This is a genomic window from Citrobacter sp. GW821-FHT07H02, assembly GCF_059418505.1.
Window position 1 is genome coordinate 57,672 of record NZ_JBWKPZ010000003.1, and the last position, 57,671, is coordinate 115,342.

Here is a 57,671-nt window from a genome sequence, read left to right on the forward strand (position 1 = left end):
AAAATGAAAAGAAAGGTATTGGCTATCGTCATTCCAGCCCTGATGGCGGCTGGTGCAGCTCACGCTGCTGAAGTTTATAACAAAGACGGTAACAAGTTAGATCTCTATGGCAAAGTCGATGGTTTGCATTACTTCTCTGATGACACCAACTCTGATGGTGACCAGACTTATATGCGTTTAGGTTTCAAAGGTGAAACTCAGATCACTGACCAACTGATTGGTTTCGGTCAGTGGGAATATCAGGTAAACGCCAACACCACCGAAAGCGACCATGGCAACAGCTTCACCCGTCTGGCGTTTGCCGGTCTGAAATTCGGTGATTACGGTTCATTCGACTACGGTCGTAACTACGGCGTTCTGTACGACGTAGAAGGCTGGACCGATATGCTGCCAGAATTCGGCGGTGACTCCTATACCAAAGCTGACAACTTCATGACCGGTCGTGCCAACGGCGTAGCGACTTACCGTAATAACAACTTCTTCGGTATGGTTGATGGCCTGAGCTTCGCGCTGCAGTACCAGGGCGCTAACGAGAACCAGGTCACAGACGAAGTCTACTTCGACGGTACGACCCAGGAAGGTACAGGCAATGGCGGCGACCGTAATGTGAAAAATTCCAACGGCGACGGGTTCGGTATCTCCTCTACGTATGATCTGGGGATGGGCGTCAGCTTCGGTGCTGCATATACCTCTTCCGATCGTACTAATGAGCAAGTTAACCATTCAACCGCCGGTGGCGATAAAGCAGATGCGTGGACGACGGGCCTGAAATATGATGCTAACAACATCTATCTGGCAACCATGTATTCTGAAACCCGCAATATGACTCCGTATGGTGGCCGTTCTGATACTATCGCCAACAAAACGCAGAACTTTGAAGTAACTGCACAATATCAGTTCGACTTCGGTTTACGTCCGGCAGTTTCTTTCCTGATGTCTAAAGGTAAAGACCTGGTCGGTGCGGACAACGACAAAGATCTGGTGAAATATGCTGATATTGGCGCGACGTACTACTTCAACAAAAATATGTCCACCTACGTTGATTACAAAATCAACCTGCTGGACGAAGACGACAGCTTCTACTCACGTAACGACATCGCGACTGATGACGTCGTCGCTTTAGGCCTGGTTTACCAGTTCTAATATTTGCCCTGTATAAAGTAGCCCACTCTGCAATAGGTGGGCTTTTTTCTTATATTCTCCTGGCTACGGACAAATATCCGTTCCCCCTTTCTTTGGCTTAATATTCGCCACATACAAATAAATCACCACGACTCCACAATTTTTGTGTGCATTCAGGGTGCATACCTCCTTATAATCTCGCCCGGCTCTATGACTTGTTTAAGACATAGATTTACTTACTGAAACAAACTCTTTCCGGCATTTCAGGTGCTGAATGAGGCAAGAGGCTTAAAATATGTTCACCACGCTCGCATATGTTGCGCTTTTTTTGATCTGTTCATGGGGGTATTTAAAATAGATCAGAAGAGTCAATCTCTTTCCCGGTGTGTCTTCATTGCTATTTTTTTGGGTGCCGCCATTGGCATATCTCTCCACTTTATGGCAGCCGAGAACAGCAAAACCATTATGGAATGGTATAGCATCATCGGAAACGGCTATGTCAACCTGTTAAAACTCGTCGCCATTCCACTGATTTTCATATCCATTCTTTCTGCGATTAACAAACTCGAAAACAATGCAGGCATCGGTAAGATGTCTTTGACTATCGTCGCCTGCATGCTGTGTCTGGTGATGATCGCCGGATTCGTGGGGCTGCTTACAGCGCACACCATTGGACTGGATGCCAGCGCCTTTGGACAGATGCAATCAACGCTGACAGCGGAGGATGTCGACAAAACGGCGGCTGTATCATTACCACATTTGATAACATCGTTAATCCCCACCAATATATTTCTCGACCTTACCGGGGCCAGAAGCGTTTCCGTCATTGGTATCGTCATTTTTACCCTTCTGGCTGGCATTGCGCTGTTAAAAGTCAAAAAAGACGCCCCCGAAGAAGGTAAAAAATTAAGTGCGGGTATTAATGCCATACAAATTTGGGTAATGAAGATGGTGCGTATCGTCATTGCGCTGACGCCTTATGGGGTGATGGCATTAATGGCAAACGTATTTTCGACATATCAGCTTTCACAATTTACCAGCCTGCTGGGGTTTATTGCCGCTTGTTATCTGGCGGTGGCAATGATGTTTATCGTGCACGCCATTTTGCTGGTGCTGAGTGGTAAAAATCCCATTCACTACTTTAAAACCGTTTGGCCCGTGCTCACCTTTGCCTTTGTCTCACGCAGTAGCGCAGCGTCAATTCCTCTGGCGATATCTGCACAGGAAAAATATGGCGTACCGAATACGATTGCCAATATTGCGGCGTCTTTCGGCTCCAGCATGGGGCAGAACGGCTGCGCGGGTATTTATCCTGCCATTATGGTGGCGATGATTGCGCCAACAATGGGTGTCGATCCGTTATCGCTTCATTTCCTGGCAACCTTGCTTCCCGCTATTGCGCTGGGTTCAATTGGCGTCGCGGGTGTGGGTGGCGGTGGCACATTTGCATCACTGATCGTTCTTTCGACGCTGAACTTCCCGGTGGCGCTGGTCGGTATCTTTATTGCGATAGAACCTGTCGTTGATATGGCAAGGACTGCCCTCAATGTGAATGGCTCAATGATGTCTGGTGTTCTGGCAACCCGATTGCTGAGTGAAAAAGGTCAGGAACAACAAGACAGTGCAACGCTGAATTAACCTGTATTCAGGGTTTTCTCAAGCCTATCTGTCTCCTCAGCGTTTGCCCCTTTCCCCCGGGAGCACACGCTGAGGGTTCACACCTCAACCCCATTTATCTGATAATTCACCTACCCCATGATGCCCTCAGCGTACAGTCTGAGTGAAAAACACGCTGCAATATCAACAAAATATAAGCAACTTGTTTAAATACTCTGCGATCGAGTGAATTCAGAAAGAAAAATACCATTTCCCTCTTGCCTCATCCTGACTCTGCCGCTAATATTCGTCCCCGTTGTCACCTACAACGTTGCGTTCATAGCTCAGTTGGTTAGAGCACCACCTTGACATGGTGGGGGTCGTTGGTTCGAGTCCAATTGAACGCACCATTTTGCGTCCGTAGCTCAGTTGGTTAGAGCACCACCTTGACATGGTGGGGGTCGGTGGTTCGAGTCCACTCGGACGCACCATTTCACAGATTGTGACTTGGTGCCTCGCTATTCTCATTAAATTTTCCTCAATATTATCAATACTTAGTTTTATCTTACTCGCAGTCAATAAAGCATTTTTTTCTCTCAATTCCGTTGCCGTCCGTTGCCTTCCACCTGCAGCCACAACGCTTTGGTTCATCTTAGATTAGCCCCATCGATCACCAGACACTTCGCCGCGCTGAATCGTGAGGCAATCCTGGCAAAAAATCGATGTTCTATACTTAATGAAGTGTCCCAGCAGCTGTTAAATCCCCGATGCCTTACGCCCATCCTGAGAAAATGTTTCTGAACTGATTTCGCAACTGCTCCCGCGCGTTAACGTCGCATCAGAGCAACTTCGATGAAAATGAATATTAGGGCGTGGTTCAGCCATTTCCGTTTCTTACCGCCTGTAGCTGAGCGACAGACGCTCCAGAGCAACGAACTGCCAGGCGAAAATAGCCTCAGAGCCGAGCTGTTTTCGACACCGCAGATGGCGCGTTTCGGACAAAAACTGGCGCGTTCCCATAAATTGTCTCCTGACAGGTTGCCTTACTCTCTTCTCAAACGACTGAGCGATAATGAGGCCGTCATTACGCAAAACTGCTATGTGCTCAATGCCGGAAAAAAGGCGAGCATTATGCCCGCTGGCGAGTGGCTGCTGGATAATTACTACCTCATTGAGGAGCAGATCCGTATCGTTCGCCAGCACCTGCCGAAAAACTTCGGTAAGGGGCTACCGGCACTGGCGTCGCCACACCCGTGTCCACGCATTTACGATATCGCGACCGAGGCCATCGCACACGGAGACGGACGCTGGGACACCGCCAGTCTGACCAGTTATATCACCGCTTATCAGCAAGTGGCGCCGCTCACGTTAGGCGAAATATGGGCTTTACCCGGTATGCTGCGACTGGCCCTGATTGAAAATCTACGCCGCGTCAGCATAGAGGTGGTAGAAGCCCAGCAGGAACGCAATCTGGCCGACACCTGGGTTACGCGAATCGTCGAGTGCGCCGAGAATGCCCCCGCCGACCTGATCATGGTGATTGCCGATCTGGCGCGCTCCCGCCCTCCGCTGAGCAGTGCATTTGTGGCCGAACTGGTACGCCGCCTGCAGGGGCGCGGCAATGTGCTGGCGCTGCCGCTGACCTGGATTGAGCAACGTCTTGCTGAGCAGGGCGTCACCGCCGATGCCCTCATTCATCGTTTCAACCAGCAGCTTGCCGCCAGCCAGCTTTCAGTAAGCAACAGTATCACCGGTTTGCGTTTACTGAGTGAAACCAACTGGGCCGATTTCGCTGAAGCCATGAGCGCGGTGGAACAGACGTTACGTCAGGACCCTGCCGGTATCTATCCCCTGATGCACTTTGATACCCGCGACCATTACCGCCATGTGATTGAAATTCTGGCCCGGGGCAGCCGCTTCAGCGAACCCGACGTCGCCCGACGCGTGCTCACGCTCTCCAGAGAATCCCCCCCTGACACACCGGGACGCCATATTGGCTATTTTTTGATGGGTGAAGGCCGGAAGCGTCTGGAAATACAGCTGTCAGCCGACACCTCGCGGTTCATCCGCCTGCGGCACAGTTTCAACCAGATCCCCCTGCTCTCCTGGCTTGGCAGCCTGAGCCTGTTGACGATGGCGGCGACAGCCGAAATAGTGCACGAAACGGCGCTGTCGGGGATGGGCTGGTTGCTGATACCGCTGGCAATACCGCTGATTGTGGCGATCAGCCAACTGGCAAGCGATCTGCTGAGTGAGGCGACCACCCGTTTTCGCTCACCGCGACCGCTACCGCGAATGGATTTTTCTGCCGGTATCCCGCAGGGTTCCGCGACCATGGTGGTGATCCCCTGTCTGCTGAACGATCGCGAAAGTATCAGCAAACTCATTACCCGTCTTGAGGTTTGCTGGCTTGGTAATCAGAGCGAACATCTCTGTTTCGCCCTGTTGACCGACTTCATTGATTCAGCGAATGAAAACTCGCCGGAAAACAGCGAACTGCTCGATCAGGCTCTCTCACAGATGCAGGATCTTAACCGTCGCTATCCGGCCAGCCGCCCCCGTTTTTATCTGCTCCATCGCGCACCTGAATGGAACCCGCCCCAGGGCGTATGGATGGGTTATGAACGCAAACGGGGCAAACTGGCGTTGCTCAACAGCTGGTTACGTCATCCTGACACACAGTTTTCCAGCGTGGCGGGGCTGCCTGCTGATCTGTTACCGGAGGCGATCCGGTATGTGATTACGCTGGACAGTGATACGGTTCTGCCCCGTGATACCGCGCATAAGCTGGTCGCGACGATGGCGCATCCGCTGAACCAGCCGGAATATGACCCCGCACGCCAGCGGGTGGTCAAAGGATATGGAATTTTACAGCCAGGGCTGGCGGAAGAGATGCCGCGTAACGGACAGGGTCGCTATGCCGCCATGTGCAGCAGCGTACCGGGCAACAACCCGTACTCGATGATGTCTTCCGATATCTATCAGGATCTCTTCGGAGAGGGGTCGTTTGTCGGGAAAGGAATTTACGATGTCGATATCTTTGTTCAGGCCACGAAAAATACCTGCCCTGAAAATCTGGTCCTTAGCCATGACTTACTGGAAGGGTGTTATGCCCGTTCGGGTCTGCTGAGCGAGATCTTACTTTACGAACAATACCCGAATAACTACCTTACCGACGTTGCACGGAGAACCCGCTGGATCCGCGGGGACTGGCAGTTACTTAACTGGCTTAAACTCCGCGTCAGAAAGGCGGATGGAACTCACGATAAAAACCCGTTATCCGCGCTTTCTTACTGGAAATTATTCGATAATCTGCGGCGCAGCCTGGTGGCGCCTTCGTTGCTGGCGCTTCTGTTTTGCACGCTGGTGTGGGTACCCAATCCATTTTACTGGCTGGGCGTCCTGGCGCTGGTATGGCTGCTACCCACGGCGATGGCCGTCACCCACGATCTCATCAGGAAACCCGCCCGCCGTCCCGTGGGGCAACATCTGCTGCTGGTTGCGACCGGCGCACTGAAGCGGCTTTCCCGCATCGGGCTGAACATTGTCACCTTACCGCATGAAGCCGGGTACTCTTTATACGCCATTGCCGTGACGCTGTGGCGGCTGGGGTTCAGTCAACGCAACCTCAGTCAGTGGGCCAGCTTCAGCCCGGACAGCGATCGGACGAAGACATCCCCCGTGCGCTTTTACCGGGCGATGTGGATGAATGTGGTCAGCGGTGTGGCGTTAACGGTGCTGACTGCGCAGGTTGCGCCGGGGTTCTCAGCGATCGCGTTGCCGGTCAGTATCGTGTGGTGCCTGACGCCACTGCTGCTGAGCTGGATGAGTCGCCCGCCAGTACGTAACGCATTTTCGCCCAATAAAGAGCAGAAACAGCTGTTACGGCAGACGAGCCGTGAGATCTGGGCCTTTTTTGAAACATTCACTACGGCAAATGAGAACTGGCTTACGCCTGACAACTATCAGGAAATACCGCAGCCGGTGATTGCCCACCGAACCTCCCCCACTAACATTGGTCTGTCGCTGATGGCCAACCTGACCGCGTGGGATTTGGGCTATTTGCCCATCGGTGAGGTGTTGCAGCGCATCACGCTCACCCTCGACGCGATGGATAAAATGGAGCACTTCCGCGGTCATTTGTACAACTGGTATGACACCCGCACCCTTGCGCCCCTCAACCCCCGTTATGTTTCAAGTGTCGACAGCGGCAATATGGCAGGCCATTTACTGACGCTACGCGAAGGGTTGTCTGCCCTGCGCAATCAGCCGGTCTTAAACAGCGAACAGGTACTGGCCGGACTGGACGACACGCTGAGCATCCTGGAAAAACACTGGGGGCAGAACGCGCCAACCGGGCTGCGACTGCTGCGCAAACATTGTCACAGCGCCGCCTCGTTGCCTCCGGCGCTGTTGTTTATCGAACTCAAAAAAATGCGCACTCAAAGCAACCATCTGACGGCGTTGTGTCATCACGAAGACCATCTTGTGCTGCGCTGGACTGAACACTTACAGCATCAACTGGTGCTGATCTGCCACGAATGGACGCATTTGCTGGGCTGGTTAACGCCAGAGTATGACGCGCAGGCCCTGCCGTCACTGAACTGGCTTGCTCAGGCAACATTTACCGGCGAAGGAACACCTCCGGCATCGACGATCGCGCTGGCACGCATGCGACTGAATATCATCACCGAGCTGGAACAGCGGCTGAATGAGCATGCACGCATGGATTTCACCTTCCTGTACAGCAACGTGACCAGCCTGCTCAGCATTGGCTACAACTGCGACAGTAATACGCTGGATAAGAGTCACTATGACCTGTTGCCCTCCGAAATTCGCCTGACCAGCTTTCTCGCCATCGCAACCAACCAGTTGCCGCTCAAAAGCTGGTACGCCCTGGGGCGGCTGTTCACCACCATTGAGAAAGAGACTGCGCTGATGTCCTGGAGCGGCTCAATGTTTGAATATCTGATGCCCAATCTGGTGATGCCCACCTGTCCCGGCAGCCTGCTTGACGACATGAACCAGTCGGCGGTGATGCGCCAGATTCACTGGGGAAAAGAGCGCGGGGTGCCGTGGGGCGTTTCAGAGTCTGGCTACCACGCGTTTGATGTTCAGCACAATTATCAGTATCAGGCATTTGGCGTTCCTGGCCTGGGTCTTCGCCGGGGGCTGGCCGACGATATGGTGGTCGCCCCTTACGCCACGCTACTGGCACTGATGGTTTCACCACAGAAAGCCTGTGAGAACCTGGCAAGGCTGGAGAAAATCGGCGCTCGCGGCGAATACGGCTTTTATGAAGCGCTGGACTATACGCCGTCACGCCTGGCAACCGGACAGCTGTATGCCGTGGTGCAGTCATGGATGGCGCACCATCAGGGCATGGCCTTTCAGGCTCTGGCTCACGTGTTGCTTAACGCCCCAATGGCCGACAGATTCATGTCGAGTACGGCGTTTCAGTCGGCGAGCCTGCTGTTGCAGGAGCGAGTGCCGGATGCGGTCGATCTCTACAGCCCGCGCCGCCATTTTGAGTCTCATGAAGGGAGAGTCAAACCGGTTCGCTACGAACCCCGCATTTTCACCCGTGTAGACAGTCTGGTTCCTGAAGTGCAGCTGTTATCCAATGGCCATTACCATCTGATGATGACGCCTGGCGGCGGCGGTTACAGCCGCTGGAACGATATCGCCCTCACCCGCTGGCACAGCGATACCACCCGCGATAACTGGGGGGCATTCTGCTATATCAGCGATACGCAAACGGGTGAAGTCTGGAGCAATACCTGGCAACCCACGGCAGATAACAACTGTCACGATGAAGTGATATTTACCGATGCGGGCGCGGAATTCAGACGCACGCTCGGCGCGATCAGCGTCAAAACGCAGATTGTGGTCTCGCCGGAAGATGATATTGAACTGCGGCGGGTAACGCTGCTGCATCATGGCCGTCACCCACGTCTCCTGGAACTGACGACCTACGCGGAAGTGGTACTGGCGCCTGCGGCCAGCGATCTGGCGCATCCGGCATTCAGCAATTTATTTATCCAGACTGAGCTTATCCCCGCCCAGAATGCCATCCTCTGTCACCGACGTCCGCGCTCTCCGGATGAACCAAATCCCTGGCTGTTTCACATGATGGTGGTGCATGGCGATACGCGGAAGAACGTCTCGTTTGAAACCGACAGAGCGAAATTTCTCGGTCGCGGCAGAAGCCCGGCAGAAGCTCTGACGGTCAGACAACACGGGCCGCTCAGCAACACGGCGGGATCCGTGCTGGATCCGGTACTGGCGATACGCCACGCCGTCACCCTGCAACCCGGACAACCCGGACAACCGGTGATTATTGATATCCTTTATGGTCTCAGCGAAAGCCGTCAGCAAAGCCTGGCGCTGCTGGAAAAATATCGCGATCACCCCATCGCCGATCGCGTCTTCGAACTGGCCTGGTCGCACAGTCTGGTGGTATTACGGCAGATTAATGCCAATGAAGACGATGCCGCGTTGTTTAATCGCCTTGCCAGCGCGATCCTTTACCCCTGCCAGGAACTGCGTGCCGACAGCCAGACAATCAGCCGTAACCGGCGCGGACAGTCGGGTCTGTGGGGCTGGGCGATTTCTGGCGATCTGCCCATTGTGCTTCTCAGTATCACCAGCGAGGAGAGCATGCCCTCCGTTACCACGCTGATTCAGGCGCACCGCTACTGGCGGCTAAAAGGGCTGGCGGCGGATTTAGTGATTCTGAATGACAGTCCAGGAGGTTATCAGCAGGCGCTGCAAAACCAGATTATGGATCTGATTTATGCCGGTTCTGAGGCCAGTCAACTGGATAAATCCGGCGGGATTTTTGTCCGTAATGGCGAGCATCTTTCCGCCGAAGACAAGCTGCTTTTGCTGAGTGTGGCGCACCTGTATCTGGATGACCGCGCAGGCGGGCTGAATGAACAGCTTGATCAGCGTATTCATCTCCCTAAAACATCGGTGCGGCCTTTTATTCCGCACGTTGGGCCGGGGATAAACCAGCATCTCCCCTGGACACCGGATACCGCTCAGCTGTTCCATTTCAACGGGCTTGGCGGTTTTTCTCAGGATGGTCGTGAATATCAGATTGTGCTCAGGGAAAACGAACCGACGCCCGCCCCCTGGTCAAACGTGCTGGCAAATGCCGGTTTCGGCAGCGTATTGTCGGAAGCAGGACAAGCCTATAGCTGGTATATGAATGCCCATGAATACCGGTTAACGCCGTGGGAAAATGACCCGGTCAGCGACCGCAGCGGCGAAGCCTTCTATTTGCGTGATGAAGAGAGCGGCGTGTGCTGGTCGCCGACCACGCTGCCGGTACGCGGCGAGGGGGATTATCTTACCCGCCACGGTTTCGGCTACAGCGTGTTCTCTCACCGTGAGCGCGGCATCGACAGCGAACTGACGGTGCTGGTTGCTGAACAGGCTCCGGTTAAACTGGCGATCCTGACGCTCAGTAACAACTCCGGGCGCACGCGCAGACTATCAGTTACAGGCTACGTGGAATGGACACTGGGTGAATCCCGGACACGTTCCGCGCTGCATGTTGTCACCCATGCGGCAAGCGTCGCCGGTGGATGCGCCGTGATGGCCAATAACTTTTATGGCGCCAGCGGTGCCGGACGCACTGCATTTTTTGCTGTTACCGGCGTGCATTGCTCGCTGACGGGCGATCGCCGCGAGTTTCTCGGTCGTCAGGGTTCACTGCAAAAACCGGCGGCATTAAGCCTGCGCAGGCTGTCTGATAAAACAGGCGCCGGTCTTGACCCCTGCGGCGCAGTGCAGTCTGCGACCACACTTATCGATGGCGATCAACGGACGTTTATTTTTGTGCTCGGCGTTGGCGAAGATCAGGCTCAGGCCCAGGCAACACTCACCCGCTATCTCAACGAAGAGGCCGCGCGCGAAGAGCTGAACAAGGTTCATCGCTACTGGCACCACATGCTCGATAAAATGGTGATCAACACGCCGGACAGTACCGTTAATTTACTGGTGAACGGCTGGCTGCTGTACCAGACGATGGCCTGTCGCCTGATGGCGCGCAGCGGCTACTATCAGTCCGGCGGCGCGTTTGGTTTTCGCGATCAATTGCAGGATACGCTGGCGTTGAGTCACACCGCGCCGCAACGGCTGCGCGAGCAGATTGTCCTCTGTGCGTCACGGCAGTTCACTGAAGGCGATGTCCAGCACTGGTGGCACCCGCCTCAGGGCAGTGGCGTGCGCACACGTTGTTCGGACGACTATCTCTGGCTGCCGCTGGCCGTCTGTCACTACGTGGCAACAACCGGAGATGCAGAGGTACTGGAGCAGCCCATACCTTATCTGGAAGGTCGCCTGCTCCAGCCGGGCGAAGAGTCCGTTTACGACACGCCGGTAACCAGCGCCATCGAAGAGACGCTCTGGTTGCACTGCGTGAAAGCGATTCGGCATGGGCTACAGTTTGGGCAGCATGGCCTGCCGCTCATCGGGGCGGGCGACTGGAATGACGGGATGAACCGGGTCGGCATTGAAGGTAAAGGTGAAAGCGTCTGGCTGGGGTTCTTCCTGTATGACATTTTACAGCGCTTTGCCGATCTTGCCGAACAGCGTCAGGACGCCAGTATTGCTTTGCTGTGTCGCACGCAGGCCGTGCAATTACAGAAAAACCTCGATGCCTCTGGCTGGGACGGTGAATGGTACCGACGCGGATATTTTGATGGCGGCGAACCTCTGGGCTCCAGGCTTTCGCAGGATTGTCAGATTGATGCCATCGCGCAAAGCTGGTCCGTACTCTCCGGTGCCGGAAGTCCGGAACGCAGCGCCCGAGCCATGCAGTCGCTGGATGAACGTCTGGTAGACCGCGATGCTGGCCTGATCAAACTGCTGGCACCACCGTTCGATGGTCACGGACCGAATCCGGGTTACATTCAGGGATATCTGCCTGGCGTGCGGGAAAACGGTGGGCAGTATACGCATGGCGCAATCTGGGCAATCATGGCGTTTGCCCGGATGGGCAAAACCGCACGCGCCTGGCAGTTGTGGTCGATGATCAATCCGATAAACCATGCGCGAAATGCCAGCGAAGTAGAAATATATAAAGCGGAGCCTTACGTCATGAGTGCGGATGTTTACAGCGTCGCGCCGCATACCGGACGTGCCGGCTGGAGTTGGTATACCGGATCTTCTGGCTGGGCATACCGACTGCTGACTGAGGAGCTACTGGGAATTAAACGTTACAAAGACACCTTCACTGTTCACGCTCAGTTGCCTGATGAATGGCCGTCACTCAGCCTGATGTACCAGCATGGTCACAGTTGGTATCACATCACCATTTCGCGCGGCAGCGAGGAATATCGGGTCACACTGGATAGCAACACACTGCCAGATGATAAAATCCCGCTGCTGGATGACGGGCAAAACCATACGGTTGATATCCTGCAAAAGTGATGCCGTCGAAAAATGCGCATTAACGTCTGCCGTTAATGCGTTGATTATCTCTGAGAACATCTATCGCGGTCTGCATCGCCACTTTATCATCCCTTCTTTTTTGCTTTCCCTGCATGACCTGAAGGTACTCAAGCAGCGTCCGGGTGTTAATTGGCCGGCCCTGTTTACCAACAGCCAGCACGGCTTCGCCAAGGATAATTTTCACTGGCGGCAATTGTGCCGGGTACCAGTCAAGAGTGTCTTCTGATTTCATTATAAATTTCTCATGGAAGGGCATTATATCACAATATCCAGTCTTACTCTCTGACGCATTCCCCAGACACAGAACCAAACACATATAAGCTCAATATTATTAAATATAGGCGTATACTTAATTATTAAACTTCTGGAGTGTTAATTTATGTCTTATACAAGTGGCTTGCGAAAATTTAAAGAAAGACCTGTGCATGTAACCTGCCCTGCCTGTAACCACACGGCAGACCAAAAAGCAGGTAAACTGCGAAAAGATGCGGTGCTGGAATGTCCTTCATGCGGGCTGTTATTTCTACCATCAGAATGCTGGTGCATTGGCGGCTAGCCAGCAGTTCCCTCTTCGAAAGAAAACGAAACAGGAAAATAACCACATATCAATGTGATACTGTGATAAAGGTGAATCTCATGAAAAACAAGAAAGCTGTTTTTATTGAAGGGCATATCATTGCAAACCGACTTTTTGGAGATGCAAGGCCCCCCTTTTGTATCCACAGGGTTATGTTCAGCAACGGAAAATATGCGATCGTTCGGGCTGCGTCCGGGATATGCTTCAGTCCCGGAGACGTTATTCAACGAAACGATTGCGAATGGTTTTTCAACGATGAAAAAACTCGCCTGCTCTCCTTCGAATATCTCGAAGAAAACGAATCACAGAGGCAACTGCTTGAATATTAATAATGTATTACTGAATTTATGAACAGATAAAAAATCACTGATGCAAATACGGAAATTAGAATACAGGATGACGTTCCTGTTGCTGTTTATTGACTATTTTATCTTTTCATTTCAAACGAAGGGACGCGGTCTTATTTAATACATATCGCTAAAGACTAATTTTCCTTATGCATTACAACGTTCAATGACATTAAGGAGAAGTTGTGCCACAGGTCTGTACTAACGCTTTACTTCATCGTGCGAGACTGTTGCGCACATCGAAGTACCGAGAAAATTCCGTTTAGAAATGCAGAGTTGGTACATAAAATGGTCAGCAAAAAAGTGCGCTCCCAAGGGTTCTGATAGATAAATCATAAACATACTCATCTACTGTACAACTTTAGGCCATCAACTCGGATGCCCCCCATTTTTTCTTCATCAGGCGCATTGACTTCTCGCTCGGCTTACTCCCCTTCGATTAAGTCCACTTTGCTGTACTTTGTTTGTTGATTATGTCCTTTCTGAAATATAATCAGAGGTTGATAAACACAGAAATGAAGCAGGTAGCTGATGGAAATTGATCTCGATAATCTGGTCTTTAACGGGCTGGAAGAAGCGGAAGAGCGTAATGCAGAGCGTCTTGATGATGCAGACAAAAAAGCGCAAGCGATTGTGGCCGATGATGACTGCGGCGACGCCTGCAAAATCTAATGGTTAAACCGGCTACGCGCCGGTTTTTTAATGTCATTTCTTCCCTCTTGCCCTATTGAGACTTCCCCGCAGATAGCAGACAATTCAGCCTTATGGCTGGAGAATGACCATGTCTTTGAAAATCAGCGTGCTACTTGAAAATCATCTGGCAAAAGAAAGCCACAATTCCTCTCCATTGATATCCAAACCCGGCCTCAGTTTGCTCATTGAAGACGGTCAGGACAGACTACTGTTCGATACCGGTCCCGATGATAGCTTTCTGAAAAATGCCCTGAACATGGGGATTGATCTCAACACCCTGACGGCAGCTCTCCTTTCCCATGGACACTATGACCATTGTGGTGGCGTACCGTGGCTCCCGGAAAAGACGCGGATCATCTGCCATCCTGCCATCAGTCAACCACGTTTTGCCGCGCTCACATTTGCCGGGATAAAAGCAAAATTCAAAAAGTTGTCAGTCGACGTTGATTATTCACGCTTTATACAGGAACCGACATCAACACCGGTGGACATCAGCCCACGTTTCATGTGGTCAGGCGAGATCTCAACCCCTTCTCCAAAAGCCTATGGCGTACTTGGCGATCCTGCTCGGTCCACAGATTACATTCAGGATGAGGGGGTGTTGATCTATAAATCGACACAGGGACTGGTGATCATCACTGGCTGCGGTCATAAGGGGATTATCAACATTGTACGTCACTGCCAAAAAATCACCGGCATCACGCGTATCCATGCCATTGTCGGCGGGCTGCATCTGCGTAGTGCGTCGCCGTGGACTTTATGGAAAATCAGACGTTTTCTCCGCAAGGAAAACCCAACGTATATTTTCGCCTGCCATTGCACGGGTTGGTGGGGAAAATTGTGGCTGCCTTCGCTGCACAGCCCTGCGACGGGGGAAGTGGTCGTCATTCCGGAATAAGAGACATCGCGGCGCGTTGAGCGGGCAATAGTCGACCTGTATTGAGACTCCAGACTGACTCAGCACGCCACAAACTGGTGGTGTTCATTGAGCCGGTATTTCACCCCAGCCTGAATATTGTCCTCCCCTTCAATGGCAACGGCAAAGCGTGTGCGAACCCCATCGTGATAGGCCAACGCGGCGCACCCTCCGGGTCCAAGAATGATGGAATCCACATGCCCGACGCTGGCGATAACGGCATGTTCGCCACTGGCAACTATATGAACGTTATCACCGCTATTGGCTATTTTAGGCTGTTCACCAAAACAGGTTATGTGTGACAGATCGCCCGCGCTGGCGATATTACTTCTGCTGCCGAGGGTACTGACTCGCACACGCATTCCCGTATTGGCGATACGCGTGCTATTTCCGGCGCTGCTAACGCGGGTTGAATTCCCCGCCACCACCACACGGGCACGATCGCCTGAACTGCCAATGTGGGCGTTATATCCCACACTGCCAATACGCACGCCATAACCCGCACTGGCAATCTGTGTGGCATAACCGGCACTGCTCAGCCAACCATTGTCCCCTGTGCTGCCGATATAACTGTGGGTCCCTGCGCTGGCCACTTTCACATTGTCTCCGGCACAGCCTAACCGCACGTTATCGCCCGCACTGCAGATCTGCGCGCTATTCTCCGCATTCGCCAGCTGTTCTTTATCTTTAACCGTGGACAATTTACTGAAACAGGGGGCAACGCTTTCCGCATCATGAGGAAAAATGGCATTCGGCGGAGTCAGTGCATTCGCCAAAAAATCCATGGTACGAATATCCTGACGCACAAAGCTCTCTTCACTCAGCCACTTTGTCCACGCATATTCCACCAGACTGTTTGCCCAATCCGCATAGCCTTCGAACTGGAGCGTGCGATGCACGTCTGCGTAACTCCCCCCATCAGGAAAATGGCGAATAAACCATCGATACATTACGGGCCCGACACGCCAGGCCCGCAAATCCTTACGCGTAATAACCATCGATCAATGCCGGTGATAGCCATCTACCATGCACTTGAAGGTTTCGCCCGGCGTGCGACCTGTTGTGCATAAATAGAGGTGACCAAAAATGAAAAACAGACTGACTATGGATAACGCAAAATGCGCCTGCAACAGCCAGTAACGAACGCCCGGGAACAGATCGCCGACGGCCTGAGGGTAAAGCGACAATAAGCCGGTTATCAACAGCAGCGGCAGTAATCCATACATGACGCCGACATAGGCAGCCTGCTGCAGCGGGTTAAACTTCGAACGCACACTTGCCGGAAACGGGTGAGATTCCCCCTGCATAATGCCGAACAGATAGAAACGCGTCTGCCGAAGTGCACGGCTTACCCACCCCTGGCGCTGAATAATGTAATGATGACCATTACCCCCCGCCAGGTTGATCAACACAAATCCAATCCAGCATATCAGCAGCAGGAAGCCACAGACTTCATGCACCGCCAACAGACTTTTGATCGCCGATGGGCTGGCGAGAGTGAAATGATTAATCAGGCCGCTGACCAACAGCAACAGAAATAACAACGCATTAGACCAATGCCATAGCCTGACCGCTTTTGAGTACAAATAGACTTTCTCCCCGTGACTCGCCGCCTTCTGATTCACAGATCGAAAACGTAAAATGGCGTGCAGCGCCAGCACTAGCCCCATCGCCACCAGCATCAAACCGGCAATCACCAACCAGACAGGCCAGTATTCCGCTGAAAACAGGGGGACATAGTGGGCGAGCTGCATGTGAAACTGTTCGGCACTCTGCGACGCGTTCATACATTTTCCTTTTTAATCAAATGTTGACCGAACCGGCGATACAGATGGGGTTTGCCTGCGCCTGGAAGCTGATGCTCGTAGTATTTGTTTTCCCGAAGCCATGCCTGAATTTCTGGACTGTCTTCACGCCCAAAAATCAGCGCGTGCTCTGGACAGGCACTGACACAAATGGGAGGAAAGCCTTTCGCCAGACGGCTTTCAGCGCAGAAATCGCATTTATCTGCCACTTTGGTCTGTGGGTTGAGATAACGAACCTGATACGGGCATGCGCCGATACAGTAACTGCATCCAATGCAGCGGGATGTATCAACTCGCACAATACCGTTTTCGTCTCGCCAGGAGGCCCCGGTCGGACAAACGTCAATACAGGGCGCATTCTCGCAGTGCTGACAAGACTGACGAAAATAGTGATACAAAGTTTCATTTTCGTTATCAGACACCGGGATATGCGCGATCGACAAACGGCTCCCCTGCGGGGGGACATGGTTCGTTTTACGGCAAGCGCGTGCGCATAAATTACAGCCATTACACAGTGATTCGTCGTGAATCATGGCGTAGCGCACGTCTTTGGTCTGTTTCGTGCCGGCTACTACCTTTTGACCGGGGCCGGTGAAAAAGATCACTGTCCCCATGCCAATTACAAATTTTCGTCGAGTGAAGGACATCGGGTTATCCTCTAATGCTGTGACAGAGACAGTCCACACATTCCATGACATCTACCTGAAAAATCAGGGGTTCTGATACTGCTCAACCTCAAGCCATTCACATAAGCCATAGGCTTTTCCGTAGCTCATAAAACGCTCGCTAAACAGATAAGGCTCTGCGTTTGATGACTCCACGCGGCGTATATCCGCATAGTCCGGATGAACGTCCATCGTTGCCAGCGCCGCCTCTATCTCTTGCGGTTCAAAGCGGTACGGCGGTTGTTCAAGCATGGCGACTTTGTAAGGTCGGGGATACGTGCGGCAATCAAAACGCACCGCCTCGGCAACCGCACGGCAGATATCCCTTTCCACCACCTGCACACACATGTCGGCATAGTTTTCGGTCATCGTCTGCGTGCTGTAGTAGTACTCATCCTGGCTACCTTTCACACAGGTAATATCCGTCCCCCTATCGCCCTGGCGCAGACTTTCCAGCAGAGGATCGAGATCCTCTTCGGTCAACAAATAGGGCGGCAGCGTAAACAGACTACGCGCCACCAGGTTTCCCGATGCCGAATGCTGGCGGATAAAATCCGCCACAATCTCTACTGGATTCGCCGCTTCCGCCGGTGTATCGCCTTGCTCTTCCTGAGGACGTAACGCATGAAACCACTGGCGTTTCTCGACGTCGATCTCTGGAGCATCCTGGGCTGAAACGCTATCTACATGGCTCATCACGCGTTCCTTTCTACGCAGGCAACAGATTCTGTGCGGCCAGATCGGCTGCAACGTCTTCAAGCCCGAGTCGATTCAGGGTTTCGCGGGTCGGGCATCCCAACTCAGGATCCCAGCCCATCTCCTTATAGAACAGCGTCAAAGAAAGGCGCATATCTTCGCGATCCATTTTGTCTGTCCCTTCGGTGAAGACGGGGATTTTCGGATCTTTGTCGAACACCCAGGAACAGATGAGATCGTGTTCATTACGCATATCTTTGGTTTGCATCAGCTTGACCGTGTAAGCACGGTGCAGCGTAAAGATGCGCTCAGCAGCGAGATCCAGACTGGCCTGGGTCGTTTCATCGCCGGTTACGGCCTGAAAGAACTTAGCCTCCAGGTCCAGATCGCCGCGATAATTACGACTTTTGAGCGGCGATACCGTCATTGGCCAAACCCAGTTACACAGCGTGACCGCGTTATGCAGACAGACTTTGAGCAGCGTCCATTTGGCGTATTTGATTTTGGCCGCATTGATCGGCGTGTAATTTTTGGTTTCGTCGTAGGCGTCTTCGGAACCAAACAACTCGCCCGCCACTTCCCGTTGCAATTTCAGCGGTAAACCGGAACCAATGAAGTTGATGTGGGTGTGCGTCATACAGTCGCGATTAAACATGCAGTTGGTAATCGCCCCAACTTGGGCTGAAGCTTCGTTGGCGTGATGCACAGGAAAGCCAAACGGCGACCAGAGTTTGTTTTTATCGTAAGCCCAGTATTCTTCACCCAGATTCCAGCGCTCAGCGATGGCATAAGAACCATCCGCAAGATGGCTAAGTTCACCGACGCGGTGCGCCAGTCGGTAATAGAAATCTTTGATGAAGTTAGGATCGCCTGCTTCTAACTGGTCCCAACGAATTTCGGCGAACTCGTCGGCAGGAAGAACGCGCTTGAAGACCCCTTTGCTGTAACAATAAGTGAAATCCCGGTGCAATTGCCCGTAGTTGCACCAGATACCGTAATCGTCAAACAGGTTTAAACCGATCAGATTACCAATGACGCGCCCGTCATCTTTGTCGTCAAAGTCTTTCGGGCCGTGCGGAAAGATCGTGGTGTGGACAAAGTTCGCCACGCAGGTGTTCCCCCCAGTACTTGGCACACCGAAATCTTTTACCCGGGGAACGTTGAGCTGGGTCATACAGCGAATCGGACACGAGTGGCATCCGCTCATTTTCACCGTGTATTTTTCGGCAGCGGGTCCGAGATCAAAAACCGACTTACAGGTACGAAAACCGACGGTGTTCTGGTTACCCGGTGGTATTTCACCCGTCTCAATGGGACCGCCTTCCGCCGCCCCCCAATACAATCCTTTGCGCGCATTCCAGCGTGAAGCCGGAGAGGAATATTCTGCCCACGCCTGCGGTGTACTGGGCACTACATGGTTGTTATTGGAACCAATCAGCTCGGTCATCATATAGTCATTGAGCCGTTTCATCTCTTTGCGATCGGCAATATTGACCCCTTTGGTGCCCTCAACCGCAATCGCTTTCAGGTTTTTCGACCCCATCACCGCCCCGGTTCCCGCCCCGCCACTGTGGTTGCGGCTGTTGAGCATACAGGAGAGCGGAACAAGGTTTTCACCGGCCTGACCGATAGCCGTCACGCAGGTTTCAGGACTGGTCATCCGACAGATCTCTTCCGTCGTGGCTCGCGTCCCTTTGCCCCAGAGAAAGTCGGCTTTTTCCAGACTGACTTTGTCGTCTTTAATGTTAAGCCAGACGGGCGATGCCGCCTTACCTTCAATAATAATGGCGTCATAGCCCGCAAATTTCATTTGGGCGGCAAAAAAGCCTCCCATATGCGCATCTACGACTAAATTACCTTTGGTAAACGTGGAAAGTGAGGTGATATTGACGCGAGAACTGCATGGCGCTCCTGACCCTGTCAACGGGCCGGTGGCGAATACCAGTTTATTACCTTCATCAAAAGGTTTTGTGCCTGGCGGGACTTCGTCATACATGATTTTATAACCAAAGCCCATTCCGCCGACGAATTTTTTAAATTTGCTGGAATCTTCAAGAGTTATTTCACCCGTACTGAGATTGACCCGCAAAATATTACCAGTCCAACCGTTAGCCATAATTTTTTCCTTTGCAAGATGATTTAATGGCGTGATTATCGCTCACCGTCATCTCGCATTTTTTGCAAAACTGGATTCATTAAGGGAGGATGACGCATCGCGTTTCCACCTGAGATCAATCAAACAGTAATTTCTTTCCACTCAATGATTTTTAATGCTCCGGTCGGGCAAGCATTGGCGCATTCGCCGCATAAAACACACTTTGAGGATTTTTTGGTTTCGGTGTTTACGGTGGCCATCATCCAGGGACAAGCGGTCGTACATGCGCTGCAACCAATGCACCGCTTATGATCAACGACAATACAGCCCTCTTCCTGTTGCCAGGTGATGGCGCCGATGGGACACACCTTCATACATTGCGGGTCTTTGCACTGACGGCAGGTATCAGGGGTATAGTTCAAATCACCGTACAAGCCGCCGCCGGAGCCGACGCCAGCATCGCCAAAGAAGTAATTACGATGGATCTTAATGCGGGAAAAGAACGTTCCCACCGCGCCATCGTTATAATTGGTACAGGAAATCTCGCAACGATGACATCCCGTACAGCGAGCGCGCTGGGTGACCAGAACGCCTTTCGGCGTATTAATCAGTCCTACTGTGCCACTGTCTATATCTTCCTGCTTGCAGCCAAAGAGTGACAACAACGCAGGCGCAATCGTTAATCCCGCCAGCCCTTTTCCTGATATACGCAAAAATTCAAGCCGCGTTAAACCGAAATCTAAAAGTGGACGATCAACCTGGTTCATTTATTTTGCATCCTCTTTGCAAACGCAGTGCTGACAACATCTCCCAGGCCAATTGTAATTATGCAAAAACAGAGCCTCTAATGTTGCCTCCAACACCTGGTGTTTTCGCCTTAACCGGATCTTGTAAAAGAGGATTAAATGCCAACGAACTAATCCTTTAGGGTTAGGCATAAAGATAATGTGGTTATTCAGCAGGTATAACTTTGATCGTCATCAATTAAAAAACGGAAGGGAAATATTAAATGCGAAGTGATATTTATTATCATTAAATGAGTGGGTGATATTTATTCAATTCTATTTCATATGTTTGTGACAAGTCTCGCAGATATAATAATACGCCGCCTTCGATATATAAATAATCATACAGCGATTATTTCTGTTAATGAAAGAAATAGTATTTTCATATGGAAATAGTAACCCAAATATAAAGAATCAGAGATGGCGAAAGATATCGCCCATCTCCTTATCCGATTAACCTGTTAATGCCCTGATGACCGTTTCCATCGCCTGTTTTTCCAGCTCGCTACGCACGATACGCTGATTCGCTAACGCCGTTCTTAACACGCCAGCAATCACGACGTGTTTCGGTTCTTGCCCCAGATCGCGCATTTCCAGCACCACTTTGCCTACTACCCTGCACATTTCCCGGTACAGTTCGTCTTCTTTGCCTGGTTTTCCCATCATGTTTCACTCGTTGCCAGCATTAGCCAACAGCATATATCACTCCGTTGAAATAGACAAAATTCAATGAAAATCAAATAAATAAAGATTGAAACTATTGCATAGTTATCGATTTACAGCACCTGTTGCAGGCGATTAACAAGCTCCGCCAGGCTTCCGGCCTGCATTTTTTCCATCACCCTGGCGCGATGAACCTCCACGGTGCGAACCGCAATATTCATCACGCTGGCAATTTCGCGATTCATCAACCCTTTCGCGACCAGCGCCGCCAACTCGCCCTCTTTTGGCGTGAGTTGTTGGTAACAGAGGATAATGGACTGCCGCGCAAACGCCGACGCCGACACCACCAGCGCATGTTCCAGCGCAGCCTGAAGGGGTCCGGCAGACACCGGTTTTTGCAGGAAATCGACCGCCCCGCGCTTCATCTGCTCCACCGCCATCGGGACATCCCCATGCCCGGTGAGAAACACGACGGCCAGCGTACTGCCTCGCTGGCGCATCTCTTCATGCACGCTCTGACCATCCAGCCCAGGCATCCGCATATCCAGCAACAGCACACCGGTTTGTCGCAAGTCCGCCTGTGCTAAAAAACGGCCGCCATCGTTCCAGCAACGAACCTCGTAACCTAAACTCTCCAGTAAAAAGGCACATGCGTCTGTCACTGCCACATCATCATCCAGCAGATGAATGATCGCCATCGCCGCTCTCTCCCTCATTTTTTCTGAAATGCAATATGACAACCGCCCCCGTCTGACCATCAGGCGATGTCTGGTTCGAAATGCTAATTTCTCCCTGGCCGTAACGTACCAGCCGCTGGCAGATAACCAGCCCTAAGCCCATCCCTTCTTGGCGGGTGGTCACGAAGGGCTGAAAAGCCTGATGAAGTACCGCGTCATCGATTCCCCCCGCATTGTCCCGCAACAGGATATACATCGAGTGGTTGCCCTCTTCAGCCTCTAACCACACTGTCGTCGCGCCCGCCTGAGCGGCATTGAGGATAAGATTCGCCAGAACCTGTTCAAGGAGCATCGGCGGCAGCGTGAGCGTCAGTGCAGGATCCACATCGGCGTGTAACGTCACCGTCGGGAAATGCTGCGACATGCGTAACAGCTGCCAGACGTGAGATATGGCGTCGCGAATGCCGGTAGCCTTCCACTCTTCGGTCAGGACCGGGTTTCCCCGCGCCTGGCTGACCCAGTGGCGCAAATTGCGCAACGTATCCGCGCCGCGCTGGGCCTGGCTGTCGATATGTTCCAGCGCGGGTAACAGCGGGTGTTGCGGATCCTGTTTGCGTAAACGAATCAGGCATCCTTCGGCATAATGACGGATCGCCGAAAGCGGTTGGTTTATCTCGTGGGCAAACCCGGAGGTCATCTCGCCGAGAATACTCATTTGTCTTGCCGTTTCGAGGGCCTGCTCTTGTTGATGCAGCAGCACATTATTGCGTTCTAGCTGTTTCCCCCGCCGTCGAACCAACAGCATGACCCAGATGTAATTCAGGGTAAGCAGGAAGAGGATAATCGCCGCCCCGCCCATCGCCGTCTTATGCTGAATGAGCCAGCTTTTCACATCCAGCCATAAACGTCGCTGCTGCGGATGCTGGCGCACCTCGCGCAGCAATGCTTCAACCTGGCTGGTCGAGGCAGGCGCGCCCCAGTGATACGGGGCGGATTCCGGGGCGTTGAATAACGCGCGGGTAACGCGATCCGCAAGGGTATTACTGACGGACGACAGTGCCGCAAACGACCAGTCAGGATAAAGCGGAGTGCTGGTTAAACAGGGGATCGATGCGGGATGGTTGAGTACCGCCACAAAATCGTCTTTGTGAATCAGCCCTTCCTGGTCCATTTTTTCCAACAGGCACACCGGTACAATCGCGGCCTGCACCGCTTTTTCTCGTAGCAGATACACCACCGCATCGCCGGGGAAACCGGTAAAACGTAACTGCAGATCGCGCTCCGGACGCAGTCCCGCGTCGCTGAGGGCTTTATACCCCAGCAAATACCCGCCGAAGGCCTGGGCATCAATGGCGCCAACCGTTTTACCGATCAGGTCGTGAACGCCGTTGATGCCGCTGTCACGCCGCGTCAGGATCACGCTGCCAATCACATTTCCCGCCGTCTCGCTCCCACGCAGCGAACGCAGCGAGGCCAGCCAGCGTAACGGGGCGTGACTATTGAGTTGCACAAACTGCGCCGGGTTTGTAATCACAAACTGAATCGTTCCGCGATTCACCGCTTCCTGCATTTGGTGCAAGTCTAACGGTTGAATATGGAATTGTTCGTCAGGCAGTTGCTGATTCAGCATCGTCACCAGCGGTTGCCAGTGATTGCGCGTTGAATCTTCCCCTCGCATCGCCAGAACGCCGATATTCCACATCCCCGCCCACGCGGGATTCATTAATACCCAGACGGATGCCAGCACCGTCAGGTACATCGCCACTTTGCCTTTCACCCAAGAATCCCTGTCATTTATGTTGTTTTAGATCAACAACAAGCCGGGTATGTGGTTAACCACAATAGAGTTGCCCCCGCCGCGATTTTTACACTGTAAATCATCAAGATTCTTTATACATAGCACGCAAATCAACGACATGACCAATGTTTAGTGGTTACATCGTGACGGGAGAAAATATGGACAGCAGTAAACGGCAGTTTCTCCAGCATCTCGGCGTCCTGACCGCAGGCGCCTCTCTGGTCCCCCTGGCAGAGGCGAAATTTCCCTTCTCACCGGAGCGGCATGAAGGCTCGGCGCAACACCGTTATGCCATGCTGGTCGATCTGCGCCGCTGTATTGGCTGTCAGGCCTGTACCGTCAGTTGTGCGATTGAGAACCAGACGCCACAGGGGGAGTTTCGTACGCACGTCAACCAATATCAGGTCAGGCTGGAAGGCGAGCAAAATGTCACTAACGTCCTGCTTCCCCGCCTGTGCAACCATTGTGATAACCCGCCCTGCGTCCCGGTCTGTCCGGTGCAGGCCACCTTTCAGCGAGAGGATGGCATTGTGGTAGTGGACAACACACGCTGCGTCGGCTGCGCCTACTGTGTGCAGGCGTGTCCCTATGACGCCCGGTTTATCAATCACGAGACGCAAACTGCGGATAAATGCACGTTCTGTACGCACCGACTGGAGGTTGGATTGCTCCCCGCCTGCGTTGAATCCTGCGTCGGCGGCGCCCGGATCATCGGGGATATCAAGGATCCAGACAGCCGGATCTCGCAGATGCTTCACACTCACCACGATGCTATCAAGGTACTGAAACCGGAAAACGGCACCTTGCCGCACGTATTCTACCTGGGCCTGGATGAGGCGTTCGTCACGCCGCTGATGGGCCGCGCACAACCCGCCCTCTGGCAGGAGGTTTAAATGTCGCATTCACTGTTAATCGAAGAGGTGCTGACCCGGCCGCAGGAAGTGAGTTGGCTGCCCTGGGCTGTGCAATATTTCTTTTTTATTGGCATTGCCACCTGTGCGGCACTGTTTGCCTGCTATCTGCACTGGCGTAAGTCTGACGACAGCGCCTCTCTGGAGAATCTGACGCTGCTGATTGCCCTGACCTGCGCCATCACCGCGCCGTTGGCGCTTACCGCCGATCTCCACCAGACCGCCCGCGTCTGGCATTTTTATGCGTATCCTACCCCCTGGTCCTGGATGCCCTGGGGCGCCGTATTCTTGCCGCTGTTCACGGGTTTTTTGGGTCTCTGGTTTGTGGCGCAGCACATCAAGCGGTTAACCAACAAAAGTTACCGCCTCACGAAATGGCTGGCGCTGGCCAGCGCGTTGTCCGCCGTGGGATTACTGATTTATACCGGGCGCGAAGTGTCTGTGGTGCAGGCTCGCCCGGTCTGGTTCAGCTACGCCTTTCCGGTGGCGATGCTCTTCAGCGCCTTTCAGGCTTTCTTCGCGCTCCTGGTTGTCGCCAATCACCGCGACCCGCGATTACAACGACGCCTCGCGGGCGGACAGTTCTGCATGTTGTTGGCGCTGGCGCTCGTCGTGGTGATTTGGGTGAGCAGTGACACGCTTTCGGGCGTCGCGCTCCGCCAGTGGATTGACGTATCGCCCTCCGCCCGTCACTACGCCATTGGCTGGGTCGCCTTATGGCTTCTCACTCTCACCTTGTGCGCCATCGCAATGCGTAAACCCTTATCGTACACATGGCGCGTCAGCCTGGCGTTAAGCGCAATGGCACTGTGCTGGCTAATGCGCTGGACACTGCTGATTCAGGTACAGACCATCCCCAAATTTAACGCGCAATTTAACCCGTATTCGCTGCCAGGTGGGAACGACGGCTGGCTGGCCATCGTTGGGACTTTTGGTTTGTGGATTGCGCTTATCATCATTGTTCGTGAGGTGCTTAACGTGTTCACCAGGAGATTACAACATGGCTAATTTAACCCGTCGTCAGTGGCTTAAAGTGGGTCTTGCCGTGGGCGGCATGGTGACCTTCGGCCTCAGTTACCGTGATGTGGCAAAACGCGCGATTGACGGTCTGCTGGACGGCACATCCGGTAAAATTACCCGCGATCGGATCTTTGGCAATGCGCTGATCCCCGAAGCACATGCTGCGCCGCACTGGCAGCAAAATCCGCATCAGGTGATCTCCATGACGCAATGTTTCGGTTGCTGGACACAGTGCGGCGTGCGGGTTCGGGTCGACACCCAACAGGGCAAGGTGCTGCGTATTGCAGGTAATCCGTATCACCCGCTTTCACATGAACACCACATTGACGCCGCCGTCCCATTTGCAACGGCAATGGAGCAACTGGCGGGTGAACATGGGCTCGACGCCCGTTCCACCGCCTGCGCCCGTGGCGCCACGCTGCTCGAAGGTTTATACAGTCCGCTACGCATCCTGGTGCCAATGAAACGCGTGGGAAAACGAGGAGAAGGGAAATGGCAACGCATCAGTTTTGAACAGCTGATCGAGGAGGTTGTCGAGGGTGGCGATCTGTTCGGCGAGGGACACGTCGACGGCCTGCGTGCCATTCACGCCCCGGACACCCCCATTGACCCGCAGCACCCCGGTTTTGGCCCTAAAAGTAATCAACTGCTGGTGACCAACACCAGCGATGATGGGCGCGATACTTTCCTGCGCCGCTTTGCCCTCAACAGCTTCGGCAGTAAAAATTTCGGTGCCCACGGCGCGTACTGTGGCCTGGCATACCGGGCGGGTTCTGGCGCGCTGATGGGCGATCTGGATAAAAACACCCACGTAAAACCCGACTGGGAAAACGTCGAATTCGCCCTCTTTATGGGCACCTCACCGGCGCAGTCCGGCAACCCCTTTAAACGCCAGGCCAGACAGCTTTCCAGCGCACGCTTACGTGATGATTTTCGCTATGTGGTGGTCTCTCCGGCACTGCCATTAACCACCGTGCAGGCCGACCCTCGTGGGCACTGGCAGTCTATTTTGCCGGGCAGTGACTCGGCGCTGGCGATGGGCATGATCCGCTGGATAATCGAAAATAAACGCTATAACGCCGCGTACCTCGCGCTCCCCAGCGCGGCGGCAATGCAGCAGGCTGGCGAGAAAAGCTGGACCAACGCCTCACATCTGGTGATTACCGATGAGATCCCAACCCTTGCCGGACAGCATCTGACCCAGGCGCACCTGAGTTCTGAGGGCAGTGCCGATCCCATGGTTGTCAACGAATCGGGCGAGATGGTTGCGGCAACGGCGTGTCAGCAAGCCCAGCTGTTTGTCACCCGCCAGGTGACGCTGGCGGACGGTCGTCACGTGACGGTAAAAAGCGGGTTTCAGTGTCTGAAGGAGTCCGCAGAAAAACTGACGCTCAGCGAGTACAGCCAGCAGTGTGGGGTTTCACAAGAAAACATGGTGGCCATGGCAGACGCCTTTACCGGTCATGGCCGTAAAGCGGCCGTGATTACCCATGGCGGAATGATGGCGGGCAATGGATTTTACAACGCCTGGGCCGTGATGATGCTCAACGCGTTGATTGGCAACCTCAGCCTCGAAGGCGGCGTTTTTGTCGGCGGCGGTAAATTTAATGGCGCAACCGATGGTCCCCGCTACAACATGGACAGTTTTCCCGGCAAGGTGAAGCCGAAAGGTCTGAGTATTGCCCGCAGTAAAACCGCCTATGAATCCTCCGAAGAGTACCGTGACAAAGTGGCTGCCGGGAAATCCCCTTTCCCGGCAAAAGCGCCGTGGTATCCGTTCGTGGCAGGCCAGCTCACTGAATTACTCAGCTCTGCGCTGGAAGGTTATCCCTATCCGCTGAAAGCCTGGATTTCCAATATGACCAACCCGTTCTATGGCATTCCGGGATTGCGGGCGGTCGCCGAAGAGAAGCTCAAGGATCCCCAACATCTGCCGTTGTTTATCGCGATTGATGCGTTTATGAATGAGACGACAGCGCTGGCGGATTATATCGTGCCGGATACCCACAACTTTGAAAGTTGGGGATTCAGCGCACCGTGGGCGGGTGTCGCCAGTAAAGCCACGACCGCTCGTTGGCCTATTGTTCCGCCAGCCACCCACCGCGCGGCAGACGGGCAGCCCGTATCGATGGAATCGTTCTGTATCGCGGTGGCGAAACGGCTGCATCTGCCTGGATTTGGCGACAATGCGATCACTGATACGCAGGGCAACAACTACCCGCTGAATCGCGCAGAAGATTACTACCTTCGCGTCGCCGCCAATATTGCGTTTATGGGCAAATCGCCGGTGGCCGAGGCCACTCAGGAGGATGTCACGCTGACCGGCGTAACGCGTATTCTGCCGGTAATTGAACAGACGCTGAAAGCCGATGAAGTGCGCCGCGTCGCCTTTGTTTACTCGCGCGGCGGTCGTTTTGCGCCGGAAAAAAGCGGTCGGGTGGATGATCGGGTCGGCAACGCCTGGGAAAAACCGCTGCAAATCTGGAATGCGAGTGTTGCTGCACATCGTCATGCCATCACAGGTGAACGCTACAGCGGCTGCCCGGCATGGTATCCGTCGAGGCTGTCGGACGGGCGTTCGGTGGATGAACTGTTCCCCGTAAAACAGTGGCCGTTCAAACTCATTTCCTTTAAGTCCAATACGATGGCGAGCGCATCGGCGGTGATCCCGCGTTTACTCCACCTTAAACCCACCAATCTGGTGGCGCTCAACCCGCAGGATGGCGAACGTTACGGACTCGCCCATGGCGACGTGGCGCGCATTACCACGCCTGGCGGTGAGGTGGAAGCGCACATCAGTCTGCTCAGCGGCGTAATGCCGGGCGTGATTGCCATTGAGCATGGCTATGGACACCGGGAAATGGGAGCAGCACAGCATACCCTGGACGGTGAACCGATGCCGTTTGATGCACAGATAAAATCGGGAATCAACCTGAACGATTTAGGGTTTGCCGACCCGACCCGTCAGGTGAGTAATACCTGGCTGGACTGGGTGTCGGGCGCGGCGGTTCGCCAGGGATTACCGGCGAAAATTGCGCGGGCCTGATCCGTGTACCGGATGGCGATATCGCCATCCGGTACAGAACCTGTCAGTTATTGACCGGGATCACCGCACCTTTATATTTGGTGCGGATCCAATCCTGAATCGCCTGAGAGTGCAGCACGTCAACCAGCGCCACAATATCCTTCTTCTTCTCATCGCCGCGATGCACGGTAATGATGTTGGCGTACGGGTTATTTTCGCCACTTTCCACCGCAATCGGATCGTGTACCGGATCCAGCCCGGCATCGATCGCGTAGTTGGCGTTGATAACCACCGCGTCACCTTCGTCATTGTTGTACATCTGCGGTAGCAGCGCCGCTTCAACGTTTGGCAGGAACTTCAGCTTTTTCGGGTTATCGACAATGTCGCTGATGCGGGCAGACACTTTATCCACGCCAGGCTTCAGTGTGATCACCCCTTCTTTTTCAAAAATCGACAGGATACGCCCCTCTTCAGAGACCGCATCACGCATGATAATTTTGCCGCCTTCCGGCAGGTCTTTCAGCGATTTGTATTTCTTCGAGTAAATACCGATCGGCTCAATATGAATCGCCCCTGCGCTGACAAAATCATAGGTTTTATCCCCCGCATGATCCTTCAGAACGCTGTTCAGATAGGGAATATGCTGGAAATAGTTCGCATCAATCTCGCGCCCAGCCAGCGCGGTATTGGGCAGGATGTAATCCTGGAAGGGTTGGATCTTCAGCTCGATCCCCTGCTTTGCGAGGATCGGTTTCGCCTGCTCGAGAATTTCAGCATGCGGAACGTTCGACGCACCAACGGTCAGGGTATCTGCCCAGGAGGCAAAGCTCAGGGCGCTTAAGGTTGCGGCAGCGAGTAATGTCAGTGTTTTTTTCATGATGCAGGTTTCCCTATTTTATTAGCGTTTATCGAACAGTGATGTGATCACATCGCCGCAGAACTGGATGATGAAGACGATGAGCAAAATGGTCACCGTCGCCACCAGCGTGACGTCGCTGTGGTTGCGCTGGAATCCTTCCAGATAGGCCAGATTCCCTAAACCGCCTGCGCCAATCACCCCTGCCATCGCGCTGTAGCTAACCAGCGCAATCAGCGTCACGGTGATCCCGGACACTAACGCGGGTGATGACTCAGGCAGTAAAACCCGAAAAATAAGCGTGGCTGGACGCGCGCCCATTGAGCGCGTAGCCTCAATCACCCCCTTGTCGACCTCGCGAAGCGCGATCTCCACCAGGCGCGCATAAAAAGGCGCTGCGCCGACAATCAGGGCGGGAAGCGCCGCGTTAGCGCCAAGAATGGTCCCCACTAATGACTTGGTGAATGGAATCAGCAGTACAATCAATATGATGAACGGGATAGAACGAAACACGTTCACCACAAGGGAGATAGCGCTATAGAAAGCGCGATGTTGGTACAGCCCGCCGCGAGCGGTCAGGAACAATGCCAGCCCCAGAACGATGCCAAGCGCAAAGGTGGCAGCCCCTGAAAGCGCAGTCATGTAGAGAGTTTCCTGGGTTGCCGCCCACAGTTGCTCCCACCGGAGGTGAGGAAACAGCGTCTCAGCCATGTTGAATCACCTCGCTTTCAATCCCACTGCGTCCCAGATCCGCCAGAATATTGTTCAGTTGCTCTTCGGTTGCCACGACATGCAACCAAAGTTCCCCAAACACGCCGTGTGCGGTTTGCGTCATCTTGCCGTGCAAAATATTGAAAGGCAGGCCGTAGCGCAGGGTCAGCTCCCCGACAATCGGTTGATGCGTACTGTGACCGGTGAAGGTCAACTTAATCACCGTGCCGCCCAATTCACTCGCCAGTAAAGGATTGAAGGCATCGTCCTCGGCATACTGGTTGACCTGACGGACAAACTGTCGGGTGATCGGCTGCTGCGGATGGGTAAAAACGGTCAACACGTCCCCTTCTTCCACCACCCGGCCATTCTCCATCACCGCCACGCGATCGCAGATTTTGCGTACCACGTGCATTTCATGGGTAATCAGCACAATCGTCAGTTGGAAGCGACGGTTGATATCGAGTAACAGATCGAGAATTTGATCGGTGGTTTGCGGGTCCAGCGCCGACGTGGCTTCATCGCACAACAATACATCCGGACGATTTGCCAGAGCCCGCGCAATACCCACGCGCTGTTTTTGCCCACCGCTTAATTGAGACGGGTACGCATTTTCGCGCCCGGTTAAGCCAACAAGTTCAATCAATTCCGCCACCCGGGTTTTGATCTTCGCCTTTGGCGCGCCGGCAATTTGCATCGAGAAGGCAATGTTTTCGCTGACAGTGCGCGACCACAGCAGATTAAAGTGCTGAAACACCATGCTGATTTTTAGCCGCGCCTGGCGCAGGGATTCCCCTTTAGCCTGAGAGATAACCTGCCCATTGATGGTGACGCTGCCAGCAGTCGGTTTTTCAAGCCCATTGAGTAAACGAATCAACGTGCTTTTCCCGGCTCCGCTGTAGCCAATGATTCCGTAAATTTGCCCCTGTTCAACCGTCAAATTGACGTTATCCACGGCGGTGATCGTATGGTTGCCGGGCGTAAACACTTTCGAAATATTTTTCAACGCGATCATATCGTTATCGTATCCGCTGCTGCTGATGGTTATCCTGCCAGTGCCTTTCGCTGTTTAGCAGTATGGATGTCCAAATGAGTGTAATCAGAGCAGATACGCTTTAAAATGATTAAAAAAGAATTTGTTATAACTTCAGAGAATAAATGTCATCGTGCGAGCGTAAATTCAGACTTTGGCACTATTTTTGTAATGCTAAAGCATAAGATTCCCACTGTTGCGCAACACTTTTGCCTCCTGGAGGGTCAGTCTTCACGCGGGTATTAACGCTCTAATAACAATTTGTGGTGAAACTGCACAGAAGATTTTTGAAACGCTGTTTTTATTTTCCTTTTGGATAAACTTCAGCGTATAATGCGCGCCAATTGTCTCTTGAATGGTTTCAGCAGATTGCACTATAAAACTCAACGACTAACATTATCCCCTTCCCGTTGGGCTGAAACACGAGCACACATTCTTCTGCACGCTCCTTCGATGTCACCTATCCTTAGAGCGATGTATCACCACTTTCGCAACACAGGTTTAGCTTCTTGGCCGTGCGCCCCTGAAGCCAGATTTCCATATCCTTCTCAACTTAAAGACTAAGACTGTCATGAAAAAGACGAAAATTGTTTGCACCATCGGCCCGAAAACCGAATCTGAAGAGATGTTAAGCAAAATGCTGGACGCGGGCATGAACGTCATGCGTCTGAACTTCTCTCACGGCGATTACGCAGAGCATGGTCAGCGTATCCAGAACTTGCGCAACGTGATGAGCAAAACCGGCAAAAAAGCCGCTATCCTGCTCGACACGAAAGGTCCGGAAATCCGTACCATCAAGCTGGAAGGCGGTAACGATGTTTCTCTGAAAGCGGGCCAGACCTTCACGTTCACTACCGACAAAACCGTAGTCGGTAACAACGAAATCGTTGCTGTGACTTACGAAGGTTTCACCACTGACCTGAGCGTTGGTAACACCGTTCTGGTTGACGATGGTCTGATCGGCATGGAAGTTACCGCGATCGAAGGTAACAACGTTATCTGTAAAGTACTGAACAATGGCGACCTGGGCGAAAACAAAGGCGTTAACCTGCCGGGCGTCTCTATCGCACTGCCAGCACTGGCTGAGAAAGACAAACAGGATCTGATCTTCGGTTGTGAGCAAGGCGTTGACTTCGTTGCCGCGTCCTTCATCCGTAAGCGTTCTGACGTGGTTGAAATCCGTGAGCACCTGAAAGCGCACGGCGGCGAGAAGATCCAGATCATCTCCAAAATCGAAAACCAGGAAGGCCTGAACAACTTCGACGAAATCCTCGAAGCGTCTGACGGCATCATGGTTGCTCGTGGCGATCTGGGTGTAGAAATCCCGGTTGAAGAAGTGATCTTCGCGCAGAAGATGATGATCGAGAAATGTGTCCGCGCGCGTAAAGTGGTTATCACCGCAACGCAGATGCTGGACTCCATGATCAAAAACCCACGCCCAACCCGCGCAGAAGCAGGCGACGTGGCTAACGCCATCCTCGACGGTACCGACGCAGTTATGCTGTCTGGCGAATCCGCAAAAGGTAAATACCCGCTGGAAGCCGTCTCCATCATGGCGACCATCTGCGAACGTACCGACCGCGTAATGACCAGCCGTCTGGACTACAATAACGACAGCCGTAAACTGCGTATCACTGAAGCCGTATGCCGTGGCGCAGTCGAAACTGCAGAAAAACTGGAAGCTCCGCTGATCGTTGTTGCGACCCGTGGCGGTAAATCTGCACGTGCAGTGCGTAAATACTTCCCGGATGCAACCATCCTGGCGCTGACCACCAATGAAACCACCGCGCGTCAGCTGGTACTGAGCAAAGGGGTTATTCCACACCTGGTGAAAGAAATTGCCTCTACGGATGATTTCTACCGTCTGGGTAAAGAAGTGGCTCTGGAGCTGGTTGACCGTGGTCTGGCACAGAAAGGCGACGTTGTGGTCATGGTTTCCGGTGCACTGGTACCAAGCGGCACCACCAACACGGCATCTGTTCACGTGCTGTAATAATTCCTGTGTGAATTAATTTGTTTAAAAAGCGCCCTTGTGGCGCTTTTTTTATTTTATCAATAGCCACTATTAATAAAAAATCAAATCGGATTTCGCTATCTAATTACTGATTATCTAAGATGAATCCGATGGAAGGATTCTGTTTTCACTCAGTTTTTTAGACGATTTCGCTCAATTCGGTGCTTCTTTGAGCGAACGATCAAAAATAAGTGCATTAGCATCAAAAAAATATTCTCAACCTAAAAAACTTTGTGTAATACTTGTAACGCTACATGGAGATTAACTCAATCTAGAGGGTATTAATAATGAATCGTACTAAACTGGTACTGGGCGCGGTAATCCTGGGTTCTACTCTGCTGGCAGGTTGCTCCAGCAACGCTAAAATCGATCAGCTGTCTTCTGACGTTCAGACTCTGAACGCTAAAGTTGACCAGCTGAGCAACGACGTGAACGCAATGCGTTCCGACGTTCAGGCTGCTAAAGACGACGCAGCTCGCGCTAACCAGCGTCTGGACAACCAGGCTACTAAATACCGTAAGTAATAGTACCTGTTAATAAAATGGCGCACATTGTGCGCCATTTTTTTGTCTGTGATTCACCCTTCCCTGTTACTGCGTCACACGCTGCTCCGTATCATTCCCCGCTTTTCCATTCTGCGCAGAATCAACCGTTGAGACATTATTCGCAACCGACGTCTGACTGGCGGTTACGGCCACAGGATATCCCGCACGACGATACAACGCTTTCTCTACCAGCCCATGATCCACGCTCTTGTCCGCTTTGAACTGGCTAAAACCCGCTGGCAAGACATAGGGCATGGTTTGTACGTTTTGTTCTTCTTCCGGCGACAGTGGCCGGTGTACTTCTACATAACGTATACCGTTAGGCTCAACGGAGTATTTCACCGGTTCGTTGATCACTTTGACCGGCGTTCCTGTTCTGACCTGAGCAAACAGGGCCTTAATGTCAGGCGCATTCATGCGGATGCAGCCGGAACTCACTCGCAGACCGACGCTGTCCGGCGCGCTGGTGCCATGAATGAGATACTCTCCGTGACCATGCGCCAGACGCAGCGCATAGCGTCCCAACGGGTTATTGGGCCCGGCCGGGACCACGGGCGGCAGCGTAATACCACGCTCCAGAGAACGCTTACGAATGCCCGGCGTCGGTGTCCATGTCGGGTTAGGAATCTTCTGGCCGACACGGGTTTCCATCACCGGCGTTTCAAGCCCCTGCAACCCAATACCAATAGGGAACACCTGCACCATGTTCTCACCTGGCGGATAATAGTAGAGCCGCAGTTCCGCCAGATTCACAATGATGCCCTCGCGCGGCGCATCCGGTAATAACAATTGAGAGGGGATTGTAATCAGCGTTCCGGCTTTAGGAACGGGAGCAATAGTGTTATTCGCTTCCAGGATCAGCATCGCGGCGGTATCGAAACGCCGGGCAATCGCCTGTAAATTCTTATCGCCTTCCTGAACGGTGTAGGTTTGATTTTGCCCAACCAGACGACTTCCTGCTGGCGGTAATGGATAATCCACCGCCCAGGCTGCCTGTAAGGCGCTGTAAGCGCCTAAAAGTGTAATAGTGATGAGAGACACGCGTTTCATACCCAAACTCCTGTATTCACTGGCTATGAGCCAGAAGGCTGAAAGTCCGACAAAGCAAAGCACCGCCTTGCCTAACAGGATGAAAGCTGTCTATTGAGTTTAGCCAATAGTGGCGGCTTTGGTGCGGATAGCGCGTATCATTGCCTCCAGCCCCTGTGAACGGGAAGGTGTCAAATGCTGCGCAAGCGCCATTTTTTCAAACCACGGTCGCACATCAAAATTCACAATATCCTGGGCGGTCATCTGGTCGTACAAAATGAACACAACGCCGATAAGCCCCTTCACAATTGCCGCATCACTGTCGCCCTGCAACTCAATAATGCCTTCAGCATTCTGACGCATAACGATCCATACCTGACTCTGACACCCTTGAATGCTGTTTTCGGGGTTACGATCCTGCTCCGTTAATTCCGGCAGACGCTGTCCCAATTCAATGATGTACAGATACTTCTCTTCCCAATTATCGCAACGCTGAAAATTACGCAACAATTTTTCTTTATCCGGTAGCGCGGCCATAGTGTCTCCCTGTTACCCCAGCAGACGGTGAATACGTGTCAGCCCTGTCGCCAGGCGATCCACTTCTTCATGGGTGTTATACATTGCCAGCGACGCCCGGCACATGGCAGGAACGCGATAGAACGCCATCAGCGGCATCGCACAATGATGCCCGGTACGCACAGCAATGCCGTAGTTATCCAGAAAACTCCCCACATCATAGGCGTGATGTTTACCGAGATTGAATGCGATAACGCCAAGCCGATTATCCGGGCCGTACAACGTCAGTTCCGGCACCTCAGCCAGTTGCTCCAGCGCGTAGTGCATTAAATTCTGTTCATACTCGCTGATGTTCGCGAGCCCCAGCGCTGAGACATACTCTATTGCCGCGCCGAGTCCGACGATGCCGCCGGTATTTGGCGTGCCCGCCTCAAAACGCCAGGGGGCTTTCGCCCATGTGGTTCCCTGCGTCAGGCTAACAGTGGCGATCATCGACCCGCCGCCTTCCCACGGCGGCATTTCCTGCAACAGCGCCTCTTTGACATACAACACGCCGATGCCTGTCGGCCCATACAATTTATGCCCGGAGAAGACATAGAAATCGCAGTCCAGCGCCTGCATATCGACCTTGTGATGCATCACCGCCTGTGCGCCATCCACCAGCACTTTCGCACCGTACTGATGTGCGAGCGCAATCATTTCCGGCAATGGATTCTCCGTCCCCAGCACATTGGAGACGTGCGTAATCGCCAGTAGCTGCGTATTGTCGTCAAACAGGGTGTCCAGAACATCCAGTTGCAACGTACCGTCCTGGTTTAGCGGGATCACCCGCAGTTCCGCTCCGACGCGCGAACAGAGCATCTGCCAGGGCACGATGTTGGCGTGGTGCTCCATCTCGCTGATAATAATGTTGTCTCCGGCGCGTATATTGCTGTTGCCCCAACTGTTAGCCACCAGGTTAATGCCTTCCGTTGTGCCGCGAACAAACACTAATTCTTCGGCGGATCGGGCATTAATAAACAGCGACGCCTGCTTGCGTACGTTTTCCATTCTTTCCGTGGCCTGCGCACTCAGCGTGTGAATACCACGATGGACCGCCGCATAGCCGTGTCGATAAAATTCGGCCTCAGCATCAATCACCTGATTGGGTTTTTGCGCACTTGCCGCGCTGTCCAGATAGGCCAACGGCATACCATTGACCTCACGCGTCAGGACAGGAAAGTCCGCCCGTACTTTTTCGATGGAGAAACTCATGCTACGCCTCCCGGCAGGCGAAGACCTATTCGCGCCAGCACCTGTTGTTTGAGCACATCATCACCGAGAACTTCCGTCAGCTCTGCGGCAAATGCATAAAGGATCATCTGTTGCGCATCCTGCTGCCCAATACCCCGCGAGCGCAAATAGAACATCTGCTCATTATCGATACGCCCTACCGTTGCTCCGTGACTGCACTTCACATCATCGGCATAAATTTCTAATTGCGGCTTAGTATCGACTTCAGCGAGTTTCCCCAGCAGCAAGTTGTTATTGGTCATCTGTCCGTCGGTTTTGATCGCGTGCTGCGCCACGGTGATCACGCCATTAAAGACCGCCCTGCCTTTATCGCTGACGATGGTTTTATGCAACTGACGGCTGTTGCAGTAGCCCTTGTTGTGTTCCAGCCAGGTCCGGGTGTCACACACTTCATTTTTCACTGGCATCGCCAGACTGTTGATCCGAAGGGTGGTATTTTCGCCGTTAAGCTGCGTGCTGGTATTGTGGCGCAGCACGGCATCGCCTAGCAGGAAGCTGTGGCTGTGCGCGGTGGCATCGCCAGCCAGCCGAAGATCGTTATGGGCAAAATGATGGCTAACCGGGTTTTCAAACACCAGCTTGATGTGATGCAGATGCGCATTCGCACCGACATTCATCGTTAAGCGCGCCCCGGTGAAATGACGCGTGTCATCAAGGCTGACGTAGTGCTCAATAATCGTTGCCTCAGCGCCTTCGCCCAGGTCAAGGTGATGGCGATAATGTGCAGTATTCACTTCATCACCGTCCACGCCTTGCGTGATATGCATCAGCAGCAGTGGCTTCACAGGACGTTGATGGCGTTTCACGCGAATATGGCTGCCGCGTTGGGCGAGACTTTCGGTCAAATGCAGGAACACATCCGGCTGAATCGGGTTAACCCAGGTTTGCGGGTCATCATTGAACGTGACCTCAAAGCCGCTGTCTTCTGTGCTGTCACTCAGCGCCGGGCTAAATTGTCCATCGACAAACACCAGGCGAACCGCATCGATGCCTAATGCCAGCGCCTCGCATTGAGCCGGGGTTATCGCAGCAACGCGGCTGACAAAAGTGCTGTTGGTCAATCCTTCAAGCGGTGTGTATTTCCAGTTCTCATGCTTACGCGTCGGCAATCCCAGACGCAGCATCTGCTGCAGATGCTGCTGTGCATGTTCTGAACGCGATTCTCCCTGCGCTTCAAACAGGCGGTGCCATTGTTGCAGCACGCTACTGCTGTTCGCTAAGCCAGCCATATCCCTGCTCCTCCAGTTGTTTGACCAGAGTGAAATCACCGGACTTCACAATCCGCCCCTGATACAAAACGTGAACATAATCAGGTTTGATATAGTCGAGTATGCGCTGATAGTGGGTAACGATAATGAACGCACGTTTCCCGTCACGCAGGGCGTTGACCCCATCGGCGACAATTTTTAGCGCATCAATATCCAGCCCGGAATCAGACTCATCAAGGATGCACAGTTCCGGCTCCAGTACGGCCATCTGCAGAATGTCATTACGCTTTTTCTCGCCGCCCGAGAAACCCACATTCACGGAGCGGGTTAACAAATCTTCCGGCATCTTCAGGAGCGCCATTTTCTCTTCCATCAGATCCTGAAAATCAAAGCGATCCAGAGACTCTTCTCCCCGGTAACTGCGCACCGCATTGAGCGCGGTTTGTAAAAAGAACTGGTTACTGACGCCAGGGATCTCCACCGGATACTGGAATGCCATGAAAATCCCTTCTCCCGCCCTCGCCTCCGGCGACAGTTCAAGAAGATCTTTTCCTTTAAACTCTACCTGCCCCTGGGTGACTTGATAATCTTCACGTCCGGCAAGCGTAGCGGATAAGGTGCTCTTTCCGGAACCATTAGGCCCCATAATGGCGTGCACCTCTCCAGGACGGATCTCAAGATTCACGCCCCGCAGGATCGCGTTATCTTCAACACTGACCTGTAAATTTTTAATGCTTAACATGAGCTTTCCTTATCCAACGCTGTGTTCAAGGCTAATCGCCAGTAATTTTTGCGCTTCAACCGCAAACTCCAGCGGCAATTCGGAGAAGACATCCTTACAGAAGCCGTTGACGATCATGGAGATGGCATCTTCTTCACTGATCCCGCGTTGTAGACAGTAAAACAGCTGGTCTTCACCAATGCGCGAGGTGGTCGCCTCGTGCTCCAGTTGGGCGCTGTTATTTCGGCACTCAACATACGGGAAGGTATGTGCGCCGCAGTCCGTACCGATAAGCATGGAGTCGCACTGGGTAAAGTTTCGCGCGTTGGTCGCCGTTGGCATGATCTTCACCAACCCGCGATAACTGTTCTGGCTATGCCCTGCGGAGATCCCTTTCGAGATAATGGTTGAGCGGGTATTTTTGCCGATGTGGATCATTTTGGTGCCGGTATCCGCCTGCTGATAACCGCTGGTTAAGGCGACGGAGTAGAATTCGCCGATGGAGTTGTCGCCGCGCAGAATGCAGCTCGGGTATTTCCAGGTGATGGCCGAGCCGGTTTCAGACTGGGTCCACGACATCTTGCTATTTTCCCCTTCGCACAGCGCGCGCTTCGTCACAAAGTTCAGAATCCCGCCGGTGTTGTTATCACCGGGGAACCAGTTTTGTACCGTGGAGTATTTCACTTCAGCGTCTTTGTGGATGATCACTTCAACGACCGCCGCATGCAGCTGATAGCTGTCGCGGACCGGCGCAGAGCACCCTTCGATATAACTCACGTAGCTCCCTTCCTCCGCCACCAGAATAGTGCGTTCAAACTGGCCGGTTTTTTCCGCATTAATACGGAAATAGGTGGAAAGCTCCATCGGGCAGCGCACGCCTTTCGGTACATAGATAAAGGTGCCGTCAGACGCCACGGCAGCGTTAAGTGCCGCAAAAAAGTTGTCATTCCCCGGAACCACAGTCCCGAGGTATTTCCTCACCAGTTCAGGGTGATCGTGAATCGCTTCGCCAAAAGAGCAGAAGATGATGCCCTGTTCCGCCAGTTTTTCACGGTAGGTGGTGGCCACAGAAACGGAGTCAAAAATGGCGTCCACCGCCACATTGCTACCTTCATGCACCGGCACCCCTAACTGGGCGAAAGCATCCTCCACCTCTTTGCTTAAAAAGGCATTCGCGCCTGTCTGCTGTACCGCGCCGGGTTCAGAGGCGCAGGTGTCGTCGCAGTTTCCGCACGACGGGGCTGAGTAATAGCTGTACTCCTGATAATTCAGTTTGTCGTAATGCGCTTTGAGCCAGTGCGGCTCCTCCATCTCAAGCCACGCACGAAACGCGTTGAGGCGAAATTCGAGCATCCATTCCGGCTCATGGCGTTTTGCAGAAATGGCGCGCACCACCTCTTCATTAATGCCTTTTCCCAGCTCGTCAGTTTGCAACTGGGTGAAGAACCCCTCTTTATAGTTGAGGTGTCCACCCGTCCAGGTTTTGACATCGTCGGTTGCTTCAGTATTACGAGACATAGTACCGCCTATACCCCAAAGCTTTCGCCGCAGCCACATTCATTCTGCGCTTTCGGGTTGTGAAATTTGAATATTTGATTTAATCCTTCACGCACATAATCGACTTCCGTTCCGTCGATAAACGGCATGGCCTGTAACGGCACATACAGTTTCGCGCCATCGAATTCGAACAGCAGATCGTCATTGTGCGGTTCACTGACCGTCGCCAGCACATAACCAAACCCTGCACACCCGGTTTGCTTCACGCCTAAACGCACACCCTGCATACCCGGTTGCTTATCAACCAGCTCGCGAATATGCGCTGCCGCGGCGGGCGTTAACGTCAATCCGCGCCAGGTAAAGTCGTCCGGGTTAAATGTTCCTGAATGCAATTCCATAGGTTCACCTCATGTCATGAGCCACCAGGGCATAACACCATGTTAGTGATAATGATTATCACTTCAACCCCTCATCCGCAGGGGCATTCGTTTAAATCGCCCTTTTTGGCTACGTTAACTAAGCATAGACCCTGCTACGCGGGATCACAGGGAACGATGTTTTTGTTCAATGCATTGATTAATAATGAATTAATGAGAGGTTATCGTTCTGGCAGGTCAAATCATAAAAGATGTATAGAAAATGCCTATTTATAAAATAGCCGCAACTGGCACGTATCTGGTGTAGCGGAGTACCAACATTGTGAATCGTGCTGAAAAGAAGGAAGAACAGGTATGACGCGTTCGACGACGATCGCCGGCAAACAGATTAAAAGAAGAGGGTTGAAAAAGAGAGAAATGACAGACAGTGAGGAAATGACCAGCGAACGGTCAGCGCTGTGGTACAACGCTGACCGTTCGCCTTCCCCATCCGGCGCTTATCTCCGGCACTCATTTCTGGCTTAGCTCTTGAAGGGGCATAAGAATCCTCTCATAACACCGCAGTGCCTTTTTAACACAAATTGCGGTTTGTTTTATTTATGAGCCATATTAAGCACCTGGACGCTCAAATAATCATCTGAATAGCTCTGATAATCGGGTTTATCTCATTGTGGCCTGCACCGCATCAAGCAACAAACGCAATGCTGCTGGCTGATGATCGCGGGAAAGATACATGCCGTACACCGCAAGTCGCCGTGGCTCCAGTTGCCCTAAAAGCCGAATTAACGCGCCCTCTGCTAATCCCGGGCGAGCCTCTTTTTCCGGCACCAACGCAATGCCCATTCCCGCCTGCGCGGCCTCACATAAGAGCGAGGAGATCCCGGCACTTAAATTTCCTTTGATAGCCACCGATATGGCCTCGTCCTGAGCATTCAGAAAATGCCAGGATTTCCCTGCAAATCCGCTGTAATAGAGACAGTTATGGTGCGCCAGGTCCTCAAGCGTCTGTGGGGTTCCGTGCTGTCGCAGATAATCAGGTGAAGCGCAAAGGACGGATTCACAGTCGCCCAGTCGGCGGGCTATCGTCCCTGGCTCAGGATTGTCAGTAATACGGATCGCCACATCAATGCGTTCGCCCACCAGACTCACCGGTTGATTATTGATCTCAACTTCAATACGCAGTTCCGGATAACGCGCTAAAAAGTCAGGCAGAATCGGGGCCAGAACATGGGTTGCCGTAAAATGCGCGCATGCAACACGTAATATTCCTGAAGGGATTTCGCGTCCGACAGCCCCCGCGATATCGAGGGATAACCTTGCCAGCGTGCGTGTTTTCACCAGCGCCTCTTCCCCGGCAGGGGTAATCGTTAATCGCCGTGATGAACGATGGATCAGTCTGGCGCCTGCCCATTTTTCCATTTCATCCAGATAGCGGCTCACCATCGGTCTTGAGATCCCCAGCGCGCGGGATGCGGCGCTCAGACTGCCCAGATCGCAGATATGATTAAACACCGTTGCCGCCATCACTCTGTCCATTCTTCCCTCATCTGATCGTTTTACGAAACTAAGCATGTCCTGATAGAGGAATTTTAACAGATCGATATTTGCTTAAAATACGAGGCGTAAAGAAAACAACATCCTCTGCATAAGGTTTCCTGTTATGAACGTTAAAACGCTGGCACTGCTGCTGTCATTTGCCGCATCGCCGTTACTCGCCGCCCCGCTTCAACTTGATGTTTATAATCCGCAAGAAAACGGTCTTTTCCCGGTCTCTTCCACGCTGGTTTCCGGCCCGAAAGAGGCCATCTTGTTTGATGCGCAGTTCAGCATCAAAGACGGCGAAAAACTGGTGAAGATGATTCAGGCGAAGGGCAAAAAACTGAAAGCCATCGTGATTACCTCCGGCGATCCGGATTTTTACTTTGGCCTACAACCACTGGTCAGCGCCTTTCCAGAGGTGAAGATCCTGGCGACGCCCCACGTGGTTGACCATATTCGCGCGACAAAAGACGCCAAACTGGCGTTCTGGGGCCCACAAATGAAAGACGGCGCGCCAACAGCGGTGACGGCGCCAACGGTCACCCACGATACCCGTTTCACCGTTGATGGTGAAACGCTGGAACTCCGCCATCCGAATGATTATGCCGCCTATATCTGGATCCCTGCGAACCGTGCCATTCTGGGCGGCACGGGCATTGCTTCCGGCATTCACGTCTGGACGGCAGACACGCAATCGGCAAAACAGCGCGCGGCATGGCGAGACACTCTCAATGAAATGCAGAATCTGAAGCCGGATCAGGTGATCCCAGGGCACTACATTGGCGAACGTCCGGCTGGCGATAGCGCAATCCGTTTCACGCAAGATTATCTGCAATCCTTCGAAAAAGTGCTGGAGGCGAAAAAGGGATCAACGTACGTGATTCAGACGTTAAAAGCCGCCTGGCCGGGGTTAGCGGATGAAAGTTCGCTTGAATTGAGTGCGAAGGTCAACAGCGGTGAAATGGCATGGTGAGCAGATAAAAAATAACCCCGGCGGGAGACTGTCGGGGTTTTCTGTTTGGCATTATAGGCCGTCGCCTTTCAGGCGGTCCGGCATCAATGCACGCCCAGCCGCCAGGCAAAATAAATTTCTTCTTTCAGCTCAGTGGAGGAAAGTGCGAGTAAATCGGCAAATTCCAGCTCGAGTTGTTTCAAACGTTTCAGATACTGCGCGGGAGAAAGCTCGGTTTTATCGCGACGAATAAATTCAATGGCCAGTTGGCTTGGGTCTAATTGGGTAGACATATCATCCTCACTTTTGTTCAAAACGTGCACAGTATATCACTTTCCACTGTGCACATTACGACCAAAAGCAAAATCAGGATGATAATTAAAGTGACGTTGTCACACAATAGCCGTTGTCAGACGTGAAGTACAACACAGGCGTCCCTGTTCATCAAAGATCTCAATTTGCCAGACCTGATGGCGCGAGCCCGTATGCAGCGCTTTACACACGCCCCTCACACGCCCTTCGCGAGCGGAACGAATGTGGTTAGCATTCACCTCCAGCCCCACCACTCTTTGTTCGCCCTGGGTACACAAGTAGCCGGCAACCGAACCGATACTTTCAGCCAGTACGACGGACGCCCCGCCGTGCAACAGGCCAAACGGCTGTTTTGTCCGACGATCCACAGGCATTGTCGCCTCCAGTGTATCGTCACCAATATGCTCAAATCGGATATCCAGCAGTCCGACCATGTTTCCTTCTCCCATCGCATTAAGCGCGTCGAGAGAAACTTCACGTTTCCAGATCATCCAATAATCTCCAACAATGCCTGTAGTGGATGGCGAACGCCGGTGCCTTCAACACGCTTGACCTGGCTCCGGCAGGAATAACCGGTTGCCAGACAGCGGTTGCGCGGCAGTCGCTGCATCGCCTGACGCCATGATAGCTCGTAGATCCCCAGCGAGTTCTCATGATTTTTGACTTCGTGCCCGTAGGTACCCGCCATCCCGCAGCACCCGACGCTGACATTTTCCAGTCTGGCGCCAAATTGGGCAAAAATAGCCCCCCACTGCGCTGGCGCGCCGGGTAAGGCAGTCACTTCGGTACAATGGCCGAAGAAATACCAGGGCTCACCGCTGACCGCCAGCGGCTGTATCGGCTCGAGTACCTTCGGCAGCCATTCATGAACCAGTTGCACGTGGAAATCGCCACGCTGTTCACCCAGCGCCAGGTTGTACTCATCGCGATAGCACAGAACCAGCGCCGGATCGACGCCCACCATCGGTATCCCCAACGCGGCCACGCGATTGAGAAACTCTGACGTCTTCTTCGCGGTTTTTGCAAACCGTTTAAGGAAGCCTTTGATGTGCTGAGCCTTGCCATTCGGCGAGAAGGGCAGCAGCACCGGCTGCAATCCCAGTTTTTCCACCAGGCGGACGAAATCTGCCACCACCTGCGCGTCGTAATAACTGGTGAACGGATCCTGCACCACCAGCACCGTGCGGGATTTTTGCTCGAAACTTAACAACTCCAGCTGTTCCAGCGTCATATTGGCGCTGCGATGCCCGACCATGTGTTGCTGGAGTGACGGCGTAGAAAGCAGCGGCAAATCAACCATCCCAATGTGTTTTTTGGAAAGCGATCGCACCAGGGGTTGATTAATAAAGAAGTTGAATGTTTTTGGCGCCCGCGCCATCAACGGCGCATAGGTTTCCACTGTCGCCACCAGATGGTCGCGCAGAGGACGCAGATAACGCGTGTGATAGAGCTGCAGGAAACGCGAACGGAATTCCGGTACGTCGATTTTGATCGGGCATTGCGTGGAACAGGCTTTACAGGCCAGACACCCGGACATCGCCTCTTTCACTTCATGCGAGAAATCGTACTCGCCCTTGCGGGCATGCCAGCTGTTACGGGTGCGGGCAATCAGAGTACGCAAACTGGCACGTTTTTCCGGCAGTTCGTGTTCCAGCTTAACCGGATCGATACCGCGGTCAGCCAACAGGCGTAACCATTCACGCACCAGCGTTGCGCGCCCTTTCGGAGAATGGATACGGTTAAGACTGATTTTCATTGACGGACACATCGGGCTTTTGGCATCAAAGTTAAAGCACAACCCGTTGCCGTTGCACTCCATCGCCCCACGCCACTCTTGTCTCACCGCGAACGGGATCTGGCGATCGTAGGTGCCGCGCTTCACGGCATCCACCTTCATCATCGGCGCATCAATACCTGCAGGCGGGCAAATCTTGCCTGGATTCAGTCGGTTTTGCGGGTCGAACGCCGCTTTCACGTTGCGCAGTTCACCGTACAGTCGCTCGCCAAAAAATGCCGGGCTGTACTCAGCGCGGAAACCTTTCCCGTGTTCACCCCATAACAGACCGCCATATTTCGCCGTCAGCGCTACCACGTCGTCAGATATTTGCTTCATCAGAATCTCTTGCTGCGGGTCGCACATATCCAGAGCCGGTCGAACGTGCAACACCCCGGCATCAACGTGACCAAACATGCCATAGCTCAGGCCGTGGCTGTCGAGCAAAGCACGGAATTCAGCAATGTAATCAGCAAGATGTTCTGGCGGCACGCAGGTATCTTCGGCAAAAGGAATCGGTTTTGCCGCGCCTTTGGCATTCCCCAACAAACCCACCGCTTTTTTACGCATTGCGTAAATACGTTCGACACCCGCCAGTTCAGTACACAGCTGCCAGCCGATCACGCCAGCCTGTTGCCCGGCAATCAATCCATCGAGTCGCTCGCACAGCGCCTCGATCTGCGCGTCAATCAACGCCTCGTCATCCCCCGCAAATTCGACGATGTTCAGACCCAACATCTCTTTATCCGGCACATCGGTGATGAGTTCACTGACGGAATGCCAGACAATGTCCTCCCGCGCGAGGTTGAGCACTTTAGAATCGACAGTTTCGACCGACAGCGCCCGCGCCTCAACCATAAACGACGCATTGCGGAGCGCAGAATCGAAAGAGTCATATTTCACATTCACCAGACGGCGAACTTTGGGCAGTGGGGTGATATCCAGACGCGCTTCGGTGATGAAGGCAAGCGTTCCTTCAGAACCGGTCAGGATGCGCGTTAAATCAAACTCCGTCATCTCATCATTAAAGACATGACGTAAATCGTAGCCCGTTAAAAACCGGTTCAGCTTCGGGAACTTATCGATAATCAACTGACGGTTTTCACGGCAGCGCTGATAGACCGTATGGTAGATACGTCCTATCGTCGTATTGCTTTTACCCAGCGTCTCAGCAAGTTCGACGGGAAGTGCCTGAGTGTCGAGAATGTCGCCCCCAAGAAGCACTGCCCGCACGCCAAGAACATGATCAGAGGTTTTGCCGTACACCAGCGATCCCTGACCGGATGCATCGGTATTAATCATCCCCCCCAGCGTCGCCCGATTACTGGTCGACAACTCCGGCGCAAAGAAATAGCCATACGGTTTCAGATACTGGTTCAGTTGATCTTTGATCACGCCGGCTTCCACCCGTACCCACCCTTCTTCCGGGTTGATCTCAATGATACGGCTCATGTAGCGCGACATATCAACGATAATGCCCTGATTCAGCGCCTGACCGTTGGTGCCGGTGCCGCCGCCGCGGGGGGTAAAGACAAGAGAGGTGAATCGCGGTTCTGCCGCCAGGCGGGCTAGCAGCGCCACATCTGCCGTTGAACGGGGGAAAAGGACAGCATCCGGCAGAAGTTGATAGATACTGTTATCTGTCGACATTGTGAGGCGATCGGCGTAACTGGTTGCCGTATCCCCCGTAAACCCTTGCTGTTCCAGTGCCTGCAAAAAGTTGAGCACCAGCTGAACGACGCCAGGTGCCTGAGAAATTTGTGGAATCATTATTGACCCTTTCCTGCGGTCTGTGTTGTGGACTCTGGGCCTGTCACGGTAATGGCTACTTTACAGACAATGAGAGGCTGTTCAGCTTCACAACGGTAAATAAAATAGCCTTACAGGGCGGCGCCTAATCGTTTGCGTGTTGCACTATTTGTTGTATCACATTTTTTTCATATGCGCTCAGCAGAATTACAGGCAGAATCACCCTGTCAAAAACCGCTGAAATTGCTCATTATTATATACGAGTGATTCGCGTGTTCAGATCACGTCAACATTCTGACGTACAGAAAAGGTGAAAAGTATTTATGGAAAACATTCGTCAGCCAAGGGATATCGCGCAAGTGCTGCTATTGGCGCTGTTTTTGGTCATCATGATTGTGGCATGTCTGTGGATTGTACAACCCTTTATCCTTGGCTTTGCCTGGGCAGGCACCGTGGTGATCGCCACCTGGCCTGTTTTACTTCTGCTGCAAAAACTGCTCTGGGGCCGCCGTTCTCTCGCCGTTCTGGTGATGACGCTCCTGTTGGTTTTGCTGTTTGTGATCCCCATTGCGCTGTTGGTGAACAGCATCGTCGACGGCAGCGGTCCGCTAATCCACGCCATGAGCGCCGGTGACATGACGTTACCCGACCTTGCCTGGCTGAACAGCATTCCGCTGGTCGGGAGCAAATTGTATGCCGCCTGGCACAATCTGCTGGATATGGGCGGCTCGGGGATTATGGCCAAAATCCGGCCTTATATTGGCACTACGACCACCTGGTTTGTTGGTCAGGCAGCCCATATTGGCCGTTTTATGGTGCACTGTGGCCTGATGCTGCTGTTTAGCGCCCTGCTGTTCTGGCGTGGTGAGCAGGTTGCTTTAGGGGTCCGCCATTTTGCAAGCCGACTGGCGGCAAAACGTGGCGATGCAGCCGTTGTGCTGGCAGCGCAGGCCATTCGCGCTGTGGCGCTTGGCGTCGTCGTCACCGCACTGGTGCAGGCGGTTCTCGGTGGTGTGGGTCTGGCGATCTCCGGTGTGCCTTATGCCACGCTGCTGAGCGTGCTGATGATCCTCTCCTGCCTGGTGCAACTGGGGCCTCTGCCGGTACTGATTCCCTCCATCATCTGGCTCTACTGGACAGGCGACAACACCTGGGGCACCGTGCTGCTGGTGTGGAGTTGTGTGGTCGGTACGCTGGATAACGTGATTCGCCCAATGCTCATTCGCATGGGCGCTGATTTGCCGTTGATTCTGATCCTCTCAGGGGTTATCGGCGGATTAATTGCGTTTGGCATGATCGGCCTGTTTATTGGTCCAGTGCTGTTGGCCGTCTCCTGGCGTCTGTTCTCTGCGTGGGTCAACGAGGCTCCGCTTCCCGATAATGAGCCAAACAACGCTCTGGAAGGACTGGCTGAACCTGAAGAACCCCACAAGTAGATCGTAAAAGTGTGGTGTTGCCGAAGCCTATTTTTCTGGTAAAGCCACACGGCAGAACTGCCCGTTAACAACGCGTCGACGGGCAGTCCCGATATTCCGAAACGCCAAATACTTTAGATTTACTAATCAATCAACCCCTTGATTACACAATATTGTTGCTGAATCTTTCTGTTTTCCCCTCTTTGTGTCGCAAATTCTTTACAGCTTTTAAACTATTGAGACGAATCTGATCGACGCAAAAAATCCCCATGCCTACTATTAGCTCACGGTTATAGATCAACACATTGATTTATAAGCATGGACATCCCCTGAGTGAAACAACGAATTGCTGTGTGTAGTCTTTGCCCATCTCCCACGATGGGCTTTTTTTTATTCCCCTGAAGATGACCCCCTGACCCCTTTATTTCGCCATTGTGTTGAAAATCCCCGGGGCTATGGTTGCAAAACGATGCTGTGTTGCGGCATGTTGTAACGCAGACCAGGTATGTGAAGGGTAATAATGAAGACATTAACAATAAAAAATCTCGTCATTGGCGAAGGCGTGCCGAAAGTGATTGTCTCTTTGATGGGCAAGGACATCGCCACTATCAAGACGGAAGCACAAGCCTATCTCGATGCTGATTTCGACATTCTGGAATGGCGCGCCGACCTTTTTATGGATGTGGGTTCTGCGCAATCGGTGTTGAACGCGCTGGCTCATCTTCGCCAGATTGTGGGAGATATCCCCTTACTGTTTACCTTCCGTAGCGCTCAGGAAGGAGGAGAACAAGCGCTTTCCGTTGAGGAATACACAGCGCTCAATCTGGCGGTAATAGACAGTGGGCTTGCTGACATCATCGATATTGAACTGTACACCGGTGATAAACACGTAGAAGACCTCGTTGCCAGGGCGCATGAAAAAGGGGTTTATGTCGTCATGTCTAACCATGATTTTCACCAGACGCCAGCGGCAGACGAAATCGTCAATCGGCTACGCAAAATGCAGGCTTTGGGGGCGGATATCCCCAAAATTGCCGTCATGCCTCAGTCAAAACGCGATGTATTAACCCTGCTTACCGCCACGCTGGATATGCATGAAAACTATGCGGATCGTCCAATCATCACCATGTCGATGGCTAAAACGGGAGTCATTTCTCGCCTGGCGGGTGAGGTGTTTGGTTCTGCCGCCACCTTTGGCGCGGTAAAAAAAGCGTCAGCCCCGGGACAAATTTCTGTCACTGACTTACGCGCTATCCTGGCTCTCCTGCACTAACAAGGCATAAAAAAACGGCTCCTTTTTACGGGAGCCGTTCTCGATTTACGTGACGTAATCTATTTTACTTCTTCAGTTCCGCCAGGCTCAACCAGGTTTGCACGACGGTGTCCGGGTTCAACGAAAGGCTGTCGATCCCCTCTTCCATCAGCCACGCAGCAAAGTCTTCGTGGTCGGACGGACCCTGACCGCAAATACCCACGTACTTCCCTTGTTTCTTCGCTGCACGAATCGCCATCGACAGCAGTGCCTTGACCGCATCGTTACGTTCGTCGAACAGCGCTGAAACCACACCGGAATCACGATCCAGACCCAGCGTCAGCTGCGTCATGTCGTTGGAACCGATTGAGAAGCCGTCAAAGTACTCGAGGAACTGCTCCGCCAGCAAGGCGTTAGACGGGATCTCACACATCATGATGAGTTTCAGTCCGTTTTCACCGCGTTTCAGCCCCTGACGCTCCAGCTCTTCTACTACCGCTTTCGCCTGATCAACCGTACGCACAAACGGGATCATGATTTCAACGTTGGTCAGCCCCATGTCGTTGCGCACGCGTTTAACCGCATCACACTCAAGCGCAAAACAGTCACGGAAGCTGTCAGAAACATAACGGCCAGCGCCACGGAAGCCCAGCATCGGGTTCTCTTCTTCTGGCTCATAACGCTCGCCGCCCACCAGGTTGGCGTATTCGTTCGATTTAAAATCAGAGAGACGCACGATGACGCGTTTCGGGTAAAATGCGGCGCCCAGCGTCGCGATGCCTTCCGTCAAACGACCAACGTAGAACTCACGCGGCGAATCGAAACCTTTCATCATTTCGCGGATTTCGTTTTGCAGTTTCACGTCCTGGTCATCAAACTCCAGCAACGCACGCGGGTGCACGCCGATCATACGGTTGATGATAAATTCGAGACGCGCCAGGCCAACACCTTCATTCGGCAAACAGGCAAAGTCAAACGCGCGATCCGGGTTGCCAACGTTCATCATGATCTTCAACGGCAGATCCGGCATGGTGTCGACGCTGGAGCTTTTCACACTAAAGTCGAGTAAATCGGCATACACGTAACCGGTGTCGCCTTCAGAGCAGGAAACGGTCACTTTATCGCCATCTTTCATGCGTTCGGTCGCATCGCCACAGCCAACCACTGCCGGGATCCCCAGCTCACGCGCGATGATCGCCGCATGACAGGTACGACCGCCACGGTTAGTCACAATCGCCGCGGCTTTTTTCATGATCGGTTCCCAGTCCGGGTCGGTCATGTCAGTTACCAGCACATCTCCCGGCTCGATACGGTTCATCTCGCTGATGTCATGGATGACCTTCACGGTGCCCGCGCCGATACGGTGGCCAATGGCACGACCTTCCGCAACAATTTTGCCCTGGGCATGCAGCGTGTAACGCTCCATCACCTGACCGCGTGAGCGGACGGTTTCCGGACGCGCCTGAACAATGAACAATTTGCCGGTGTGACCGTCTTTTGCCCATTCGATGTCCATCGGGCGACCGTAATGTTTCTCGATCTGCACCGCTTGTTTCGCCAGCTCCTGGACTTCCTCGTTGGTCAGCGAGAAAATGTCGCGTTGTTCCTGCGGCACATCTTCAATTTTGACCTGCTTTCCGTGCTCTTGCGTCGGCGCATAGACCATACGGATTTTTTTCGAACCCATGGTGCGACGAACAATGGAAGGACGGTTTGCCGCCAACGTTGGTTTGTGCACGTAGAACTCATCCGGGTTCACCGCGCCCTGCACCACCATCTCGCCCAGACCCCAGGCTGAAGTAATGAAGACGACCTGGTCGAAACCTGACTCCGTATCAATGGAGAACATCACGCCGGACGAGGCGAGATCTGAACGCACCATGCGCTGAACGCCCGCAGAGAGCGCAACGCCGCGGTGGTCATAGCCCTGATGCACACGGTAGGAAATCGCACGATCGTTAAACAACGACGCGAAGACATGTTTCACCGCCACCAGCACAGCATCAAACCCCTGCACGTTGAGGAAAGTTTCCTGCTGGCCCGCAAATGACGCGTCTGGCATATCTTCTGCCGTTGCGGAAGAACGCACCGCAAACGAGGCATGAGCATCATCCGCGGAAAGCTGCGCGTACGCATCGCGGATGGCATTTTCCAGCTCAGGCTGGAAAGGAGTGTCGATAATCCACTGGCGGATCTGCGCACCGGCTTTCGCCAGCGCAGTGACATCGTCAATATCCGTTTGATCCAGCAGTTCATAAATGCGCTGGTTTACGCCGCTTTGGTCCAGAAATTGGTCAAACGCATCGGCGGTTGTCGCAAACCCATTCGGTACTGAAACACCCATACCGGAGAGGTTAGTAATCATTTCACCCAGGGAGGCATTTTTGCCCCCAACTCTGTCTACATCATTCATGCCGAGTTGGTTATACCAAAGCACCAGCGGTGACGAGCCATTGTTGGACATCGAACAATCCTTTTGTGATAAATGAACGAGTTTAGGAAACACTTAATTGCGTATTTATCTTTGCATATTTAACCCGCCGAAAAAAACGGTGAATCGTTCAAGCAAATATATTTTTTCTTTTTTCAGATTGTTTCCGCATTTGCGCAAAGCCACGAAGTACGGGCGATCCCCCTAAAAACTGTCGGTATAAACATCAGTTCCAAAAAATGAAATGTACTTTTCAGTAAATATAAAAATAGTGTTTCATTTTATAAAATAAGAGCTGAGTTATACGCTTCTGTCTTTTTTTAATTTATGCTTTCAGAGAATTATGTGTGCTCTTCAGGATGAACAAAATGGATAATGTTGTTGATCGTCATGTTTTTTATATTTCTGATGGTACGGCCATTACTGCCGAAGTGCTGGGACATGCTGTCATGTCGCAGTTTCCCGTGACGATCAGTAGCATCACGCTGCCGTTTGTCGAAAATGAGAGTCGCGCCAGGGCGGTCAAAGACCAGATCGACGCGATTTACCAGCAAACTGGTGTGCGCCCGCTGGTGTTCTACTCCATTGTGCTACCCGAAATCCGCGCAATCATTTTGCAAAGCGAAGGTTTCTGTCAGGACATTGTGCAGGCGCTGGTCGCGCCGCTGCAGCAAGAAATGAAGCTTGACCCGACCCCGATTGCGCATCGCACCCACGGTCTTAATCCCGGCAATCTCAATAAGTATGATGCGCGCATCGCCGCCATTGACTACACCCTCGCGCATGATGACGGCATTTCGTTGCGCAACCTCGATCAGGCTCAGGTGATCCTGTTGGGTGTCTCACGTTGTGGAAAAACGCCGACCAGTCTTTATCTGGCAATGCAGTTTGGCATCCGGGCGGCAAACTACCCCTTTATTGCTGATGATATGGATAATCTGGTGTTACCCGCGTCTCTGAAACCCCTCCAGCACAAGCTTTTTGGTTTGACGATCGAGGCGGAACGTCTGGCGGCCATTCGCGAAGAGCGCCGTGAAAACAGCCGTTATGCTTCACTGCGCCAGTGCCGGATGGAAGTGGCGGAAGTTGAAGCGCTGTATCGTAAAAACCAGATCCCGTGGTTGAACAGTACCAATTACTCGGTAGAAGAAATTGCGACTAAAATTCTCGACATTATGGGATTGAATCGCCGAATGTACTAATGCGCTAGTGCAATGATTCAATTTTCGTTATCATCTCTGATAGCTTGCGAGGTGTGACACGCCTCGCACTTGAAATCAGCAGGGATTGGTTTATCGTGATGCCCATCACTTCCCGGTAGTCCTGCCGTTGAAGCAACAAATTTCTGAGAGATGTAATGAACAGAACCGACGAACTCCGTACTGCGCGTATAGACAGTCTTGTCACCCCCGCCGAATTGGCGCTACGACATCCCGTATCGTCCGCTGTTGCAAGCCACGTTACCGACTCGCGACGCCGGATTGAAAAAATATTGAATGGTGAAGATCCCCGCCTGCTGGTGATCATTGGCCCTTGCTCAATTCACGATCTTGATGCCGCGATGGATTACGCCAGCCGTTTGCAAACACTGCGTTCAAAACATCAGGCGCGCCTGGAAATCGTCATGCGCACCTATTTTGAAAAGCCGCGTACCGTTGTTGGCTGGAAAGGCTTAATCTCCGACCCTGATTTAAACGGCAGCTATCGTGTTAACCACGGCATTGAACTGGCGCGAAAATTACTGCTGAAAGTCAATGAATTAGGCGTACCAACCGCGACTGAATTTCTCGACATGGTGACGGGGCAGTTTATCGCCGATCTGATCAGCTGGGGAGCCATTGGCGCACGGACCACAGAAAGCCAGATCCACCGTGAAATGGCTTCCGCACTCTCCTGCCCTGTCGGATTTAAAAACGGTACTGATGGCAACACACGCATTGCCGTCGACGCCATTCGCGCCTCCCGCGCCAGTCATATGTTCCTTTCACCGGATAAATCGGGCCAGATGACCATTTATCAGACCAGTGGCAACCCTTATGGTCATATCATTATGCGTGGCGGTAAAAAGCCCAATTACCACGCTGAAGATATTGCCGCCGCCTGCGATACCTTGCACGAGTTTGATCTGCCGGAACATCTGGTGGTGGACTTTAGTCACGGCAACTGCCAGAAGCAGCACCGCCGCCAACTGGACGTGTGTGATGACGTTTGCCAGCAAATTCGTAATGGCTCCACTGCGATTGCCGGGGTCATGGCCGAAAGTTTCTTGCGTGAAGGCACGCAGAAAATCGTTAGCGGTCAACCGCTGGTGTACGGTCAGTCGATTACCGACCCCTGCCTGAACTGGGAAGACACCGAACTGTTGCTGGAAAAATTAGCCTCCGCCGTGGAGTGCCGTTTTTGATGTACGGCCCATTCCTTCGGGGATGGGCGCTTCCTTCCTCACCCTTATTTTGCTCATCACCCTCTTCGCTACGCATCAACACGCAACGCTCATTTAACACTTGCCGTTACCGTCCATATTATTGATAATAATAATCATTGTTAAATTGATTTTTATTAATGAACGCTATGTCACGTATGGATCGCACCGAGTCACCTCATTCTAAGGAAAAGAGCAGCGTCCCTCCCCCCAATGATACGGAACGGCGGATCAGCAGCCAGACGTTATTAGGTCCACAAGGAAAAGTGATCATCGATCATGATGGTCAGGAGTATCTGCTGCGTAAAACGAACGCCGGTAAGCTTCTCCTGACCAAATAAACTGTTCTAGCTTGAGCAACTGACTTCCAGCCGTTTTCCCCAGTCGGGAGGACGGCTGACATAGTCATCATCTCTGTCGGTAAACGGTGTGCGCAGTACCTGATGCAGTTGGTGCAATTCGCGCGTATCCCCACGTTCCGCATTCTCTATAGCACGCTGAGCCAACCAGTTGCGCAGTACCACCGCAGGGTTGGCGCGCTGCATGTGTTGCTGACGCAATGCATCATCAACCTGTTCCCGTTGCAGGCGAGCGCGATACTGTGTGAACCACTCGTCAAAGGCGGCACGGTCAACAAACTCATCACGCAACGGAGATGCCGCGCTTTGCTGCTCTGTCTGGCTCAACATTCTGAATGTTCGGGTATAGTCGCTTCTCTCGCGCGCCATCAGGCTGAACAAAGCGTTGAGTAACGCATTGTCGTCTTTCTGTTCGCTAAAGAATCCCAGCTTTTGCCGCATCCGTTGGCCGTAACGCGTCAACAGGGCCAGTTGATAGCCATCCAGCGCATCATTGAGTGTATCAACCGACATAAACGGAGAAAGCGTCTGCGCCAGTCGTTGTAAATTCCATAGCCCCACAGCGGGTTGGTTTTCAAAGCTGTAGCGCCCCAGATGGTCGGAATGATTGCAAATCAGCCCAGGCTGATAATCATCCAGAAAACCAAACGGCCCATAATCTATCGTCAACCCCAGGATAGACATGTTGTCGGTATTCATCACGCCATGGGCAAATCCCACGGTCTGCCAGTCAGCGATAAGCGTCGCCGTACGCGACACCACATCCCGAAACCAGAGCGTGTATTTATCATCTTCATCCTGAAAATGGGGCCAGTAGTGGCGAATAGCAAAATCAGCCAGCTGGCGCACTTTTTCAGGTTCACGGCGATAGTAGAAGTGTTCAAAATGGCCGAAACGCATATGGCTTTGCGCCAGACGCATCAACATTGCACCGGTTTCCGGCGTTTCCCGGTAAACCGGGGAATCGCTGGTCACAATCGACAACGCACGGGTCGTTGGGATCCCCAGGTAATGCATCGCCTCACTGGCCAGACTCTCTCTGATCGTAGAGCGCAGTACGGCTCGCCCATCGCCCATTCGCGAATACGGGGTTAAACCCGCGCCTTTCAGATGCCAGTCAAGCGTCGTGCCATCGGGCAGGAGTTGTTCTCCCAGCAGAATGCCGCGTCCGTCGCCAAGTTGCCCCGCCCAGACACCAAACTGATGTCCGCTGTAGACCTGGGCCAGAGGCGACATTCCGGGAAGTAAAGATTCACCACCCCAGACACCCGCTCCACGTTCAACATCAAAAAGTGAGGCTGGAATATCAAGCTGTTGTGCCAAAGCATCATTATGCCAAATCACACGGGCATTGCTCAGGGGAGTTGGGGAAAGAGCGGTATACGTTGCCGGCAACTCATCGCGCCAGCGGGCGGTAAAAGACAGGGTCATAGGGCCTCCTGTTTGTAGTGTAGTCGGTTACTACCGTCTTAAACACCAGCAAATAGAAGGGTTATCGCTGTACCAGGGACGTTATCTGACCGACCGACACGGCTGGCCACAAGCAGCCCTGCAATACGCTGAAACCTAAAGGGGTTACGCGGACCTTCATCTCTTCCGTATCGATACCCGCAATTATAACGGAATCACAACAGGATGATATTTGCGAAACAATAGCCTGCATAAACGGTTCAAATGAAATGCTCATTGCTCTGTGCTGAACAAAACTTTTATCCAGCGCAACCCGTTTGAAAAGACCGTCAAAAATGGCTTTCATTGAAGAATCACCCGCACCAAAATTAGCCAGTATGAGTGGAAACCGCGCCGCTAATTTCACCAGTTTTGGATTTTCTTTTCCACGATTTAATTCAGGGTAATTTTCATTAATCATTAATTCAAGAAATGAAAATCGCTTAACACGCGCGTTAAACTGGTCGTCATATATTAATGCGTCAACCACCGCTGGCGTTAATTTAATCCAGGCATTCAATTTTTGTTGAATAAAAAAATGTTGGCACGTTTCAATCAGTGAGAGTTTTTCTTCGAATAACCGGCACTGCTCTTCAGCCGACAGTCGGGGTATGACCAGCTCTGTCGGCATACGTACAGAGCCATCGTCACTGACAAAGTTTGCGATGGTTTCTAAACCGACAAGATCCCCTTTTACACTCCGCGCGGGCAGAAACAAGAGATCGGAGTGATAGGAATTATCCAGTGAAACAATCATTGTGCCAGTCCCGCTGTTTGGGTGTAATCCGGCATCCTGTAACAACGGATGGAAAACGACATCATTTCAGAGACTAATGGGGGTGCTTTCATTTTATCCTTTTTATCCGGTAAACCGGGTCCTTTTTTTAGCTTATCCTGATTATAAACCAATATCCAGTTTTACACTTTTTCATGAGATGCGCGCGAATTTACGCTAACCACATTACTTTCATGAATAGTATGGTTATCAGGAAGCCAGCCTTATGTCATTAATCGCAAAATTTCATTTTTAAATACGGATGATAAGCCAGGAAAACCTTGTCATCCGCATGATTAAATTCTTCGGGCCTGCCAAAAATTTTTGCGCCAGTAGACATTGTCGAGAGATGAACGCATCACCCCTCGACTGGTCGACGCATGGATAAATTGATTATTGGTGTCATAGATACCGACATGCAAACCACTCTCACCCGAACCGGTTTTAAAGAAAACCAGATCGCCGGGCAGGAGATCATCTTTGTCGATTTCCGTACCAATTTTGGACTGTTGTCGGGTGTCTCGCGGCAGTTGCAGAGAGAACTGGTCACGCATCGTCATCAACACAAACCCTGAACAGTCCACACCAC

General features: G+C 52.7%; 46 protein-coding genes, 2 tRNA genes, 1 other RNA gene and 1 pseudogene (1 of these 50 only partly in view). 22 read left to right on the top strand and 28 right to left on the bottom strand.

Features of this window, described 5'->3' with window-relative positions; translation table 11 throughout:
- Positions 1 to 3 precede the first annotated feature (3 nt).
- The 5 genes and pseudogenes from ompC to AC07NP_RS05535 all read left to right on the top strand — a co-directional run bounded on the left by ompC (position 4) and on the right by AC07NP_RS05535 (position 12,159).
- Positions 4 to 1,143, top strand: coding sequence for a porin OmpC (ompC, locus tag AC07NP_RS05515; protein ID WP_494659814.1), 1,140 nt, complete (start codon positions 4 to 6; stop codon positions 1,141 to 1,143).
- 274 nt (positions 1,144 to 1,417) lie between these two features.
- Positions 1,418 to 2,760: pseudogene (locus AC07NP_RS05520) on the top strand (cation:dicarboxylate symporter family transporter).
- A 291-nt stretch (positions 2,761 to 3,051) separates the two neighbouring features.
- Positions 3,052 to 3,128 (top strand) — tRNA-Val (locus AC07NP_RS05525).
- A gap of 4 nt (positions 3,129 to 3,132) precedes the next feature.
- A tRNA-Val gene (locus AC07NP_RS05530) sits at positions 3,133 to 3,209 on the top strand.
- A 361-nt stretch (positions 3,210 to 3,570) separates the two neighbouring features.
- Entirely contained in the window at positions 3,571 to 12,159 is an 8,589-nt protein-coding gene (locus AC07NP_RS05535) for a glycoside hydrolase family 94 protein (protein WP_494659815.1), read from the top strand.
- 19 nt (positions 12,160 to 12,178) lie between these two features.
- Here the strand turns inward: AC07NP_RS05535 and AC07NP_RS05540 are convergent, their stop codons facing one another.
- On the bottom strand, positions 12,179 to 12,412 hold the full coding sequence (locus AC07NP_RS05540) for a hypothetical protein (protein ID WP_007374831.1): 234 nt from the start codon (positions 12,410 to 12,412) through the stop codon (positions 12,179 to 12,181).
- Between the two features lie 147 nt (positions 12,413 to 12,559).
- On the opposite strand from AC07NP_RS05540, the gene AC07NP_RS05545 reads away from it, so the two are divergent.
- The 4 genes from AC07NP_RS05545 (at position 12,560) to AC07NP_RS05560 (ending at position 14,695) form a co-directional block, all read left to right on the top strand.
- Positions 12,560 to 12,736 carry a YnfU family zinc-binding protein gene (locus AC07NP_RS05545; RefSeq protein ID WP_238929141.1) on the top strand — a complete coding sequence of 59 codons (177 nt, stop codon included), beginning with the start codon at positions 12,560 to 12,562 and terminating at the stop codon, positions 12,734 to 12,736.
- Between the two features lie 80 nt (positions 12,737 to 12,816).
- Positions 12,817 to 13,086, top strand: a complete 270-nt coding sequence (locus AC07NP_RS05550) for a hypothetical protein (RefSeq protein WP_494659816.1) — start codon at positions 12,817 to 12,819, stop codon at positions 13,084 to 13,086.
- 549 nt (positions 13,087 to 13,635) lie between these two features.
- Positions 13,636 to 13,776, top strand: coding sequence for a hypothetical protein (locus AC07NP_RS05555; RefSeq protein WP_101737839.1), 141 nt, complete (start codon positions 13,636 to 13,638; stop codon positions 13,774 to 13,776).
- 109 nt (positions 13,777 to 13,885) lie between these two features.
- Complete coding sequence (locus AC07NP_RS05560) at positions 13,886 to 14,695, top strand: MBL fold metallo-hydrolase (RefSeq protein ID WP_494659817.1); 810 nt, start codon at positions 13,886 to 13,888, stop codon at positions 14,693 to 14,695.
- 59 nt (positions 14,696 to 14,754) lie between these two features.
- Here the strand turns inward: AC07NP_RS05560 and AC07NP_RS05565 are convergent, their stop codons facing one another.
- The 9 genes from AC07NP_RS05565 to ttrS all read right to left on the bottom strand — a co-directional run bounded on the left by AC07NP_RS05565 (position 14,755) and on the right by ttrS (position 23,858).
- Entirely contained in the window at positions 14,755 to 15,711 is a 957-nt protein-coding gene (locus AC07NP_RS05565; RefSeq protein WP_494659818.1) for a YdhT family protein, read from the bottom strand.
- A gap of 3 nt (positions 15,712 to 15,714) precedes the next feature.
- Positions 15,715 to 16,500 carry a thiosulfate reductase cytochrome B subunit gene (phsC, locus tag AC07NP_RS05570; protein ID WP_494659819.1) on the bottom strand — a complete coding sequence of 262 codons (786 nt, stop codon included), beginning with the start codon at positions 16,498 to 16,500 and terminating at the stop codon, positions 15,715 to 15,717.
- A complete protein-coding gene (locus tag AC07NP_RS05575) occupies positions 16,497 to 17,165 on the bottom strand; it encodes a 4Fe-4S dicluster domain-containing protein (protein WP_192612081.1) in 669 nt (222 codons plus the stop codon). Before AC07NP_RS05575 ends, phsC begins: the two co-directional genes overlap by 4 nt.
- A gap of 63 nt (positions 17,166 to 17,228) precedes the next feature.
- A complete protein-coding gene (locus AC07NP_RS05580) occupies positions 17,229 to 17,879 on the bottom strand; it encodes a YdhW family putative oxidoreductase system protein (RefSeq protein WP_494659820.1) in 651 nt (216 codons plus the stop codon).
- Positions 17,880 to 17,892: 13 nt separating this feature from the next.
- Positions 17,893 to 19,995 (bottom strand): aldehyde ferredoxin oxidoreductase, encoded by a 2,103-nt coding sequence (locus AC07NP_RS05585; protein WP_494659821.1) that lies wholly within the window; start codon positions 19,993 to 19,995, stop codon positions 17,893 to 17,895.
- 119 nt (positions 19,996 to 20,114) lie between these two features.
- Positions 20,115 to 20,741 (bottom strand): ferredoxin-like protein, encoded by a 627-nt coding sequence (locus tag AC07NP_RS05590; protein WP_192612078.1) that lies wholly within the window; start codon positions 20,739 to 20,741, stop codon positions 20,115 to 20,117.
- A gap of 471 nt (positions 20,742 to 21,212) precedes the next feature.
- Positions 21,213 to 21,422, bottom strand: coding sequence for a fumarate hydratase FumD (gene fumD, locus AC07NP_RS05595; protein ID WP_494659983.1), 210 nt, complete (start codon positions 21,420 to 21,422; stop codon positions 21,213 to 21,215).
- 113 nt (positions 21,423 to 21,535) lie between these two features.
- Complete coding sequence (gene ttrR, locus AC07NP_RS05600) at positions 21,536 to 22,120, bottom strand: tetrathionate respiration response regulator TtrR (protein ID WP_494659822.1); 585 nt, start codon at positions 22,118 to 22,120, stop codon at positions 21,536 to 21,538.
- The gene (ttrS, locus tag AC07NP_RS05605; RefSeq protein ID WP_494659984.1) at positions 22,095 to 23,858 is read right to left on the bottom strand and encodes a tetrathionate respiration histidine kinase TtrS; all 1,764 of its coding nucleotides are present in this window, start codon (positions 23,856 to 23,858) and stop codon (positions 22,095 to 22,097) included. The genes ttrR and ttrS overlap by 26 nt, the downstream gene beginning before the upstream one ends.
- Positions 23,859 to 24,055: 197 nt before the next feature.
- Between ttrS and ttrB the strand changes: the two genes are divergently transcribed.
- Genes ttrB through ttrA form a run of 3 tightly spaced genes read left to right on the top strand, consistent with a single transcriptional unit; the run spans position 24,056 to position 28,874 of the window.
- The gene (gene ttrB / locus AC07NP_RS05610) at positions 24,056 to 24,790 is read left to right on the top strand and encodes a tetrathionate reductase subunit TtrB (RefSeq protein ID WP_494659823.1); all 735 of its coding nucleotides are present in this window, start codon (positions 24,056 to 24,058) and stop codon (positions 24,788 to 24,790) included.
- Complete coding sequence (ttrC, locus tag AC07NP_RS05615; RefSeq protein WP_494659824.1) at positions 24,791 to 25,816, top strand: tetrathionate reductase subunit TtrC; 1,026 nt, start codon at positions 24,791 to 24,793, stop codon at positions 25,814 to 25,816.
- Complete coding sequence (gene ttrA, locus AC07NP_RS05620) at positions 25,809 to 28,874, top strand: tetrathionate reductase subunit TtrA (protein ID WP_494659825.1); 3,066 nt, start codon at positions 25,809 to 25,811, stop codon at positions 28,872 to 28,874. Before ttrC ends, ttrA begins: the two co-directional genes overlap by 8 nt.
- 43 nt (positions 28,875 to 28,917) lie before the next feature.
- Here the strand turns inward: ttrA and AC07NP_RS05625 are convergent, their stop codons facing one another.
- From AC07NP_RS05625 to AC07NP_RS05635, 3 genes are read right to left on the bottom strand one after another with little or no spacing between them, the layout of a single operon-like run.
- Complete coding sequence (locus AC07NP_RS05625; RefSeq protein WP_203357978.1) at positions 28,918 to 29,730, bottom strand: MetQ/NlpA family ABC transporter substrate-binding protein; 813 nt, start codon at positions 29,728 to 29,730, stop codon at positions 28,918 to 28,920.
- A 21-nt stretch (positions 29,731 to 29,751) separates the two neighbouring features.
- Complete coding sequence (locus AC07NP_RS05630; RefSeq protein WP_494659826.1) at positions 29,752 to 30,420, bottom strand: methionine ABC transporter permease; 669 nt, start codon at positions 30,418 to 30,420, stop codon at positions 29,752 to 29,754.
- A complete protein-coding gene (locus AC07NP_RS05635; protein ID WP_494659827.1) occupies positions 30,413 to 31,435 on the bottom strand; it encodes a methionine ABC transporter ATP-binding protein in 1,023 nt (340 codons plus the stop codon). Before AC07NP_RS05635 ends, AC07NP_RS05630 begins: the two co-directional genes overlap by 8 nt.
- 351 nt (positions 31,436 to 31,786) lie before the next feature.
- On the opposite strand from AC07NP_RS05635, the gene ynhH reads away from it, so the two are divergent.
- From ynhH to lpp, 3 genes are all read left to right on the top strand, one after another.
- Positions 31,787 to 32,017: a protein YnhH gene (gene ynhH, locus AC07NP_RS05640; RefSeq protein ID WP_494659828.1), complete on the top strand. Its 231-nt coding sequence runs from the start codon at positions 31,787 to 31,789 to the stop codon at positions 32,015 to 32,017.
- 7 nt (positions 32,018 to 32,024) lie between these two features.
- A complete protein-coding gene (gene pykF / locus AC07NP_RS05645; RefSeq protein WP_203357981.1) occupies positions 32,025 to 33,446 on the top strand; it encodes a pyruvate kinase PykF in 1,422 nt (473 codons plus the stop codon).
- 308 nt (positions 33,447 to 33,754) lie between these two features.
- Positions 33,755 to 33,991, top strand: coding sequence for a murein lipoprotein Lpp (gene lpp / locus AC07NP_RS05650; RefSeq protein WP_001082307.1), 237 nt, complete (start codon positions 33,755 to 33,757; stop codon positions 33,989 to 33,991).
- 66 nt (positions 33,992 to 34,057) lie between these two features.
- Here lpp and ldtE read toward each other — a convergent pair whose 3' ends face one another.
- The 8 genes from ldtE to AC07NP_RS05690 all read right to left on the bottom strand — a co-directional run bounded on the left by ldtE (position 34,058) and on the right by AC07NP_RS05690 (position 42,189).
- Entirely contained in the window at positions 34,058 to 35,062 is a 1,005-nt protein-coding gene (gene ldtE / locus AC07NP_RS05655; RefSeq protein ID WP_494659829.1) for a L,D-transpeptidase LdtE, read from the bottom strand.
- A 99-nt stretch (positions 35,063 to 35,161) separates the two neighbouring features.
- Complete coding sequence (gene sufE, locus AC07NP_RS05660) at positions 35,162 to 35,578, bottom strand: cysteine desulfuration protein SufE (protein ID WP_203357983.1); 417 nt, start codon at positions 35,576 to 35,578, stop codon at positions 35,162 to 35,164.
- A gap of 12 nt (positions 35,579 to 35,590) precedes the next feature.
- The gene (sufS, locus tag AC07NP_RS05665; protein WP_494659830.1) at positions 35,591 to 36,811 is read right to left on the bottom strand and encodes a cysteine desulfurase SufS; all 1,221 of its coding nucleotides are present in this window, start codon (positions 36,809 to 36,811) and stop codon (positions 35,591 to 35,593) included.
- On the bottom strand, positions 36,808 to 38,079 hold the full coding sequence (sufD, locus tag AC07NP_RS05670) for a Fe-S cluster assembly protein SufD (protein ID WP_494659831.1): 1,272 nt from the start codon (positions 38,077 to 38,079) through the stop codon (positions 36,808 to 36,810). Before sufD ends, sufS begins: the two co-directional genes overlap by 4 nt.
- The gene (sufC, locus tag AC07NP_RS05675; RefSeq protein ID WP_203357986.1) at positions 38,054 to 38,800 is read right to left on the bottom strand and encodes a Fe-S cluster assembly ATPase SufC; all 747 of its coding nucleotides are present in this window, start codon (positions 38,798 to 38,800) and stop codon (positions 38,054 to 38,056) included. Before sufC ends, sufD begins: the two co-directional genes overlap by 26 nt.
- Positions 38,801 to 38,809: 9 nt before the next feature.
- Positions 38,810 to 40,297, bottom strand: coding sequence for a Fe-S cluster assembly protein SufB (gene sufB / locus AC07NP_RS05680; protein WP_494659832.1), 1,488 nt, complete (start codon positions 40,295 to 40,297; stop codon positions 38,810 to 38,812).
- A gap of 8 nt (positions 40,298 to 40,305) precedes the next feature.
- Positions 40,306 to 40,674 carry a Fe-S cluster assembly scaffold SufA gene (gene sufA, locus AC07NP_RS05685; protein WP_203357987.1) on the bottom strand — a complete coding sequence of 123 codons (369 nt, stop codon included), beginning with the start codon at positions 40,672 to 40,674 and terminating at the stop codon, positions 40,306 to 40,308.
- A gap of 639 nt (positions 40,675 to 41,313) precedes the next feature.
- Positions 41,314 to 42,189, bottom strand: a complete 876-nt coding sequence (locus AC07NP_RS05690) for a LysR family transcriptional regulator (protein WP_494659833.1) — start codon at positions 42,187 to 42,189, stop codon at positions 41,314 to 41,316.
- 124 nt (positions 42,190 to 42,313) lie between these two features.
- Between AC07NP_RS05690 and AC07NP_RS05695 the strand changes: the two genes are divergently transcribed.
- Positions 42,314 to 43,165, top strand: coding sequence for a Vmh family MBL fold metallo-hydrolase (locus AC07NP_RS05695; RefSeq protein ID WP_494659834.1), 852 nt, complete (start codon positions 42,314 to 42,316; stop codon positions 43,163 to 43,165).
- An 83-nt stretch (positions 43,166 to 43,248) separates the two neighbouring features.
- On the opposite strand, the gene AC07NP_RS05700 is transcribed toward AC07NP_RS05695, so the two are convergent.
- The 3 genes from AC07NP_RS05700 to ydiJ all read right to left on the bottom strand — a co-directional run bounded on the left by AC07NP_RS05700 (position 43,249) and on the right by ydiJ (position 47,000).
- Entirely contained in the window at positions 43,249 to 43,437 is a 189-nt protein-coding gene (locus AC07NP_RS05700; RefSeq protein WP_203357990.1) for a YdiH family protein, read from the bottom strand.
- 99 nt (positions 43,438 to 43,536) lie between these two features.
- Complete coding sequence (gene menI / locus AC07NP_RS05705) at positions 43,537 to 43,947, bottom strand: 1,4-dihydroxy-2-naphthoyl-CoA hydrolase (RefSeq protein ID WP_203357991.1); 411 nt, start codon at positions 43,945 to 43,947, stop codon at positions 43,537 to 43,539.
- Positions 43,944 to 47,000, bottom strand: a complete 3,057-nt coding sequence (ydiJ, locus tag AC07NP_RS05710; protein ID WP_494659835.1) for a D-2-hydroxyglutarate dehydrogenase YdiJ — start codon at positions 46,998 to 47,000, stop codon at positions 43,944 to 43,946. Before ydiJ ends, menI begins: the two co-directional genes overlap by 4 nt.
- Positions 47,001 to 47,302: 302 nt before the next feature.
- Here ydiJ and ydiK point away from each other — a divergent pair, with 302 nt between their 5' ends.
- From ydiK to aroD, 3 genes are all read left to right on the top strand, one after another.
- Positions 47,303 to 48,415, top strand: a complete 1,113-nt coding sequence (gene ydiK / locus AC07NP_RS05715; RefSeq protein ID WP_494659836.1) for an AI-2E family transporter YdiK — start codon at positions 47,303 to 47,305, stop codon at positions 48,413 to 48,415.
- 265 nt (positions 48,416 to 48,680) lie between these two features.
- Positions 48,681 to 48,788, top strand: an RNA gene (gene rprA / locus AC07NP_RS05720) — antisense sRNA RprA.
- 126 nt (positions 48,789 to 48,914) lie between these two features.
- On the top strand, positions 48,915 to 49,667 hold the full coding sequence (aroD, locus tag AC07NP_RS05725) for a type I 3-dehydroquinate dehydratase (RefSeq protein WP_494659837.1): 753 nt from the start codon (positions 48,915 to 48,917) through the stop codon (positions 49,665 to 49,667).
- A gap of 64 nt (positions 49,668 to 49,731) precedes the next feature.
- Here aroD and ppsA read toward each other — a convergent pair whose 3' ends face one another.
- Entirely contained in the window at positions 49,732 to 52,110 is a 2,379-nt protein-coding gene (gene ppsA / locus AC07NP_RS05730; RefSeq protein ID WP_203357995.1) for a phosphoenolpyruvate synthase, read from the bottom strand.
- 335 nt (positions 52,111 to 52,445) lie between these two features.
- On the opposite strand from ppsA, the gene ppsR reads away from it, so the two are divergent.
- The 3 genes from ppsR to hemP all read left to right on the top strand — a co-directional run bounded on the left by ppsR (position 52,446) and on the right by hemP (position 54,840).
- Positions 52,446 to 53,279, top strand: a complete 834-nt coding sequence (gene ppsR, locus AC07NP_RS05735) for a posphoenolpyruvate synthetase regulatory kinase/phosphorylase PpsR (protein ID WP_203357996.1) — start codon at positions 52,446 to 52,448, stop codon at positions 53,277 to 53,279.
- 155 nt (positions 53,280 to 53,434) lie between these two features.
- Positions 53,435 to 54,481 (top strand): 3-deoxy-7-phosphoheptulonate synthase AroH, encoded by a 1,047-nt coding sequence (gene aroH / locus AC07NP_RS05740; RefSeq protein WP_203357997.1) that lies wholly within the window; start codon positions 53,435 to 53,437, stop codon positions 54,479 to 54,481.
- Between the two features lie 167 nt (positions 54,482 to 54,648).
- On the top strand, positions 54,649 to 54,840 hold the full coding sequence (gene hemP, locus AC07NP_RS05745) for a hemin uptake protein HemP (protein ID WP_203357998.1): 192 nt from the start codon (positions 54,649 to 54,651) through the stop codon (positions 54,838 to 54,840).
- Between the two features lie 6 nt (positions 54,841 to 54,846).
- Here the strand turns inward: hemP and selO are convergent, their stop codons facing one another.
- From selO to AC07NP_RS05760, 3 genes are all read right to left on the bottom strand, one after another.
- Positions 54,847 to 56,289: a protein adenylyltransferase SelO gene (selO, locus tag AC07NP_RS05750; RefSeq protein WP_494659838.1), complete on the bottom strand. Its 1,443-nt coding sequence runs from the start codon at positions 56,287 to 56,289 to the stop codon at positions 54,847 to 54,849.
- Positions 56,290 to 56,350: 61 nt separating this feature from the next.
- The gene (locus AC07NP_RS05755) at positions 56,351 to 57,064 is read right to left on the bottom strand and encodes an EAL domain-containing protein (RefSeq protein WP_494659839.1); all 714 of its coding nucleotides are present in this window, start codon (positions 57,062 to 57,064) and stop codon (positions 56,351 to 56,353) included.
- A 314-nt stretch (positions 57,065 to 57,378) separates the two neighbouring features.
- Positions 57,379 to 57,671, bottom strand: the 3' portion of a protein-coding gene (locus AC07NP_RS05760) for an NlpC/P60 family protein (RefSeq protein ID WP_203358001.1). It continues 172 nt past the right edge of the window; only the last 293 of its 465 coding nucleotides appear in the window; its start codon lies off the right edge, out of view; the stop codon is at positions 57,379 to 57,381.

Coding starts and splice junctions, on each gene's coding strand:
- sufC (WP_203357986.1), bottom strand. CDS start 38,800: ATGTTAAGCATTAAAAATTTACAGGTCAGTGTTGAAGATAACGCGATC.
- hemP (WP_203357998.1), top strand. CDS start 54,649: ATGTCACGTATGGATCGCACCGAGTCACCTCATTCTAAGGAAAAGAGC.
- ttrS (WP_494659984.1), bottom strand. CDS start 23,858: ATGTACCTGACGGTGCTGGCATCCGTCTGGGTATTAATGAATCCCGCG.
- AC07NP_RS05690 (WP_494659833.1), bottom strand. CDS start 42,189: ATGGACAGAGTGATGGCGGCAACGGTGTTTAATCATATCTGCGATCTG.
- pykF (WP_203357981.1), top strand. CDS start 32,025: ATGAAAAAGACGAAAATTGTTTGCACCATCGGCCCGAAAACCGAATCT.
- ttrB (WP_494659823.1), top strand. CDS start 24,056: ATGGACAGCAGTAAACGGCAGTTTCTCCAGCATCTCGGCGTCCTGACC.
- ttrR (WP_494659822.1), bottom strand. CDS start 22,120: ATGGCGATCATTCATCTGCTGGATGATGATGTGGCAGTGACAGACGCA.
- AC07NP_RS05565 (WP_494659818.1), bottom strand. CDS start 15,711: ATGGTTATTACGCGTAAGGATTTGCGGGCCTGGCGTGTCGGGCCCGTA.
- ldtE (WP_494659829.1), bottom strand. CDS start 35,062: ATGAAACGCGTGTCTCTCATCACTATTACACTTTTAGGCGCTTACAGC.
- AC07NP_RS05590 (WP_192612078.1), bottom strand. CDS start 20,741: ATGAACCAGGTTGATCGTCCACTTTTAGATTTCGGTTTAACGCGGCTT.
- AC07NP_RS05755 (WP_494659839.1), bottom strand. CDS start 57,064: ATGATTGTTTCACTGGATAATTCCTATCACTCCGATCTCTTGTTTCTG.
- AC07NP_RS05580 (WP_494659820.1), bottom strand. CDS start 17,879: ATGAGCCATGTAGATAGCGTTTCAGCCCAGGATGCTCCAGAGATCGAC.
- selO (WP_494659838.1), bottom strand. CDS start 56,289: ATGACCCTGTCTTTTACCGCCCGCTGGCGCGATGAGTTGCCGGCAACG.
- sufE (WP_203357983.1), bottom strand. CDS start 35,578: ATGGCCGCGCTACCGGATAAAGAAAAATTGTTGCGTAATTTTCAGCGT.
- ttrC (WP_494659824.1), top strand. CDS start 24,791: ATGTCGCATTCACTGTTAATCGAAGAGGTGCTGACCCGGCCGCAGGAA.
- AC07NP_RS05635 (WP_494659827.1), bottom strand. CDS start 31,435: ATGATCGCGTTGAAAAATATTTCGAAAGTGTTTACGCCCGGCAACCAT.
- AC07NP_RS05550 (WP_494659816.1), top strand. CDS start 12,817: ATGAAAAACAAGAAAGCTGTTTTTATTGAAGGGCATATCATTGCAAAC.
- aroH (WP_203357997.1), top strand. CDS start 53,435: ATGAACAGAACCGACGAACTCCGTACTGCGCGTATAGACAGTCTTGTC.
- ppsR (WP_203357996.1), top strand. CDS start 52,446: ATGGATAATGTTGTTGATCGTCATGTTTTTTATATTTCTGATGGTACG.
- ydiJ (WP_494659835.1), bottom strand. CDS start 47,000: ATGATTCCACAAATTTCTCAGGCACCTGGCGTCGTTCAGCTGGTGCTC.
- aroD (WP_494659837.1), top strand. CDS start 48,915: ATGAAGACATTAACAATAAAAAATCTCGTCATTGGCGAAGGCGTGCCG.
- phsC (WP_494659819.1), bottom strand. CDS start 16,500: ATGAACGCGTCGCAGAGTGCCGAACAGTTTCACATGCAGCTCGCCCAC.
- AC07NP_RS05625 (WP_203357978.1), bottom strand. CDS start 29,730: ATGAAAAAAACACTGACATTACTCGCTGCCGCAACCTTAAGCGCCCTG.
- AC07NP_RS05630 (WP_494659826.1), bottom strand. CDS start 30,420: ATGGCTGAGACGCTGTTTCCTCACCTCCGGTGGGAGCAACTGTGGGCG.
- menI (WP_203357991.1), bottom strand. CDS start 43,947: ATGATCTGGAAACGTGAAGTTTCTCTCGACGCGCTTAATGCGATGGGA.
- AC07NP_RS05560 (WP_494659817.1), top strand. CDS start 13,886: ATGTCTTTGAAAATCAGCGTGCTACTTGAAAATCATCTGGCAAAAGAA.
- AC07NP_RS05545 (WP_238929141.1), top strand. CDS start 12,560: ATGTCTTATACAAGTGGCTTGCGAAAATTTAAAGAAAGACCTGTGCAT.
- sufA (WP_203357987.1), bottom strand. CDS start 40,674: ATGGAATTGCATTCAGGAACATTTAACCCGGACGACTTTACCTGGCGC.
- lpp (WP_001082307.1), top strand. CDS start 33,755: ATGAATCGTACTAAACTGGTACTGGGCGCGGTAATCCTGGGTTCTACT.
- fumD (WP_494659983.1), bottom strand. CDS start 21,422: ATGGGAAAACCAGGCAAAGAAGACGAACTGTACCGGGAAATGTGCAGG.
- AC07NP_RS05585 (WP_494659821.1), bottom strand. CDS start 19,995: ATGGCTAACGGTTGGACTGGTAATATTTTGCGGGTCAATCTCAGTACG.
- AC07NP_RS05555 (WP_101737839.1), top strand. CDS start 13,636: ATGGAAATTGATCTCGATAATCTGGTCTTTAACGGGCTGGAAGAAGCG.
- sufS (WP_494659830.1), bottom strand. CDS start 36,811: ATGAGTTTCTCCATCGAAAAAGTACGGGCGGACTTTCCTGTCCTGACG.
- AC07NP_RS05695 (WP_494659834.1), top strand. CDS start 42,314: ATGAACGTTAAAACGCTGGCACTGCTGCTGTCATTTGCCGCATCGCCG.
- sufB (WP_494659832.1), bottom strand. CDS start 40,297: ATGTCTCGTAATACTGAAGCAACCGACGATGTCAAAACCTGGACGGGT.
- ompC (WP_494659814.1), top strand. CDS start 4: ATGAAAAGAAAGGTATTGGCTATCGTCATTCCAGCCCTGATGGCGGCT.
- ttrA (WP_494659825.1), top strand. CDS start 25,809: ATGGCTAATTTAACCCGTCGTCAGTGGCTTAAAGTGGGTCTTGCCGTG.
- ynhH (WP_494659828.1), top strand. CDS start 31,787: ATGCGCGCCAATTGTCTCTTGAATGGTTTCAGCAGATTGCACTATAAA.
- ppsA (WP_203357995.1), bottom strand. CDS start 52,110: ATGTCCAACAATGGCTCGTCACCGCTGGTGCTTTGGTATAACCAACTC.
- ydiK (WP_494659836.1), top strand. CDS start 47,303: ATGGAAAACATTCGTCAGCCAAGGGATATCGCGCAAGTGCTGCTATTG.
- AC07NP_RS05700 (WP_203357990.1), bottom strand. CDS start 43,437: ATGTCTACCCAATTAGACCCAAGCCAACTGGCCATTGAATTTATTCGT.
- sufD (WP_494659831.1), bottom strand. CDS start 38,079: ATGGCTGGCTTAGCGAACAGCAGTAGCGTGCTGCAACAATGGCACCGC.
- AC07NP_RS05540 (WP_007374831.1), bottom strand. CDS start 12,412: ATGAAATCAGAAGACACTCTTGACTGGTACCCGGCACAATTGCCGCCA.
- AC07NP_RS05575 (WP_192612081.1), bottom strand. CDS start 17,165: ATGTCCTTCACTCGACGAAAATTTGTAATTGGCATGGGGACAGTGATC.
- AC07NP_RS05535 (WP_494659815.1), top strand. CDS start 3,571: ATGAAAATGAATATTAGGGCGTGGTTCAGCCATTTCCGTTTCTTACCG.